A 56,119-nucleotide genomic window follows, 5' to 3' on the forward strand; every position below is an offset into this window, starting at 1 on the left:
AGGGGCAGGCCGACTCGCTGTTCAACCTGAACGAGGCCAAGGCGACCTACGACACGCTCGCCGCCCAGGGCACCACCGCCAAGATGATCTGGCAGTCCTGGGGCCACAGCGGCGGCCTCACCGACCCGGCCGCCGGTGAACTCAACCTCTCCGAGGGGAACCTGGAGACCAGCTACGTCGGGCGCCGGGTGCTCTCCTGGTTCGACCGGTATCTGCACAAGAAGGACGGCACCGACACCGGACCCGCGTTCGCCTACTACCGCGACTGGATCACCGACCCGAACGGGACGTACGCGACCGCGCCGAGCGTCCCCGCCCTCAACCGGACGCTGTACCTCTCCGGCGACGGGAAGCTCGTCGACAACCGGAAGAAGGTGGCCCGCGGCAGCCGCGAGTACCGCAACTGGCTCGTCCCGACCAGCCATTCCGAGTCCTCGCTCGCCGGCCTCATCGGCCTGTCCGACCCCGCCCCGTACGACACCAAGGGCACCCACCTCGACTGGACCACCGAACCGCTGACCGCCGCCACGGACGTCGTCGGCGCCCCGAAAGCGACGCTCAAGGTGATCTCGCCGAAGACGGAGCGCGTACAGAACTCCGACGACGCGGCCGACAAGCTGGTGCTCTTCGCGAAGCTGTACGACGTCGCGCCCGACGGCTCGAAGACGCTGGTGCACCGGCTCGTCGCCCCGGTCCGCGTGCCCGACGTCACCCGCCCCTTCACGGTCTCCCTGCCCGGCATCGTGCACCGCTACGAGAAGGGGCACCGGATGCGGTTCGTGATCGCCGCGAGCGACGACGCGTACGGCGGCAACAAGGGGATCAAGCCGGTCACCGTCACCAGCACCCCGGACGACACGGGAACGCTGCAACTGCCCGTCGTGCCGTAGGAGCCCTGGGACCGTCACCCGTACGGGCCCCTGACCTGTGCGTTCGCGCCGCTTCCCCGGCCATTCTTGGCAGGGGAGGCGGCACCGCCCTCCGGGGGAACGACGGAAGGGTCCACCGATGAGCCCCAAGGGCGGCGGTTCGAGCTCCTCGAAAGGCGGCGGCTCCGGCGCGTTCACCCCGGCCAGGATCGGCGTACTCGCCCTGGCCGTCCTCGGCCTGGTCTTCATCTTCGAGAACACCCGGCACGTGAAGATCCGCCTGCTGATCCCCGAGGTGACCGTGCCGCTGTACCTGGCGCTGCTGATCACGGCGGTCATCGGGGCGATCTGTGGCGGCTACTTCGTGTCGCGCAGGCGTAAGTGAGCGGCGTCGGGCGCTCACGGCCGAGACGGTGACGGTGGCTAGGGCGTTTCTGATGGATCTCCGCGGCGTCGCGACGCCCGGCACGCACTCCCCCAAGCTCTTCGAGCAGGGGGGACCCCCTACGGCACGGCCGAAATGCCCAAGTAGCTCCGCTACGAGGACATCCCGACCGCACCGCGATCGCACGCACCGAACGCCGCTCCTTCTCCCGCGGAGATCCATCAGAAGCGCCCTAGGGCCTGTCTTCAAACTCCCGCCTGCCCGGCGACGCCTGGCACGCACGCTCGCTGCGTTGCCGAAAAGCCCGAGTAGCTCCGCTACTAGGACTTCCCGGCGCCTTGCGATCGCACGCACCAGACGCCGCCGCGCCGCCCTCCGGGCGACGACGGGAGTTTGAAGACAGGCCCTAGCGGCGCGACTTCCGGTTGATCTTCATGGTGTCCATGTCGGTCACCGTCGAGCGCAGCTCCCCGTGCCCGTAGCCGCGCTCCTTCAGATACGTCTCCGCCTTCTCCTCGGCGAGCGCCCCCGCCATCTCCTCGCCGTCGTCCGGGTCGGACTCGACGACGTACCGCATGGAGAAGTGCTTGAGCGTGCGGTCGTACGCGAGCGAGCCCTCCGGGCCGAACTTCATGCCGGCGATGCCCTCGTGGTCGGCGACCTCGGCGAGCAGCCGCTCCCGCGCCGCGTCGGTGAGGCCGTCGAAGGTGGCGCGGACGATGACTCGGTACGTGTGGCTCTCGGCCATGGTGGTGCGGTCTCCTCGGGCGTACGTACTGCCTGCCGAAGAGGCCAGCGTACGTCGGGGCGGGCGGGACGCCCACGCAATTTCGCGGCGCCCGCCGCCGGCTCCCGCCCGGCTTTGCGCAATCCTGACCGGAGGACCCCCTGGTCAGCTCCCGCGGGAGCATGTTCGATGGTCATCCGGGGGCGGGCCGCGCCCCTGGCGACGGGAGGCCGACGTGACCGAGATCCGCCGTGCGGTACTGACCCTGCCGGGCGTGCACCTGGGCCCGGACAATCCGCTGCCGCCGCTGCGGCCACTCGACGAGATGCACGAGGTCGACGAGCGCGCCAAGGCCGACATGCCGCTCGACATGGCCCGGCAGGTCGGCTACCGGCCGCTGCGCAGTGTGCTGCCCGAGCGGATACGCGACGGGTACGGGCGCGACCGGGAGCCCCTCGACCTCGACACGATCGTGATCGAGAACGACCGGCTGCGGGTGACCGTACTGCCGGGCCTCGGGGGCCGGATCGCCTCCCTGTTCCACAAGCCGACCGAACGCGAACTCCTTTACCGCAACCCGGTGTTCCAGCCCGCCGACTTCGCGCTCAACGGCGCCTGGTTCTCCGGCGGCATCGAGTGGAACATCGGCGCGACCGGCCACACCGCCCTGTCCTGCGCCCCGCTGCACGCCGCGCGCGTGCCCGCCCCCGACGGCGGGGACATGCTGCGCCTGTGGGAGTGGGAGCGGTTGCGCGACCTGCCGTTCCAGGTGGACCTGTGGCTGCCCGAGGGCTCCGACTTCCTGTACGTCGGGGTACGCGTCCGCAATCCGCACGAGAAGCCCGCGCCCACCTACTGGTGGTCCAACATCGCGGTGCCCGAGGAGCACCGCGTGCTCGCACCGGCCGACGAGGCCTGGTACTTCGCGTACGAGCAGACGCTGAGCCGCGTACCCGTGCCGGAGTACGGGGGAGTCGACCGCACCTACCCGCTCAACAGTGAGTTCCCCGCCGACTATTTCTACGAGGTCGAGGACGGGCGGCGCCGCTGGATAGCCGCGCTCGACGACGCGGGGCACGGGCTCGTGCAGACGTCGACCGACCTGCTGCGCGGCCGGAAGCTGTTCGTGTGGGGCGCGGGGACGGGCGGGCGGCGCTGGCAGCAGTGGCTGACCGAGCCCGGCACGGGTGGCTACTCCGAGATCCAGGCGGGGCTCGCGCGCACGCAGTTGGAGCACGTACGCCTGGAGCCGGAGGGCGAGTTCAGCTGGCTGGAGGCGTACGGGCCGCTGTCGGCGGACGCCGACGCCGTGCATTCGGGCGGGAGTTGGGGCCGCGCCACCGGCGAGGTGGAGCGGCGACTTGAGGATGCGCTGCCGCGCGCCGACGTCGACGCCGCGTACGAGGCGTGGCGGGCCTGCGCCGACACCGAACCGGGGGAGCGGCTCGCGGTCGGCTCCGGGTGGGGCGCGCTCGAAGTGCTGCGCGCGGGCTGGAAGTTGGCGGGTACGCCGTTCGACGAGTCGACGCTCGGCGAGGCGCAGGCGCCGTGGCGCGAGCTGCTCGAATCGGGCGTCTTCCCGGAGCAGCGCCGGGTCGGCCCGCCCGGACCCACCCTCGTCGCCCCGCCCTGGCGGGACATGCTGGAGACGGCGCCCGCCCGGCCGCAGGCCGAGTACCACCTGGGCGTCGCGCAGTGGCACGCGGGTGACCGGGCGCAGGCCGTACGCAGCTGGGAGCGCGGGCTCGAACTGGCGCCCTCGCTGTGGCCGTTCCTGCGCTGCCTCGCCGTGGCCGACGCGGCGGACGGCAACACGGAGCGTGCGGCCGACCGCTACGCCGAGGCCTTCGACGACCTGTGCGCGGAGCGCCGCGACGACGGGGAGCCGTGGCGCGCGACGTGCGCGGCCCTCGGCCGGGAGGCGATCGGGGCGCTGCTCGCGGCGGGGCGGGTGGCGGCCGCCCGCACGGTGTGGGACGGCCTGCACCCGGCCACGCGGGAGCGGGGGCGCTTCCGCTTGATGGAGGCGCAACTCCTGTGTGCGGAAGGCGAGTTGTCCGCGGCCTGCGCCATCTTCGACGAGGGCTTCGAGGTGGCGGATCTGCGGGAGGGCGCGGAGACGCTCGGCGAGGTGTGGGCGAAGGTGGCCGCACCGGGTGATCCGCTGCCACCCCGGTACGAGTTCCGAATGCGACCGGGCCTCTCAAGCCCCGCCGGCGATTGAGGCGCGGGGTCCGGGGCGGAGCCCCGTGGCGTGGGAGTGGGTGAGCACCACGCCACGGGGTGGCTACACCAACTCCCCGTTCCGCGCCACCACGTGACCCCCATGAACGACAACGTCCCGCTGCGGCATGTCCACCACCACCTGCGGCACGCACTCCCCACGCACCAGCACGAAGTCCGCCGGGTCACCCGCCTTGAACTCGACCCGCGGCAACGCCATCACGTCGGCCCCACCATGCGCCCCGGCCGTGTAACACGCGGTCAGCTCATCGTCGAGGCGGACATCGGTGACCCAGCCGAGGATGTGCGCCCGGTGCAGCATGTCCGCGTTGCCGAACGGGCTCCAGGAGTCCCGCACCCCGTCCGAGCCGAGCCCGACCCGCACCCCGTGCTCCTTCAGCTCGGCGATCGGCAGGACCAGCTCCGCGCTCGGCGCGACCGTGGTCAGGGCGATGTCCAGATCGGACAAGTCCTTTGCCATAGCCGTCAGTTCGGCATCGTCCAGAAGCGGCAGGCAGAAGACGTGACTCACCGTCACCTTGCCGCGCAGCGACAGCGCCTTCGTGCGCTCGACGATGCCGCGCAGCACCTTCGTGCCCTTCTCGTCGCGGTCGTGGAGGTGGATGTCGACGCCGACGCCGTAGCGGTCCGCGAGGTCGAAGACCAGGTCGAGCTGCTCGTCCATGGCGTTGTCGAAGCTGACCGGGTCGATGCCGCCGACCATGTCGACGAGCCCGTCCCGCGCCGCGGCCCTCAGCAGCTCCGCGGTGCCCGGCGTGCGCACCACGCCGTGCTGCGGGAACGCCACGATCTGCACGTCGAGCGCGTCCGCGAGCCGGTCCCGCGCCTGCGCGATGCCCTCGACCCCTGCCAGGCCGTAGGCCGGAGCCACGTCGGCGTGCGCCCGCATCGCGCGGGTGCCGCGGGTCACGGCGTGCGACATCAGTCCGTACGCCCGCTCGCCGACCGGGCGCTTCTGCGTACGGAACACCTCGACGTCCTGCTCGCAGTAGTCGGCGATGCCGTCCGCCGGCTTCCGCGAGATCCAGTCGCTGCCCCAGGTCGTCTTGTCGGGGTGGATGTGCGCGTCCACCAGGGACGGCAGGGCGATCCGGCCGCCACCGTCGACGATCCTCGCGTGGGCGGGGGCAGGGCCGCCCGTGAACTTCCCGTCGACCACCGTCAGATCCACGGACTCGCGGGCGCCGAAGGGGCGGACGTCGCGGAAGACCACGGCCTTGGCGGGGCGTCGGGCCTCGGCGGGGCGCGCCTGCGCCTGCGTAGCCGTCGTCGCCCCGAGGGCCGCACCGCCGATCGAGGCCGCACCCGCGAGGACACCGCGCCGGGACAGGGGAGGAGTCATGCCGTTCTCCTTCGTTGAACGTGTACGACCGTTGAACGTGTACGACGGTCAGATCGCGATGCCCGAACGCACCACACCCACCGGCTTCTTGAGCACCGAGACGTCGGCCAGCGGGTCGCCGTCGACCAGCAGCACGTCGCCCGCGCTGCCGCGCGCGAGGCGGCCCACGGTGCCTTCGAGGCCGAGCAGCTTCGCCGCTCCGGTGGTGGCCGTACGGATCGCGTCGAGCGCGCTGAGGCCCGCCGAGCGCATCAGCTCGACCTCGCCGCCGATCGGGTCGACGGTGCCGCCGGAGGAGTCCGTGCCGGCGGCCAGCGGCACACCCATCTCGTGCGCGGCAAGGGCCGCCTTCTTGAGCAGCGGCAGGTAGGTGCGGCCGCGCTCGTCGAGGACCGGGTCGTCGGAGCCGATCATGCCCGCGATCGCGCCGAGGGTCGGGGTGAAGAACGTGCCGCGGCGGCGCATCTCGGCCAGCGTGCGCTCACTGACGAACGCGCCGTGCTCCAGGGAGTGGATGCCCGCGAGCACCGCGTCGTGGCAGCCCTTCTCGCTGTAGCTGTGGCAGAGGACGCCCTTGCCGCCGCGCCCCGCCGCCGTGACGATCTCGGACAGCTGCTCGCGCGAGTAGACCTGCTCCAGCGGGTCCTGCTCGGCAAGCCCCGCGCGCTCGTTGACCCGCGTCTTGATGACGTCGGCGCCGCGCTTGAGGTTCACCTCGACGACGCGGCGCAGCGCCTCGGCGGACCGCACGCCGTCCTTGAGGCGGGCCAGCGGGGTGAGGTCCGGGTCGCCGAGGACGGTGTCGCCGAGGTCGGGCGTGACGAAGATGCCGGCGGCCTTCAGGCGGGGCGCGAGTTCGGGTGCCTGGCGGGCCAACTCCCTTACGGCGATGTCCTGGTAGAAGTTCGTGGAGCCGCTGCGCGCGCTGGTGGCGCCCTTGCGGACCGCGTCGAGGGCCTCGGTCGCGGTGTTGAGGTGGATGTGCGCGTCGACGAGTCCGGGCAGCACCCAGCGGCCGTGCGCGGCGAGGCGCGGCACGTCCTTGGGCACGTCGACGCGGTCACGTGCGCCGGCCGCGCGCACCACGCCGTCGCGGATCACGACGACCGCGTCCTCGGTCACCTCGCCGGTGGCCGGGTCGAGCAGGGTGCCGCCGTCGACGACCAGATCACCGGCGCGGGGCGCGGCGGCCGGGCGGCGGGGTGCGGCGGATGCCGTGGAGGCGCCGGAGCCGAGGGCGGTCGCGGTGCCCGCGAGCACGGCGGACGCGGCGAGGACGCCGCGGCGGGTCAGTCGGCTGGACGGCGGCTCGGCGGGCTCGACGCACATGGGGGCTCCTGGCGGGGGGATACGAGGATGGACTGGCCCGCCTTTTTGTATACCAACCTGGGGCGCCCGACAAGGTCACCCTGCCTATTGCGGATCAATGCCCTTTTTGTATGGGGAGGTTTCGGGGGAGTTCCGAGGGAGGCGGAGAGGTCAATCGCTCTCGGTATACAAAGCCGCGTCACCGAACAACGACCTCAGCGCCACCGCCCGGCTGTCCCTGACGTGCAGCAGCGTGCTCGCCACCGCCAGCTCCTCGTCGCCCGCCGCGATGTGCCGGAAGATGTCCGCGTGCTGCGCCCGCATGTGCGCGGGCTCCTCGCGCAGCCCGAACAGCAGCTGGAGCTGCCAGCTCAGCTGCTCCATCGTGCGGGCGAGCAGCGGATTCCCGGCGAGCGCCACGATCTCCTCGTGGAACTCGGTGTGCGCGGCCACCTCGCGCGTGCCCTCGTCGGCCGCGGCCGCCTTCTCGGCCCGGTCGAGGCAGGCGCGCAGCGCGGCCAGTGAGGGCGGGTCCTGCGCGTTGAGCGTCCGCGCCGCGAGCCGCGAGGCCTGCACGGCGAGTGGCTCCCACACCTCGTACAGATGCCGTACGTCGGCCCGCTCCAGGCGGCGCACCCGCACACCACTGCGCGGCAGCAGTTCCAGCAGGCCCTCCGCGACGAGCGCGCGCAGCGCCTCCCGCACCGGGACCCGCGACATCCGCAGCTCCTCGGCGACCTCCCGCTCCACGAGCCGCGCGCCCATCGGGTAGCGGCGGTCCACGATGCGCTGCCGCACCGCCTCCCGCGCCTGCGCGCTCAGGGGCGCCTTCCCCTGGTGCCCCTCGTCCGACCCCGCTGTGCTGCCCGCCACGTGCACCGTCCTTCGCCCGTCGTGCCCCGGGCGAGGATACGTGCCGCGCCGCCGATCAGGCCTGGGCGGCGGGATCCTCGGGCTGCGCCTGGCGGTCCACGTACTCGAAGACCGAGCCGTCGGGGTGCATCGCGATCAGATTGCGGCCCGCCGGGCTCGGCACCGGGCCCGCGATGACCTTGGCGCCAGAGGCGGTGAGCAGCATGCCGGCCTCCTCGACATCGGCGACCGCGATCGTCGCGGCGACCTTGCGCAGCACGTCGATCTCCGCGGGTGGCCCGCTCATCAGCAGGAAACAGCCGACCGCGGCCACCGAGACCCCGCCGCGCTCGAACCGCAGCGCTGGGCTGCCCGTGAGGTTCTCGTAGAACGCGACCGAGGACTCCAGGTCCTCGACGCAGATGCGCAGCGTGGTTCCCAGGATTTCCATACGGAGGAGCCTAGTAGGAGCGGCCGGGAGCGCGTGATCGTTTCGCGGAAGCGGGCGCGACGGCCGTCGTTACGCGGAGCGGGGCACGGGTACCCGGCGCGCATGGAACGCATGGGCGAACACATCAACGAGCAGCTGACCGACGAGCTGGCCGGACGGGTCACGCACGCCGTCCGCGAGACGCTGCGCGAGGAGTTCACCGCGACCGTGCGGGCGCAGCGACGCCGGGCCGCCCTGTACGCGGGAGCCGGCGCCGCCGCGCTGTACGCCGGGGCGGCACTGGCGCTCGCGCTCGGACTCGTCCTCGCCCTCGGCGTGCCGGACTGGGGCGCGGCCCTGGTGGTCGCCGTGGTGCTCGCCGTCGCGGCGTACGTACTGCGGAGCGCGGCGCGACCCGGCCGGCCCCCGGCACCCACCGCGCCGCCGATGCCCACCGCACCGCCGACGCCTGGAGCGTGAACGTGAGCCGATCCCGAGTCGTCATCGTCGGAGCCGGATTCGCCGGCTACCGGGCCGCCCGCATGCTCACGCGGATGGCCCGCGACGCCGTCGATGTCACCCTGCTCAACCCCACCGACTACTTTCTGTACCTCCCCCTGCTGCCGCAGGTCGCCGCGGGCACGCTCGAACCGCGACGGGTGACCGTGTCGCTGTCGGGGACGCTGCCGCACGCGCGGCTCGTGCTCGGTGAGGCCGACGGCGTGGACTTCGACGACCGGGTCGTCACCTACACCGACCCGGAGGGCGGGCGCGGCACCCTGGAGTACGACCGCCTCGTCCTGGCCGTCGGCAGCGTGAACAAGCTGCTGCCGGTGCCCGGCGTCGCCGAGCACGCGCACGGCTTCCGCGGCATGCCGGAGGCGCTGTACCTGCGCGACCACGTCACCCGGCAGATCGAACTCGCCGCGTCCTCCGACACTCCTCAGGAGTGCCGGGCCCGCTGCACCTTCGTCGTGGTCGGCGCCGGTTACACCGGCACCGAAGTCGCCGCGCAGGGACAGCTGTTGACCGACGCGCTCGTGAAGAAGAAGCCGCTGCGCCACGGTATCCGCCCGCGCTGGATGCTGCTCGACCTCGCGCCGCGCGTCCTTCCGGAACTCGATCAGCACCTCTCCCGGACCGCCGACAGCGTGCTGCGCCGACGCGGCGTCGAGATACGGCCCAAGACCTCCGTGAAGGAGGCCACGAAGGACGGCGTCCTGCTGGACGACGGCGAGTTCGTCCACACCCGTACGCTCGTGTGGTGCGTCGGCGTCCGCCCGGACCCGCTCGTCGCCGAACTCGGGCGGCCCCTGGAGCGCGGGCGGCTGCTCGTCGACCCGTATCTGAACGTGCCGGGACACCCCGACGTGTTCGCGTGCGGTGACGCGGCCGCGGTGCCCGACCTGGAGAAACCGGGTGAGTACACGCCGATGACCGCGCAGCACGCCTGGCGGCAGGGACGCGTCGCGGGCCTGAACGTCGCCGCGTCCCTCGGCAAGGGCGAACGCCGCGACTACCGGCACAAGGACCTCGGCTTCACCGTCGACCTCGGCGGTGTGCAGGCCGCCGCGAACCCGCTGGGCGTCCCGCTGTCCGGACCGCTCGCGGGCGCCGTCACCCGCGGCTATCACCTGGCCGCGATGCCCGGGAACCGGGTGCGGGTCGCCGCCGACTGGCTGCTCGACTCCGTACTGCCGCGCCAGGCCGTCCAGTTGGGCCTCGTACGCTCCGCGTCCGTGCCGCTCGACACGGCCTCGCCGGAGCTGGCCCGCGTACCCGACGACGGTGACGCGGGCCGCGAAAAGAACCAGGGAGGTACCTCGTGACCACGACATACAGTGAAGCCGAACTCCGTGCCCTCGGGCAGCAGTTGAGGGTGGACTCGGTCCGCGCGGCCGACGCCGCGGGCTCCGGGCACCCCACCTCCTCGATGTCCGCCGCCGACCTGTTGGCCGTCCTCTTCGGCCGCCACTTCCGCTACGACTTCGACCGCCCCGCCCATCCCGGCAACGACCGCTTCGTCCTCTCCAAGGGTCACGCGTCGCCGCTCCTCTACGCGGCGTACAAGGCGGCCGGCGCACTCAACGACGCCGAACTTCTCACCTTCCGCAAGCGCGACAGCCGCCTTGAGGGCCATCCGACGCCACGCAGCCTGCCCTGGGTCGAGACGGCCACCGGATCGCTGGGCCAGGGGCTCCCGGTCGCGGCCGGCATCGCCTGGTCCGGCAAGCGGCTCGACCGGGTCGGCTACCAGGTGTACGTCCTGTGCGGCGACAGCGAGATGGCCGAGGGCTCGGTGTGGGAGGCCGCCGAGTACGCCGGGTACGAGCAGCTCGACAACCTCACCGCGATCGTCGACGTCAACCGGCTCGGCCAGCGCGGACCCACCCGGCACGGCCACGACCTCGACGCCTACGCCCGCCGCTTCAAGGCCTTCGACTGGCACACCGTCGTCGTCGACGGGCACGACGTGGCGGACATCGACCGCGCGTACGCGGAAGCCGCGTCGACCGTCGGCCGGCCCACGGCGATCATCGCCCGCACCCTCAAGGGCAAGGGCGTCGCGGCGGCGGAGGACCGCGAGGGCGCGCACGGCAAGCCGCTGCCGGACGCCGCGGAGGCCATCGAGGAACTCGGCGGAGACCGCGGCGTACGCGTGTCGGTGCAGGCGCCGCCCGCCGCGCGCATCCTGCACGCGGTGCGCAGCGGACACCTCGACCTGCCCCGCTTCGACGTCGGCGACGAGGTCGCCACCCGTGACGCCTACGGTCAGGCGCTCGTCGCCCTCGGTTCCGCGCGCGGCGACGTCGTCGCGCTCGACGGCGAGGTCGGCGACTCCACGCGCACCGAGATGTTCGCGAAGGAGCACCCCGAGCGGTACGGCGAGTGCTACATCGCCGAACAGCAACTCGTCGCCACGGCCGTGGGGTTGAGCGCGCGTGGATGGCTGCCGTACGCGGGTACCTTCGCGGCGTTCCTGACCCGGGCCCACGACTTCATCCGGATGGCGTCCATCAGTGGCGCGGACATCAACCTCGTCGGCTCGCACGCGGGCGTCGCGATCGGTCAGGACGGCCCGTCCCAGATGGGCCTGGAGGACCTGGCGATGTTCCGCGCCATCCACGACACCACCGTCCTCTACCCCTGCGACGCCAACCAGACGGCGCAACTCATCGCCCACATGGCCGACTTGACCGGCATCCGCTACCTGCGCACCTCGCGCGGCGCGGCGCCGGTGATCTACCCGCCGCACGAGGACTTCCCGGTCGGCGGCAGCAAGGTGCTGCGCTCCGGCGACAGTGACCGGGTGACGGTCGTCGCGGCGGGCGTCACGGTCCATGAGGCGCTGAAGGCGGCGGACGAGCTCGCGGCGGCCGGTATCCCGGTCCGCGTGATCGACCTGTACTCGGTGAAGCCGGTCGACCGGTCCACCCTGCGGGAGGCTGCGCGGGCGACCGGGTGTCTGCTCACGGTGGAGGACCACCGGGAGCAGGGTGGTATCGGGGACGCGGTGGCCGAGGCCTTCTCCGACGCGGAGCCGGCTCCGCGGTTCGCCCGGTTGGGTGTCCGTACGGTTCCGGGTTCCGCGACGCCTGGTGAGCAACTGGCCGCGGCCGGGATCGATGCGGATGGGATCGTTGCGGCGGTCACCCTCTTGACCGAGCACGCGGTCACGTCATGACCCCCGCGGTTACGCCCCTGGGGCTCCGCCCCAGACCCCGCGCCTCAATCGCCGGCGGGGCTTAATTATCCCCGCGTTGCGCTTCAATCCTGCGGCGGGCTTGATTGTCCCCACCTTGCGCTTCAGTCTTGCGGCGGGCTTGATTGTCCTCACCCTGCGCCTCAATCGTCGGCGGGGCTTAATTGTCCCCGCGTTGCGCTTCAGTCCTGCGGCGGGCTTGATTGTCCTCACCCTGCGCCTCAATCGCCGGCGGGGCTTGATTGTCCTCACCCTGCGGCTCAAATCTGCGGTGAGGCCTGATCTATCAAGCCCCTGCGGCGATTGAGCAGCGGGGTCTGGGGCGGAGCCCCAGGAGCGCAGCCACGGTGCAGCGCGACAAGAAGAGGAGGCCCCGATGGCGGACAGCCGAAACGTAGAAATCCGGCGACCCGACAAGGTGCTCCTGCCGGACCATGTCACCAAGCACGACCTCGCCACCTACTACCGCGCCATCGCCCCATTCGCGCTCCCGCACCTCCGCCACCGCCCCCTGATGCTCGAACGCCACCCCGACGGCCCCGATGGCCCCCGGTTCATGCAGAAGGACACCCCGGACCACTACCCGGACTGGATCCACCGCACAGAGGTGCCGAAAGAGGGCGGCACGGTCACCCACACCATGTGCGACGACACGGCCACCCTGATCTTCCTCGTCGACCAGGCCGCCCTCACCCTGCACCGCTGGCTGTCGCGCGCCGACGACATCGACCACCCCGACCGGCTGGTCTTCGACCTCGACCCGTCAGGGGACGACTTCGAGACCGTGCGCGAGGCGGCCCGCCTGCTGCACGCGCTGCTGGACGACCTGGGCCTGCCCAGCGCCCCGATGACCACCGGCTCCCGCGGCGTCCACATCGTCGTACCCCTCGACAGGAGCCAGGACTTCGACGAGGTACGGGACTTCGCACGGCAGGTCGCCGACGCACTCGCCGGCGAACACCCCGACGCGCTCACCACGGCCCCGCGCAAGAAGGACCGCGGAGACCGCCTCTACCTGGACGTGCTGCGCAACGCCTACGCCCAGACCGCCGTCGCCCCGTACTCGGTACGCGCCAGGCCGGGCGCCCCCGTCGCGGCGCCTCTGACCTGGCGGCAGCTCGGCGCCCCCGCGGTCGGCGCCCAGCACTGGACCATCGCGAACGCGGTCGAGCAGGCACGCACCGACCCGTGGAACGGACTGCTCGGCAAGGGCCGCTCGCTCGGCCCCGCCTGGAGCAAACTCCGCTCCCGGCAAGGAAGTTGAGGTTTGCCCCCGGCGTCTGTGGAGACCCGGTGACCGAGGCTGCCATGACACATACAAAAAAGACGCAAGCGTCGTCGGAGCGTGAGCCCGGCGACGACAAGACCACCGAGGCGGGCGGCACACCGGGCCCGATGGAGGTGCTGCGCGAAGCGCGCGCCCAACTGGCGGAGCTCACCGGTATGGCGGCCGAGACCGTGTCGTCCTTCGAACGCACGCAGGACGGCTGGGAGTTGGAGATCGAGGTCCTTGAAGTGGCCCGGGTCCCCGACACCATGAGCCTGCTGGCGAGCTACCAGGTGAGCCTGGACCCGCAAGGCGTCCTCACGGGCTACCGACGCATCCGCCGCTACGAGCGCGGACGCTCCGAGCCGGCGAACGGACAGGGCGGCCGCTAGCGAGCCGCACCCCGCCTCGAACCGCAAATCGCGCACTACACAGACAGGGAGGACCTGTCCCCATGACCGTTGTCCCCGCACAACAGAGTGGTGGCGGTGGCGGCACCAGCGGCCTGTACGACGTGCTCGAACTCGTACTGGACCGTGGGCTCGTCATCGACGCGTTCGTCCGCGTCTCGCTGGTCGGCATCGAGATCCTGAAGATCGACGTCAGGGTCGTCGTCGCCAGTGTCGACACCTATCTCCGCTTCGCCGAGGCCTGCAACAGGCTCGACCTGGAGACCGGATCCAAGAAGCCGTCCGGGCTGACCGACATGGTCGGCGACAGTATGGAGTCCGGCGCCCGCGGCAAGACCAAGGGCGCGCTCTCGGGCGCCGCGCAGACCGTCTCCGACGCCTTCACCCAGGCCCGCGAGGAGGGCCAGGCGGAGCCGAGGCGATCCGGTTCCGGCAGCCGCAGGTCCGCCCCGAGCCGCCGTAAGGAGGAGCAGGAGTGAGCAGCACGTACATCTACGCCATCGCGAGCTCCGAACACCCCTCCCTGCCCACGGGCATGGGCGGCATCGGAGATCCGGCGCGCGAGCTGCGCGTCGTCAAGGAGGGCTCGCTCGCGGCACTCGTCAGTGAGGCCCCCGAAGGCCTGCGGCCCAAGCGCCGCGATCTGCTCGCCCACCAGAGCGTGCTCGCAGAGGCGGGCGCCGGGGGACCCGTGCTGCCGATGCGGTTCGGTTCCCTCGCCCCCGACGACGAGTCGGTCTCGGCGGTGCTCGCCGAGCGCGCGGACCACTACCAGGAACGGCTGCGGGAGCTCGACGGCAAGGTCGAGTACAACGTCAAGGCGCGGCACGACGAGGAAGCGGTGCTGCACCAGGTGATGGTCGACAACCCCGATGTCCGCGCGCGCACCGAGGCCAACAGGCAGGCGGGCGGCGGCTCTTACGAGGATCGGCTGCGCCTCGGCGAGCTGGTCGTGGCCGCCGTGCAGGCCCGCGAGACCGAGGACGCGATCGAGCTCCAGCACCTGCTCGAACCCGCGGCCTCCGCGGTGTCGACGGGACCCGAGAGCACGGGCTGGCTGGCCAACGTCTCGTTCCTCGTCGACAAGGAGTCGGCCGAGCACTTCCTCGCCGCCGTCGAGGACCTGCGCCGCAGCCACCCGTACATCGACCTCACGGTCAACGGGCCGCTGCCCCCGTACAGCTTCGTCGAGCCGGGCCCTTCGGAGCCCGCGGCCACGGCGGACTGATCCCATGGGCCTGATCTCGGAGCTGCTGTTGCTGCCGCTCGCTCCGGTGCGCGGATCCCTGTGGGCCGTGCAGCAGGTGCTCACCGAAGCAGAGCGGCAGTACTACGACCCGGCGGCCGTACGCGCCGAACTCGCTCGCCTGGAGGAGCAGTTGGTCTCGGGCGAGATCGACGAGGCCACGTTCGACCGCGTCGAGGACGAGCTCCTCGACCGTTTGGAGGGACCTTGAACCGAACAGCGCTCGGCCTCGCGATAGGGGCCGGTTACGTCCTCGGACGTACGAAGAAGATGAAGCTGGCGATCGCCGTCGGCACGATGGTCGCGGGCAAGCGGCTGAACCTGAGCCCGAGTGCGATCGCCGACATGGCGCGCACGCAGTTGGCGAACAACCCGCAGTTCAAGGAGGTCGGCGACCAGCTGCGCGACGATCTGCGCGGTGTGGGCAAGGCGGCGTCGGGCGCGCTCGTCGAGCGCCAGATCGAGGGCCTCGCGGGGCGCCTGCACAGCCGTACGCAGGGTGTCCGCGACCAGATCGAGGGCGTCGTCCCGGACACGGACGACGTACGGGACGCGGGCGAGCGGGTCACCGGAGCCGCGTCGGGCCGAGTCCGTGGCCGTGACCGCGGGACCGACGAAGCGGAGCACGAGGAAGCTGAGCACGAGGAAGAGGGGTACGAGGGAGAGGAGCGCAAGGAAGGGGAGCGCCAGGAAGGGGAGCGCAAGGAAGAGGCCCAGGAGGGCCGCCGCCCCGCCGCGGCCAGGAGCGCGAAGCAGCCGGCCGCCAAGAAGGCGCCCGCGAAGAAGCGCGCGGTGAGGCCGCAGGGGTCCAAGACGACCGCCGCCAAGAAGACCGCCGCGAAGGGAGGCCGGAGCCGTGGCTGACCGTACGAGTGACGGGCTCGGTGGTCTCGCCAAGAGCGAGGCCGCCGACCATCTCAAGGCGGAACTGCAGGAGTACCTCGCCGCCCAGGCCCAGCGACTGCTCATCGGCGCGGGCCGCAGGCTCGGCGAGACCACCGTGAAGCTGAACGACATCGCCGACGGCAACAGCCCCGGCTTCGCCAAGCTGGCGCTCGACGGCGGCCGCAAGCTCGCCGAGGGCAAGGGCCCGGTGCGCAGCGCGGTGGAGCTCGGCGCGAGTCACCTCAAGGACAATGTCGTCGGCGCGTTCAAGAACCTCGCCGGCGGCAAGGGGAAGGGCAAGCGCAAGGGCGGCGCGGGCAAGAAGCCCACCGTCATCATCGAGTTCATCGACGTCGGCGTCGACCTGCGCACCGCGTACGACCAGTGGACGCAGTACCAGGACTTCAGCACCTTCGCGAAGGGCGTCAAGAACGCGAACCGCGCCGACGACGTCACCTCCGACTGGCAGCTCAAGGTCTTCTGGTCCAACCGGAGTTGGAAGGCGCACACCACCGACCAGCATCCGGACGACCGGATCGCCTGGACCTCGGAGGGCGCCAAGGGCACCACGAAGGGCGTCGTCTCCTTCCACCCGATGGCCGACCGGCTCACCCGGGTGCTGCTCCTCATCGAGTACTACCCGAAGGGTCTGTTCGAGAAGACCGGCAACATCTGGCGCGCCCAGGGCCGCAGGGCCCGCCTCGACCTCAAGCACTTCGCGCGGTACGTGACACTGCGCGGCGAGGCGCCCGAGGGATGGCGCGGCGAGATCGAGGAGGGCGAGGTCGTGCTCTCGCACGAGGACGCGCTCGCCGAGGAGGAGCAGGAGCAGGAGCTGGACAAGCCCTCCGACGCGTACGACTCCGACGAGCCCGAGGAGTACGACGAGGCCGACGAGAGCGACGAGGAACCGGACGAAGGCGAGCCCGAGGCCGAGGCCGAGGCCGACGACGCCGACGACGAGGAGTACGAGGAGTACGAGGAAGAGGGCGAAGAGCCCCCGCGGGAGCGGGAGCACGCCGAGAGTGGGGCCCGCCGATGACGACGGCGAGCCGTCTGCCCGAGCCCCGGGGTGACGGCGGGGCCAACCTCGCCGACATCCTGGAGCGCGTCCTCGACAAGGGCATCGTCATCGCGGGCGACATCCGGATCAACCTGCTCGACATCGAACTGCTCACCATCAAACTGCGCCTGATCGTCGCCTCGGTCGACAAGGCCAAGGAGATGGGCATCGACTGGTGGGAGGACGACCCGGCCCTCTCCTCCGGCGCCCGCCGCAAGGAACTCGCGAGGGAGAACGCCGAGTTGAAGGAGCGCCTCGCCACCCTCGGCGAACTCACCGAGGGCCGGACGGAAGAACGGGCCGAAGAATGGAACGAAGACCGGAGGGGGTCCGCTTGACCACCGACGAACCGCGCGAGCTGCGCTATGTGTACGCCGTGTGCCACCCGCTCGGCGCCCCGCTCCAGGCCGAACTCACCGGCGTGGCGGGCGGCCCGCCCCGGCAGCTGGAGCACCAGGGCCTCGTCGCGGTCGTCGGCTCCGTGCCCGAGCGGGACTTCTCCGAGGCGGCGCTCCGTGCCCACCTGGAGGACCTGGACTGGCTCACCGAGACGGCCCGCGCCCACCAGAACGTGATCGCGGCGCTCACCACGGTCACCAGCCCGCTCCCGCTGCGCCTCGCCACGGTCTTCCGCGACGACAGCGCCGTACGGCTCATGATGGAGCAGGAGGAGCGGCGCTTCCGTACCGGCCTCGACCGCCTCGCGGGGCGCGTGGAGTGGGGCGTGAAGGTGTACGTCGAGGAGCCCGAGGCCCCGGCGCGGGCCTCCGCGCCGGCCGTCGCGGCCTCGTCAGGCCGTGACTACCTGCGCCGCCGCCGCGCCGAGCGCACCGCGCGCGACGACAGCTGGCGGCGCGCCGAGGGCTTCGCGCAGGAGCTGCACGACGAGCTGTCCCGGCACGCCGCGCACACCCGCGTCCACCCGCCGCAGAACCCGGAACTCTCGCGCGCCAGCGGCATGAACGTGCTCAACGCGGCGTATCTCGTGGAGCGTTCGGGCGCGGAGGAGTTCGTGGAGCGCGTCGACGCGACGAAGGACCGCGAGCCGGATCTGCGGGTCGAGCTGACCGGGCCGTGGGCGGGCTACTCGTTCACGTCGGAAGAGGATTCGGGAGAGGGTTCGGGAGAGGAGGGAGACACGTGACGGTCGTCGAACGGCGTGAGATCGCCCTGGTCGACCTCCTCGACCGGCTGCTCGCGGGCGGCGTCGTCCTCGCGGGGGACATCACCCTGCGGATCGCCGATGTCGACCTGGTACGCATCGACCTCAACGCCCTGATCAGCTCGGTGAACGAGCAAGTCCCCTCGCCCTGGCCAGAGGTGATGGACCGTGAGTGAACGCCGCCGCATCGAACTCGAACCCGACACGGTCGAACGCGACCTGATGAAGCTCGTCCTCACCCTCGTCGAGCTGCTGCGCCAGCTCATGGAGCGGCAGGCGGTCCGCCGCTTCGACATCGGTGATCTGTCGGAGGACGAGGAGGAGCGGGTCGGTCTCACCCTGATGCTCCTGGAGGATCGCATGGAGCAGCTGCGCGAGCGTTACGGGCTGCGGCCCGAGGACCTGAACATCGACCTCGGACCGCTGGGCCCGCTGCTGCCCCGTGGCTGAACCGCCGTGCGGTCAGCGGGGCTTGCGGCCGAGGAGCTCCCCGTGCATGACGCCGAACCACGCGTCCTCGTGCGTGCCCCACTCCCGCCACGCCCGTGACACGGCGGTCAGTTGCTCGGGCGTGGCGTGCCCGCCGCCCGTCGCCCGCTCGGCGTACGCGGAGGCCAGCGTGCGGTCCGCCCACAGCCCGCTCCACCAGGCGATCTCCTCGGGCGTCGAGTAGCACCACGTACCGGCGGAGCACGTGATGTCCTCCTGTGCGAAACCGGCCTTCAGGGCCCATGACTTCAGGAAGCGCCCGGCGTCCGGCTCACCGCCGTTGTCGCGGGTGACCCGCTCGTACAGGTCCAGCCAGTCGTCCATGGCGGGCAGCCGCGGGAACCAGGAGAACGCCGCGTAGTCGGACTCCCGTACGGCGATGATCCCGCCGGGCTTCGTCACGCGGCGCATCTCGCGCAGTGCCTGCACCGGGTCGCCCACGTGCTGGAGCACCTGGTGCGCGTGCACGACGCAGAACGTGTCGTCCGGCCAGTCGAGCGCGTGCACGTCCGCCGTCGTGAAGTCGACGTTGGTCAGGCCGCGTTCGGCGGCCGTGGCGCGCGCCTGGTCCAGGATGCCCTCGGCGTGGTCGGCGCCGGTGACATGCCCGTCGGGGACCAGTGCGGCCAGGTCGGCGGTGATGGTGCCGGGGCCGCAGCCGATGTCCAGGACCTTCATGTGCGGCTTGAGTGAATCGAGCAGGTAGGCCGCCGAGTTGGCGGCGGTGCGCCAGGTGTGCGAGCGGAGCACGGACTCGTGGTGGCCGTGGGTGTATACGGCGGTCTCCTGCGGCATGACTCGATCCCTTCGCGTACGGCGGACCGCCGGGGGCACCCGCCCCCGACGGTCCGATCACCGTACGCCCGCCAGCCGCATTCTGAGATACCCATCTTGGATGGTGGACAGTAGGGGTCGGGTCAGAGCAGCGAGTGCGGCCGGTACACGCGCAGCCCCTCGTGCTCCTTGTCCACCCACAACTCCCCGCCGCACTCGGTGACTTCGCCGTCGAAGGCGAGCGGGGTGCCCGGCGCCACACCGTCCACCCGCAGCCGCGTCAGACGGGTCGCCGCGTGGAACGGCGAGCGGGACAGCGGCCCCGAGAGAGCCGCCGCGAGCAGCCGCACGCCGGGCAGCCGGCCGCCGTCCACCGTGCGCACGTCGAGCAGCCCGTCGGCCAGGTTCGCGCGCCGGCCCGCGGTCAGACCCATCCGCCGGTACGTGCAGTTCCCGGCGAACAGCAGCCACAACGGCCGCCGCCTGCCCTGCAGTTCGACGCTCAGCGGATGGTCGCGGCGCAGCACGTACAGCGCCGCCACGACATCCGCGAGCCGCCCGCCGACCCGCCCCGACCAGCGCTGCCGCTCCCGCACAAGCTCCGGATAGGCACCCAGGCTGAGGGTGTTGAGGAAGATCCCGGAGCCGCACTCGGACGAGAAGCGGCCCACGTCCACGGCGACGGCGTGACCGCCCTCGACGGCGCTCACCAGATCGCCGGTGTCCTCGATGCCCAGGTCGTACGCGAAGTGGTTGAGGGTGCCGCCGGGCAGCACCGCGAGCGGCAGGTTGTGGCGGAGCGCCACGCGCGCGGCCGTGTTCACGGAGCCGTCGCCGCCCGAGATGCCGAGCGCGCGGGCGCGCGGCGCCGCCTTGTCCAGCTGTTGCTCGAGTTCGTCGCCTGCGCACTCGATGTACTCGGCGTGGGGCAGCGCGTCCCGCAGGGCCCGCGCCCGCTCCGGGGTGCCCGCGCCGTTGTTCACGACCATCACCAGGCCCTCGCCGCCCGGCAGCGCCGGCACGTCGTCCACCAGGGGCCGGCCAGGCGCCGGCATCTGGTCGCGGGTCGGCACCAGGCCGCGCACCGCGAAGGCCGCGCCCGCGCCGAGGGCCGCGCCCGCGATGACATCGGCGGGGAAGTGGGCGCCGGTGTAGACGCGGGAGGCCGCCACCGAGAACGCCACGGGGGCGACGAGCGCGCCGAGGCCACGGGACTCCAGGGCCACGCCCGTAGCGAAGGCCGCGGCCGAGGCCGCGTGCCCGGACGGGAAGGACGTCGTGAACGGCTGCCGCTTCAGCCGGCGCACCAGCGGCACCGGGTCGAGCGCGGGCCGCGCCCGGCGCACCGAGCGCTTCCCGAGGGTGTTGATGGTGGCCGAGGCGAGCGCGAGGGACGCCACTCCGCGCACGGCGGCCCGGCGGGCGCGCGGCGATCCGGACACGGCGAGCGCCCCGCCCACCGCGAACCACAGCACACCGTGGTTCGCGGACCGGCTCAGGCGCGGCAGGACCCGCTCGGCGCCCGGCCAGCGCGCTCCCGCGGCGTACTCGAAGACACGCACGTCGAGCGCGGCGAGCCGGTCGCGCAGCGTAGGGGGCACGGGCGGCGTCGTATCAAGGAACGAACGCGTGGAGAACTGCTTCATCGAATTCAGCGACTTCAGGGGCGACATGGATGACTGGTACCCCGGTCAGGGGTCCGCATCCGAAGCCCGCGGACCAATTCGTTTGCCCGTCACCCGCACGGGCGTCCAGAATGCGGGATCATGGGACATCTGGAAGCGGCACATCTTGAGTACTACCTCCCCGACGGGAGGGCGCTGCTCGGCGATGTCTCGTTCCGGGTCGGCGAGGGCGCGGTCGTCGCGCTCGTCGGGCCGAACGGAGCGGGAAAGACGACTCTCCTGCGGCTGATCTCCGGCGAGCTGCGGCCGCACGGCGGCTCGGTCACCGTCGGCGGCGGCCTCGGTGTGATGCGCCAGTTCGTCGGGTCGGTCCGCGACGGGACGACCGTCCGTGACCTCCTCGTATCGGTGTCCTCTCCGCGCATCAGGGAGGCGGCGAAGGCGGTCGACGAGGCCGAGCACCTGATCATGACCGTCGACGACGAGGCCGCGCAGATGACGTACGCGCAGGCCCTCTCCGACTGGGCCGAGGCGCAGGGCTACGAGGCGGAGACCCTCTGGGACATGTGCACGACGGCGGCGCTGGGCGTGCCGTACGACAAGGTCCAGTTCCGCGAGGCGAGCACCCTCTCCGGCGGCGAGCAGAAGCGCCTCGTCCTGGAAGCGCTGCTGCGCGGCAATGACGAGGTCCTCCTCCTCGACGAGCCGGACAACTACCTGGACGTCCCCGGCAAGCGCTGGCTGGAGGAGAAGCTCCGCGAGACCCGCAAGACCATCCTGTTCGTCTCCCACGACCGGGAGCTGCTCGCCCGCTCCGCGGAGAAGATCGTCAGCGTCGAGCCGAGCCCCGGCGGGGCCGACGCGTGGGTGCACGGCGCGGGCTTCTCCACGTACCACGAGGCGCGCCGCGAGCGTTTCGCGCGCTTCGAGGAGCTGCGCCGCCGCTGGGACGAGAAGCACGCGCAGCTGAAGAAGCTGGTGCTCAACCTGCGGCAGGCGGCCTCCGTCAGCCACGAAATGGCCTCCCGGTACGCGGCGGCGCAGACGCGTCTGCGCAAGTTCGAGGAGGCGGGCCCGCCGCCGGAGCCGCCGCGCGAGCAGGACATCACGATGCGCCTGAAGGGCGGCCGCACCGGCATCCGTGCGGTGACCGTCGAGGGCCTGGAACTGACCGGCCTCATGCAGCCCTTCTCGCTGGAGGTCTTCTACGGCGAGCGGGTCGCGGTCCTCGGCTCGAACGGCTCGGGGAAGTCGCACTTCCTGCGCCTCCTCGCGGGCGACGACTCCGTGGGGCACACGGGCGCGTGGAAGCTCGGCGCGCGCGTCGTGCCGGGGCACTTCGCCCAGACCCACGCCCACCCCGAGCTCCAGGGCAGGCCGCTCCTCGACATCCTGTGGCGCGATCACGCGAAGGACAAGGGAGCGGCGATGTCGCTGCTGCGCCGCTACGAGCTGACCGGTCAGGCGGAGCAGAAGTTCGAGCGTCTGTCGGGTGGCCAGCAGGCCCGCTTCCAGATCCTGCTGCTCGAACTGGAGGGCGCGACCGCGCTGCTCCTTGACGAGCCCACGGACAACCTCGACCTGGAGTCGGCGGAAGCGCTTCAGGAGGGCCTGGAGTCCTTCGACGGCACGGTCCTCGCGGTCACGCACGACCGGTGGTTCGCCCGGGCCTTCGACCGCTACCTGGTGTTCGGCTCGGACGGTCGCGTCCGCGAGACGTCCGAGCCGGTCTGGGACGAGCGGCGAGTGGAGCGCGCGAGGTAGCGCTCCCGGGGCGGAGCCCCGAGGCCGCAACCTACGTGCCGCTGACCTGCTTCAGCAGCGCCGCGTCGAAGGCCTTGAGGTCGTCCGGGCGGCGGCTGGTCACCAGTACGTTCGGGCCGGCCGTGCAGACCTTCACCTGCTCGTCGACCCAGGTGCCGCCCGCGTTGCGGATGTCGGTGGCCAGGCTCGGGTACGAGGTCAGCGTGCGGTCGCGCACCACGTCGGCCTCGACCAGCGTCCACGCCGCGTGGCAGATCGCCGCGACGGGCAGACCCCGGTCGAAGAAGTCCCGTACGAACGCGACCGCTTCGGGGTCCGTGCGCAGCTGGTCCGGGTTGGCCACGCCGCCCGGCAGCACCAGCGCGTCGAAGCCGTCCGCCGACGACCCGAGGGACGCCACCGTCTTGTCGACCGGAAACTTGTCCGCCTTGTCGAGGTGGTCGAAGGCCTGGATCTCACCCTGCTTGGTCGATACGAGCACGGGTTCGCCACCCGCGTCCCGTACCGCCTGCCAGGGGTCCGTCAGCTCAACCTGCTCGGTCCCCTCCGGCGCCACCAGGAACGCGATCCGCATGGTCGGTCAACTCCCTTGCTGAATAGTGCTGTTCAGGTGTTCTCGGGCCGGCTGCTGATGTCGGCGAGCGCCGACGCCGGGTCCTGGGTCAGCGCCAGATCACCCAGGCTGACCATCCCGACCGCGTGCCCGTCCTGCACCACCGGCAGGCGGCGCACGGCGTACTCGCGCATCAGCGCCACCGCGGTGGACACCTCGTCGTCCGGGCCGATCACGACCGGATGGGGAGTGCACACCGCCTCGGCGCTCACCGTGAGCGGATCGGCCCCGTCGGCCACGGCCCGCAGCGCGATGTCACGGTCCGTGAGTACGCCCACGACCTGCGCCTCGTCCGCCACCAGTACATCCCCGATGTCCTGCGCCCGCATCAGCTGGGCGGCCTCGACCAGCGAGGCGTCGGGGCGTACCGAGACCACGCCGGGGGTCATGACTTCTCTCACCACATCGGCCATCGCTATTCGGCCTTTCTGCATTGCCGGGTGCACCGTGATCCCGGCCCAGGTACCCGACCGACCTGCTGCTAATCCCGTCATCCGTAAGGGCATTGACCCCGATGTGTACCCGACCGCTTCGCGGTGACACCTGGTGGTTTGCCCGGGCCGGTCGGGGAGACCCGGGGACGGTCGCCTCTCTCGGGCGACCGGCAGGAAGGGCAGGTCATGGAGCTGCTGACGGTCCTGATTCCCGCGGGCATGCTGGGTCTCGTCCTCGTCCTCGGACGGTACGAGGAGTGGCTGCTGCCCCGGCCCAAGGAGGCGGAACCGCGTGAACGTGCGCGTCCGGCCCGTTGAGTGCACGCTGGAGATGCCGCAGTGTTTGCGGCGATGCCCCAGGGGCAGGCGAAAGACAGTGCTTCGGACAGGAGGCACATTCCGTGGGAGAGATACGACCCTGTCGTATCCACTGGATCCGCAGGATCGCCCCGGGTGTGTCCGACTGATCTTGCGGGCTCCACTCCCACGGTGACCATCGAACTCAAGGCACCCTTCAGGGAGTTGCGATCCAGATGCGCACGCGTACCAGCTCACCCCAGAACCCGGTGAAGCCCGGTGGACGCCACCCGCACGACGACGCCCCCGACACCGGCGAGGCATTCGCCCAGCTGTCCGACATGCCGGACGGGCCCGAGCGCGAGGAACTGCGTCACGACGTCGTCGAGGCCTGGCTGCCGATGGCAGACCGGCTCGCGGGACGATTCCGCAACCGCGGCGAGTCCTACGAGGATCTGCGGCAGGTAGCCGCTCTCGGCCTGGTCAAGGCCGTGGACCGATACGACCCGGAGCGCGGCAACGCCTTCGAGAGCTACGCCGTTCCCACCGTGACCGGCGAGATCAAGCGGCACTTCCGCGACCACATGTGGACACTGCACGTACCGCGCCGCGTCCAGGACCTGCGCAACAGGGTCCGGTTCGCGCGACAGGAACTGTCCACGACCATCTCGGGGCGCGCCCCGACGCTCGCGGAGATCGCCGAGCACGCCAACATGACCGAGGACGAGGCCCGTAGCGGCCTGGAGGCGCTGGAGAGCTTCACCGCACTGTCCCTCGACGCGGAGCTGCCCGGCAGTGAGGACGGCTACTCGCTGTCCGACGCGCTCGGCAGCGTCGACCCCGCGCTCGACATCGTCGTCGACCGCGAGGCCGTCAAACCGCGGATAGCGGCGCTGCCGGAGCGCGAGCGGGAGATCCTGTACATGCGGTTCTTCGGCGACATGACGCAGAGCCGGATCGCCGAGCAGCTCGGCATCTCGCAGATGCACGTGTCACGGCTGATCAGCCGCTGCTGCGACCGCCTGCGCGACCAGGTGCTCTCGGACGCCGCGTAGGAGTGCGGCGCAAGAAGGCCCTCAGGCCCTATATCCGCATCGCCAACGCGATGTGACGGGCCATCATGTCGAGCGTCTTCGCCTCCGCCATCGAGAAGGCGAGGCGGCCCGCGGACCGGAACAGGGTGAGCACACCCTGGACCGGTTCGCCGGGCGCGGGGATCAACGGCACGCACAGCAGCGAGGTGACATCGGCACGGACGAGCACCGGCGCCCCCGACGCGTCGTCGCCCAGGGCCCGCAGGTCCTCAGGGCGCACGAGCAGCGTCGGTGCGCCACCGCGCGCCGCCTCGGCGACGAGCGGGCTCGTCGCCGGATCCTGCGCGGCGATGTCCCGGACGGCCTCGTCGTCCGCGCCGAGCACCGTCGTACGCTCCAGGTGAGCGGCACCCCTGTCGGCCACCACCCAGTCGGCGAACCGGCCGTGCAGGACACGGGCGGCGCGCCGCAGGATTTCGGCCGGGTCGCCCATGGGGCCGCCGAGCAGCTCCCGCGTCATCGCGTCGAGCAGGTCGGTGAGCGACGCGTGCCGCGTCGTCTCCGCGAGGTCGGGGACCGGCGCGGAGGGCCGGGCCGACGCGGGCCTGACGGTGGCGTCGTCCGCGGGCTGCAGGATCGTGAGGACCGTGGTGCGCCGCTCGGTGCCCGGACGCAGGCCCGTGAGGACCGTGCGGACCGGGACGTGCGGGTTCTGCTGGAGATGCACGGTCAGGCCGCGGTCCCCCTCGCCGCGGGCCACCGCCGCGACCTGCGAGCGGAACGCGGCCCGGTCGGCGTGCGCCAGGAATCCGGTCAGCGGGCGGCCCGTCGCGTATCCGGCTCGTACGCCGGTGAAGGTCGTCGCCGCGAAGTTGAGGCGGCGTACCACCGCCTCGCGGTCCACGAGCGCCACCGGCAGCGGAAGGCGCTGGAAGACGGCGCGCAGCAGCTGCTGCTCGTGCCGCTCGGCGACCGCGTTGCGCCCCGGGCTCTTGCCCGTGGCCTCGCCGTACTGGGGCTGCGGCCACAGCTTTCCCGCTACATGGTCGAGTTCGAAGAGAGCCGCGTCGAGGACGGCGGGCAGTTCCGCCGTCGCCACGGAGCGCGCCGTCTTCAGCTCCGTCACACGGCGCACGAAGTCCGCCAGTTCTTCATCGAATTCCTCCGTCTGCGCCATGCCCAGAACGTATCCCGTCCCGGGTTTCCTGGGGCCCGGTACGGGAAGCCAACCGACAAGGAGGCTTGAATCCCATGCGACAGTACGTGCCGGCCGATCAGGACGACGACACGGCCCACGTCGGAAGGCATCTCGTGACGCCTGGTCAGCGCGCCACGGAGACGGAATCGGAGCTTCCCGACCGGCGGCTCTCCGAACTCGCCGAGGGGGCGCTCCGGTGCACCACCGAGTGCTGCGGCGCCGTCGCCACGGCGACCGACGGCACCGACGGGCGGCCGACCGCGGTGACCCACCCCGATCTCGCCGCGCTCGTCTCCGTGCAGGACCGCTTCGGCATCGGCCCCATACCGGCGGCCGAGGAGGGCGGTGACCCGGTCGACGCCAGCGACCTGCTGAACGACCGGCGCTGGCCCGACTACCGCGCGATCGCCCTGGACTCAGGAGTGCGCTCCAGCATCACCATTCCCTTCCGCTGCGGCGACCTCACCGTCACGCTCAGCCTGTACAGCTTCCGGGCCGGTTCCCTTGAGGCCGCGCCGCACGGCCCGATCCGCGCCCTCGGCGATCTGGCCGCGAGCTGTCTGGTGCGCGACCGCTCCTACCAGGCGGCGCTCACCGAGGTCGACCAGCTGGGCTCGGCTCTGCGCTCACGGCCCGTGGTGGACCAGGCCTGCGGCATCGTCATGCATGTGCTCGGGTGCTCACCGGACGACGCGTTCACCGTGCTGCGCCGAATCTCGCAGAGGACGAACCGGAAACTGGCGGATGTCGCCTCCGCCGTCGTCGAGCGGCGCGGCCGCGGCCTGGAGCGCGAGTTCAGCGCCGTGTCGGACTGACCGTCCCCCCCGCCCGGTCACCCGGCCGGCCCAGCCGCCTCGCTCCACGTGCGCCACGCCGCGCGCCGACACCCCGTGAGGTGTGACGCTGGGAGCAGGACCCGGCGGCCCGCCTCCCGCGGCGGCCGCACCCGTACAGCGAGCGGACGGCTACGGAGGCAGCATGCGGCACCCGGAACCCATGGCCAGGACGTCCGGCCCCGGCGCCGCGGGGGCACGGCCCCCCGAAGGCCGTGGGCCCGTGCGGTACGGCCCGCCGCTGCCCGAGGCGGGACTTCCGGTGCTGCCCGAACTGGCCGCCGTCGTCGCGAGCGCCGCCGGACGCCCGGCCTCGGAGCCGCCCGGCGGGCCGCCCGCCCTGCTCGAAGCGGCCTGCGGCTACTGGCAGCGCCGCGGCCTCGGCACCGGACGCGAGCAGCTCGGCGCGGCGCCCGGCGCGGCCCCGCTGCTGCTCGCCCTCACCGCCGCGCTCGGCGGCGACGTGCTGGTGCCGCGCCCCTGTTCGGCCTGGTGGGTGCCGCAGGCCAGGCTGCTGGGCCGCGCCGTGTACCACGTGCCGACGCCCGCCGAGTGCGGCGGCGTACCCGACTCTTCGGCCTTCCTGGAGACCGTCCGCCGGGTCAGAGCCGAGGGCGGCGACCCGCGCCTGCTCGTCCTGTCCGTGGCCGACGACCCGACGGCGACCGTGCCGCCGCCCGAAGTGCTGCACGAGGCCGTGGAGGCGGCCGCCTCCGAGGGCCTGCACGTGGTGAGCGACGAGACGTGGCGGGACACCCTGCACCCGGGCGCGGACACCGTCCTGTTCAGCCCCGCCGAGATGTACCCGCGCGACGTCACCGTCCTGAACGACCTCACCGGCGCCTTCCTGCCGCCCTCGCTGCCCGCGGCCTGCGCCCGGTTCCCCACCACGGAGCGCGGCGCCAGGCTGCGCGCCCGCGTCCTCGACTTCCTCACCGCTACGGGGGCGCTGCTCGCGGCGCCGGTCGCCGCCGCGGCCACGTACGTCCTGAACGAGACCGAGGAGATCACCGAGCGCCGCCGCATCGGTGCCGCGCTGCACGCGCAGGTCGCCGGGGCCGCGCACCGCGCCGTGCTCGACGCGGGCGGCCTCGCCAGACCGCCGCGGGCCGGCCGGCACCTCTACATGGACCTGGAGGAGCTGCGGCCCCGGCTCGCCGCGCTCGGCGTCAGCGACTCCCAGGACCTGGAGGACTTCCTCGGCGACCGGCTCGGCATGCCCGTCCCCGGCGGCCACCGCTTCGGCGACGAACAGGGCGCGCTGCGGGCGCGCCTGTCGACGGGACCGCTGCTCGGGTCAACCCCCGAGGAACGCAGGGCGTCTCTCACCTCACCGGAGCCCTTGGAATTGCCGCATGTCGCACGGCTGTTGACCATGGTGGAGTCGACGCTCCGCGCCATCGGCGGGGAACCGGCACGCGAAGGATGGGAGACCGAGCGATGACGCAGGCGTCCGAGGCACCGTCGGCCGTACAGCGAGTTGATGCCACCGCGGCCCCTTTGCCCCTCGTCGAGCCGCGGCCGCTCGGCGGGGGAGACACCGGAGCGCCGGACATACCGCGCCGCTGGCCCAAATCCTTCGCCCACCGGCTCACCGCTCCGCTGCCCGGCCTGCGGGCCTTCGCCAGATTCGCCCGCGAGGGCGCGCTCCGGCCGCCCGCCGAGAGCCTGGCCGACATCCCGCGACTGCCCTTCGCACCGGGCCCGCTGCCGCGGGTCGACGCCCGCACGGTGGCCGTCACCTGGGTCGGGCACGCCAGTTGGATCGTCCGTATCGGCGGCCTCACGGTGCTCACCGACCCCGTCTGGTCCCGCAAGATCCTCGGCACCCCGGCCAGGGTCACCCCCGCGGGCGTCGCCTGGAGCGCGCTGCCGCATGTCGACGCCGTCGTCATCAGCCACAACCACTACGACCACCTGGACTGGCCGACCGTCAGAAGACTCCCGCGCGACACCCCGGTCCTCGCCCCCGCGGGCCTCGCCCGCTGGTTCACGCGGCGCGGATTCACACAGGTCACGGAGTTGGACTGGTGGGAGGCGGCCGAGCTGAAAGGGGTCCGCTTCGACTTCGTGCCGGCCCACCACTGGTCCAAGCGCAGCCTCGTCGACACCTGCCGCACCCTGTGGGGCGGCTGGGTGCTCACCGACTCCGAGGGACAGCGGATCTACTTCGCGGGCGACACCGGCTACGGCCACTGGTTCTCGCAGATCGGCCGCCGCTACCCGGGCATCGACCTGGCGCTGCTCCCGATCGGCGCGTACGACCCGCGCTGGTGGCTGAAGGACGTGCACTGCGACCCGGAGGACGCGGTCCGGGCGGCGCAGGACGTGGGCGCGCGCCGGATGGCGCCGATGCACTGGGCGACGTTCCTGCTGTCGGCGGAACCTGTCCTCGAACCGCTCCACCGGCTCCGCGCCGCCTGGGAGAAGGCGGGCCTCCCGCGCACGGCCCTGTGGGACGTGCCGGTGGGCGGCTCACGCGTGCTGACCGCCTGACTCCCGCCCCCGCACCTTGCGCCAGACGCTCGGCACCGCGCTGATCAGCACCGTCAGCGCGATCGCCGCGACGACGCCCTGCCACGGCTCCGGGAAGAGGGAGCCGCCGAGGATGCCGATCACCTGGTACGTCGCCGCCCACGCGAGGCAGGCGGGGACGTCACCGCGGGCGAACTGCCGCAGCGGCATCTTCGCCAGCAGGCAGGCCAGCATCACGGGGATCCGCCCGGCGGGCACGAGCCGCGACAGGACGAGCACCATCACCCCGTGGTCGTCGAGCTTGCCCTGTGCCTGCGCGAGCCGCTCCTCGGGGGCCCGCGAGCGGATCGCCTCCAGCCACTTCGACCCGTTCTTGGAGTGCATGCCGCGCCGCCCCAGCCAGTACAGGACGATGTCGCCGAGGAACGCGGCGAGCGCCGCCACCACGAAGACGAACAGCAGCGTGAGCGGCGCGCCGTGGTGGAACGCGACGACCGCCGCGGAACTCACGAGCGCGCCCGTCGGAATGACCGGGACGAGCGCCCCGAAGAAGACGAGCAGGAACAACGAGGGGTAACCGACGGCCTGTTGGGTCGTCTCGGGCGACACCTGGGTCGCTGCGGAGAGAATCACCGGCGCACTCCCGGCCGGGGGACGGCGGCCCGTCTCATCCGGCCACCTCGGGACGTACGCTCTCGCCCTGGTCGAGCCGGTGCACCGCCACGCCGGGCGCGCGCAGCGCCGCCTGCCGGACGAACTCCTCCCCAGGCGCGTGGAACTCGTGCGGCCGCACCGCGTCCATGCCGATCGGCCAGTACGTCCCGTAGTGCACGGGCACCGCGCTGCGCGGCGCGATCCGGGCGAGTGCCTCGGCGGCCCGGCCGGCGTCGAGATGCCCCGACCCGAGGTAGGGACCCCAGCCGCCGACCGGCAGCAGCGCCACATCGACGTCGCCCACGGCCTCCGCCATGCCGTCGAAGAGCCCGGTGTCGCCCGCGAAGTACGTACGGGCCTCGCCGTTCACCACGTAGCCGAGCGCGGGGGCCGTGTGCGGCCCGACCGGGAGCCTGCGCCCGTCGTGCTCGGCGCGGACCACGTCGATCGCCACGTTCCCGACCTCGAAGCGGGCGCCCGCCTCCACCTCGATGATCTTCAGCGTGTTCAGCTTGCGCAGCGCGGGCACGGCGCGCGGGGCGCCCTTCGGCACGAGCACCCGAGTACCGGGTGCGAGCCGGGCGAGCGAGGGCACGTGCAGGTGGTCGGCGTGCAGGTGGGAGACGAGGACGACATCCGCGGCGGCGGCGCGCGGCGGCGGGGGCGCGCCGCGCCGGCGGCGCAGATGCGCGAGGCGCCGGGCGAAGAGCGGATCCGTGAGGACGCGCGTGCCCGAGTCCTCGACGGTGCAGGTGGCATGACCCCACCAGGTGATCTCCACCGGCACGCGCTCCTCCTTGTGCTCCTCCGGGCGACTCCCTTGAGCCTACGTGCAGGAGTAGGGTCAACGCCGAAAGCTGTGGTGAGGGGGGACGCATGGGGGCATCCGACGGGAGCGGCGACGCGGTGCGGGTCGCGGCGATCGCCAGCCTGATCCCGCTGGAGGAGCTGGACGCCGACCCCTTCCTGGTGGACTCGCGCAGCCAGCACGCCATGTGCGCGCGCTGGGCCGCCGAGCGCGGCTACGTGATCACCCGTGAATTGCTCGTCCACTCGGTCCGCCCCGACCACGAGGTGCTGTGGGCGGACGTCGACGCGGGCCTCGTCGACGTGTTCGTCGCCCCCTGCGAGCGGGTCCTGCGTGCGGCCCTGCGCTCGGTCGACGCGTTCTCCGCGGAGTGCGAGCGGCGGGGCATCCGCCTGGAGACGGCGGGCCTCGTGGAACCCGCCTACGACGCGGACATGAAGGCCCGCGTGCACCGCCGCCTCTCGATGCCGACAGCGGGTTACGACGGCTGCTAGAGGCCCCCCGTGCTTGACGCCTCGGGGCTCCGCCCCGGACCCCGCTGCTCAATCGCCGCAGGGGCTTGATAGATCAAGCCTCGCCGGCGATTGAGGCGCGGGGTCCGGGGCGGAGCCCCGTGACCGCAACACCGGGCAGCCGCAAAAGGTATGAAACCCTGACCACACGTGACCAAAGAAGGGAGCCGAAACGTGGCCGGAGGCCGATGGTGGCGGCGAGCCGGAAGCACCGCCTGGCGATCGGTCGCCGTCTGGGCGGCCTGCACGGTCACCATGATGATCCTCGCCGGGCTCCTGCCCGACTTCAAGCTGACGTCCGACGACGGCGACAGCATGACCCGCGTAGCCGTCACCGCCGCCCTCGGCGCCGCCGCCTTCGCCCTGCTCTCGGCCCTGGTCTGGCCGATCCTCGTCCGCGCCCTGCTGCTCGTACCCGCGCTCGTCCTCGGCCTCGTCGTGTTCTTCCTCAACGGCGCCCTGCTGCTCATCGCGCTGCACCTCATCCCGGACGGCAGGGGAGAGGCCGGACCCGAGACCGCCGTCGTCGTCGCCGCGGTCATGTCGGCCGTGGCGTCCGCGGCCGGCGGTGCGCTGGCCGTCCGGGACGACGACGCGTACCGCAGGCGCCTGTACCGGCTCGCCGACCGCAGGCGCCGCAGGGGCTCCGACGCCGACGCCGACTGCCCGCCCACCCCCGGCACCGTCTTCATCCAGCTCGACGGCGTCGGTCACGAGGTGCTGCGCCGCGCCGCACGCGACGACGTCATGCCGACGGTCGGCTCGTGGCTGCGCGACGGCGGCCACCGCCTCACCCCGTGGCGTACCGACTGGTCCAGCCAGACCGGCGCCAGCCAGCTCGGCATCCTGCACGGTTCCAACTACGACGTCCCGGCCTTCCGCTGGTACGAGAAGGACACCGGCGAGACCCAGGTCTCCAACCGGCCCACCAGCGCCGCCGAACTCCAGCGCCGCGCCGTCGCGCACACCGGTGACGGCGGACTGCTCACCGTCGACGGAGCCAGCCGCGGCAACCTGTTCAGCGGCGGCGCGGAACAGGTCGCGCTCGTCCTGTCCGTGGCCGCCCGGCGCGGCAAGGAGAACCGCTCGCGGGCCGGCTACTTCGCCTACTTCTCCGACCCGGCGAACGCCGTGCGCACCGCGTTGTCCTTCTTCGCCGAGGTCGGCCGGGAGATCGGGCAGTCCACCCGGGCCCGCGTGTGCAAGGTGCGGCCGCGCATCGGGCGCGGTGGCCTGTATCCGTTCATCCGCGCCTTCGCGACCGTCGTGGAACGGGACGTCGTCGTCGCGGCCGTCATCGGAGACATGCTCGCGGGCCGCAGCGCCGTCTACGCCGACCTCGTCGCGTACGACGAGGTGGCGCACCACTCGGGCCCTTTCGGCCGCGACGCGCAGAAGGTGCTCGAACGCCTCGACCGCTCGCTCGCGCTGCTCGTCAAGGTCGCCGAGCACGCGCCGCGCCCGTACCGCATCGTCGTCCTCTCCGACCACGGGCAGAGCCCCGGCGAGACCTTCCAGGGCCGCTACGGGCTCACGCTGCAGGACCTCGTGCGCGCGGGCTGTGGGCTGCCCGTGCCGCGCAAGGCGGGGCGCACCCGCAGCGGCGCCGAGGCCCGCGCCGCCGTGCGGGCCGCGCTGCACCGGCCCGTCGAGGAGGGCGCTGGCAAGGGCCGCCGCAGCGAACCCGTCGTGCTGGCCTCCGGCAACCTCGGCCTCGTCTCGTTCCCCGACGTCCCGCACCGCATGACCCACGAGGAGATCGACGCCCGCAACCCCGCCCTGCTGCCGACCCTCGCCAACCACCCCGGCATCGGCTTCCTCCTCGTACGCAGCGAGGAGCACGGCGCGGTCGTGCTCGGGGCGCAGGGCGCGCAGGTGCCGCTCGCCGAACTGGCCGACGGGGAGGGGCCGCTCGCCGGCTTCGGGACGGGCGCCGCGGACGCCGTGCGCCGCACCGACTCCTTCCCGCACACCGCCGACATCATGGTCAACTCCATGTACGACCCGGTGGACGGCGAAGTCCTCGCCTTCGAGGAACAGATCGGCTCGCACGGCGGACTCGGCGGCGCGCAGAGCCGCCCGTTCCTGCTCTCGCCCGCGGAGCTGTCCGAGCCGGTTCCGCAAGGCGAGGCCCTGGTCGGCGCCGAGCAGGTGCACCACGTGCTGCGCCGCTGGCTGACCGAGGGCCACGGACCGCAGGTCCCGATGCGGGTCGTGCCGCTGTCCCTGGCCCCACCTGCGACGAAGCCCCTTGAGCGGCCCGTGGAGAATTCCCTCCGGCGCGAGCCCGGCGGTGCATCATTTGCGGCCACGCCCCCCGAGCCGCAGGACAATTCCGCCTGATTTGGAGCGCGGCGGGAGCCCACCGGACCATGGGCCCCGCCATCCGGCGATCCCGCGGTGGCCCAGCACAACCGAGAGGCACTTCCCCCCATGCTCGACACCGGGACTGCCCCCGCTCCCGACACGGCTCCGGCAGCGGACGAGGACCAGAACCAGAGCAGCAAGCACGCCCGCAGGTTCGGTCTTCCCGTCGCGACGGCCCTCGTCATGGGCAACATCATCGGCGGCGGCATCTTCCTGCTGCCCGCCTCCGTGGCCCCGTACGGCACGATCTCGCTGGTCGCCTTCGGTGTCCTCACCGTCGGCGCCATCGCCCTCGCGCTCGTCTTCGGACGGCTCGCGAAGCGGCATCCGCAGACCGGCGGCCCCTATGTGTACGCCCGTGAGGCCTTCGGTGACTTCGCCGGGTTCCTCGCCGCGTGGAGCTACTGGATCACCTCGTGGGTGTCGAACGCGGCGCTCGCCGTCGCCGCCGTCGGTTACCTCAATGTGCTCCTGCCGATCCACGGCTCGACGTTCTGGACGATCGTCGCGGCGCTCGCCTGCCAGTGGCTGCCCGCGCTCGCCAACCTCGCCGGCACCCGCTACGTGGGCGCCGTCCAGCTGGTCTCCACCGTCCTGAAGTTCGCGCCGCTGGTGCTCGTCGCGGTCGGCGGCCTGTTCTTCTTCGACGCCGACAACCTCGGCCCGTTCCAGGCGGGCGGGGACTCCCCGGTCGGCGCGATCTCGGCGTCCGCCGCGATCCTGCTCTTCAGCTACCTGGGCGTCGAGTCCGCCTCCATGAGCGCGGGCGAGGTCCGCGACCCGGAGCGCAACGTCGGCAGGGCCACGGTCCTCGGCACCGGGCTCGCCGCGCTCGTCTACCTGCTGTGCACGGTCTCCGTCTTCGGCACCGTCGCCCACGACAAGCTGGTGGACTCCACCGCGCCGATGACCGACTCCGTCAACGTGATGTTCGGCGGCACGTGGGGCGGCACGGCGGTCGCGATCGCGGCGGTCGTCTCGATCCTCGGTGCGCTCAACGGCTGGACGCTGCTCTCCGCGCAGGCGCCGTACGCCCCCGCCAAGGACGGCCTGTTCCCCGCGGCGTTCGCCCGCAAGAAGCGCGGCGTCCCGACGTTCGGCGTGCTCGTCGGCGTCGCCCTCGCCTCGGTCCTGACCATCTACAACTACACGGCGGGGTCCGAAGGCGTCTTCGAGAGCCTCGTACTCATCACGACGTTCACGGCGACGGTCCCGTACCTCCTCGCCACCGCCGCGCAGATCTACTTCCTGCTGTCCGGCCAGGGCCACCGGGTGAGCAAGGGCCGCCTCGCGCGCGACATGACCCTCGCGCTCGCCGCGTTCGGCTTCTCGATGTGGCTGGTCGGCGGCGCCGGCTACGCGGCCGTCTACCAGGGCGTCATCTTCCTGTTCGTGGGCGTCCTCGTCTACGCGTGGATGGCGGCCCGCAAGAAGCGGACCGCCACCCACTGACCGGTTCGTCACCTGGCGATAGGCGCCACCACCCAGCGCTGTGTCTTGAACATGCTGTCCCGTGAGCCGATCTCGATCAGCTTCCGGGCCGCGGGATACGCCTCGTTGCCCTCGATCTCGTAACCGACCTCCAGAGACCCGGGTACGTCCCTGACCTCAAGGCCGGACTCGATCTCGGCCGCCGACCGTTCACTGTCGGCGGCCATCGCCGTCAGATGGCTGATGCGCCGCGCCTGCGCCTCGTCGAGCGCCTGCCGCGGATCGCGCGAACCGGGCGAGGCGAGCGCCTGCGTGCCCTTGCCGGACGGCGGCGCGACCGCGGAGGCGGGCGTGCGGGTGTCGCCGGTGGGCGTGCGCGTCGACAGGGTCGCCTGGACGACCGTGCCGTCGTTGTCGAGCGCGACGCGGAACTCGCCGCGGCCCGGCGTGATCACCGGTACGCCGTCGAAGGCCTGCCGGAACGTGACGTGCGTCTGCAGCGACACCGGCTCACCGATCTGCGAGCCGTCCTTCTTGCCGCTGTTCTGCATCAGGTCGTGCACGCTGTCCACGACCAGCTCGACGCCCTCCGCGCCCTGGCTGTGTTCCTGAGCGAACCGCTGCGCGATCTCGACCGCGCGCTCCGTCGACAGCTGCCGCGTGTTGCGGTGGTTGCCCTCGGCGAGCTTCACCCAGCGGACCGCCTGCGGCGCCGTCGAGATGAACCGGTCGCCCGAGCTCGCGCTGAGCACGCCCTGCCGCTCGACCTGCACCTCTTGCAGCGCCGCCGCCGGGAAGTGCGCGATGCGGCCCAGGCTCGTGAGTTCCTCGCTCGGGTCGCGCGGCGCCAGTTGCACGATCTGCGGGGTCTGCGGCGCCTGCGTCAGCGGATCGCGCAGGCCCTGGCGCGCGTAGTACCAGCGCCACGCGTACCAGTTGTCGGATACGTGCTCCCGGTAGAAGTTGCGCTCGGAGTTCAGCCGGTTCTGAGCCTCCGCCTGGGTCGCACCGGTGGCGCACACCGACGGTGCCTGACCGTGGTAGATGTCCCAGCTCGCGTTCAGCCACGCGTCGCAGAACGTCTGCCCGGCCCGCCACTTCTCCCAGAACTTCTTGCCGTAGTCCGGGCTGTCGATGCTGATCGTCTCGAACCCGAAGATCATCCGGGAGCCGAGGTTGGGCCCGGCCCAGGTGCGGACGGGGGAGTGCCCGTCGAGGACGCGCAGCGAGTTGCACGTCGACCAGAACACGTAGTTGGCCTTCTCGTTGCCGAACGCCATCCGGTTGGAGATCGCGTCCGAGCGGTTGTCCCACTTGGCGCCGAGCGGCGCGAAGAACACCCCGTTGCCGTCCATGCCACCGTGCCCCGAGTGGTACACGGCGACGACGGCGTCCACGCCGTACCGGTCCTGCCAGTTGTCGTACGTCTCCTCGTACGCCCACACCTGGGCGCCGGCGTCGGCGAACCAGAAGTTGCGGTCGTAGAACTGCTGGAGGTACGCGAGCCAGCCCGTCGCGTCCGCGTGGGTGTGCGAGAGCGGGCTCTGGTTCACGAACTTCTGGATGCTGAACGCACCCCACCAGCCGAACGTGGAATCCCGGTCGGTCGCACCCGGCTTCCCGGTCTCCAGTGGTGACGGACCTTGGTCCGCGTAAATCATGCGCATGGTCTGACCCCCTGCGAAGCCCCCTGAGACCCCCCTGGGCGGGAGGCCTCAAAGTGTCACCGCTGTGCCGACTTGCCCAGTTCGCTTTCCGGCCATGGTGGCGTGCCACTGTCGGGTCGGATGTGGTCGGATGGGAGTCCGAAGCATCCGGAAACGGAAAGGAACCACCGTGGCAACCACGCGCTCCGCACACACCGTGTGGGAAGGCAACCTGTTCGAGGGCAACGGCACCGTCACCTTCGACTCGTCCGGCATCGGGCAGCAGCCGGTGTCCTGGCCCTCCCGCGCAGAGGAGGCGAACGGCAAGACCAGCCCGGAGGAGCTGATCGCCGCCGCGCACTCCTCGTGCTTCTCCATGGCGCTCTCCAACGGTCTGACGGGCGCGGGCACCCCGCCCACCAAGCTGGTCACCTCCGCGGACGTGACGTTCCAGCCGGGCGAGGGCATCACCGGAATCCACCTCACCGTCGAGGGCACGGTCTCCGGCCTCGACGAGCAGGGGTTCCAGGCGGCCGCCGAGGACGCCAAGAAGAACTGCCCCGTGAGCCAGGCGCTCACCGGCACGACGATCACCCTCACCGCCAAGCTGGGTGGCTGAGCGTCCGTGCTCTTGACGTAGGCCCGCTCACGCCCTGTGCTGGATCCGGACGTGAGCGGGCCTACGCAACGGCAAAGGGGACGCGTCATGGGGCGTGCGGTCGGTATCGATCTCGGTACGACGAATTCGGTGGTGGCCGTCCTGGAGGGCGGTGAGCCCACCGTCATCGCCAACGCGGAGGGCGCGCGCACCACGCCCTCGATCGTCGCCTTCGCCAGGTCGTCGAGCGCCGAGGTGCTCGTCGGCGAGGTCGCCAAGCGGCAGGCCGTGACGAACGTCGAGCGCACCGCGCGCTCCGTCAAACGGCATATGGGGGACGGGAGTTGGCACTTCCCCGACAGCGGGGACATCGACGGCCACCGCTACAGCGCCCAGGAGCTCTCCGCCCGCGTCCTGCAGAAACTCAAGCGTGACGCCGAGTCGTACCTCGGCGAGGACGTCACCGACGCCGTCGTCACCGTGCCCGCCCACTTCGACGACGCGCAGCGCCAGGCCACGAAGGAGGCCGGTGAGATCGCGGGCCTGAAGGTGCTGCGCATCGTCAACGAGCCGACGGCCGCCGCGCTCGCGTACGGCCTCGACAAGGGCGAGGAGCAGACGGTCCTCGTCTTCGACCTGGGCGGTGGCACCTTCGACGTCTCGCTCCTGGAGATGGGCGAGGGAGTCATCGAGGTCAAGGCCACCAACGGCGACACCCAACTCGGCGGCGACGACTGGGACCAGCGGATCGTCGACCACCTCGTCCAGCAGTTCAAGAACGGTCACGGCATCGACCTCGCCGACGACAAGATGGCCGTGCAGCGGCTGCGCGAGGGCGCGGAGAAGGCCAAGATCGAGCTGTCCTCGTCCAGCGAGACGAATGTCAACCTGCCCTACGTCACGGCCTCCGCCGCGGGCCCCCTGCACCTCGACGAGAAGCTGACGCGCGCTCAGTTCCAGGAGCTCACCGACGACTTGCTCGACCGCTGCAAGAAACCGTTCCATCAGGCGGTCAAGGACGCGGGCGTCGAGCTGAAGGACATCGACCACGTCATCCTGGTCGGCGGGTCCACGCGCATGCCCGCCGTCACCGACCTCGTCAAGGAACTCACCGGGAAGGACCCGCACAAGGGCGTCAACCCGGACGAGGTCGTCGCCGTCGGCGCCACGTACCAGGCCGGTGTGATCCGCGGCGACGTGAAGGACGTGCTGCTGCTCGACGTCACCCCGCTGTCGCTCGGCATCGAGACCAAGGGCGGGGTGATGACGAAGCTCATCGAGCGCAACACCACCATTCCCACCCGCCGTTCGGAATCCTTCACGACCGCCGCCGACAACCAGCCCTCCGTCGGCATCCAGGTCTTCCAGGGCGAGCGGGAGATCGCCGCCTACAACAAGAAGCTGGGCGTCTTCGACCTCACGGGACTGCCGCCCGCGCCGCGCGGCGTGCCGCAGATCGAGGTCACCTTCGACATCGACGCCAACGGGATCATGCACGTCGGCGCCAAGGACCTCGCCACGGGGCGCGAGCAGAAGATGACGGTGACCGGCGGTTCGGCGCTGCCCAAGGACGAGATCGACCGGATGATGCGGGAGGCCGAGACGCACGCGGAGGAGGACCGCACGCGCCGCGAGGCGGCCGAGGTCCGCAACGAGGCGGAGCAGCTCGTGTACCAGACGGAGCGCTTCGTCCGGGACAACGAGGCGCGTGTGCCTGCCGGGACCCGGTCCGAAGTGGAGGACGCCGTACGGGAGTTGAAGACCGTACTCGACTCGAAGGAAGCCTCCACGCAGGAGCTGCGCGAGGGTGCGCGCAGGCTCGCCGAGGTCAGCCAGCGGATGGGTCAGGCGATGTACCAGGCGGCCTCGTCGTCCCAGGAGGACGCGCCTGCGTCGGGCGAGCAGCCGTCGCAGGACAAGGACGGGGGCGCCAACGACGACGTCGTCGACGCCGAGATCGTCGACGACGACAAGCCGTGACCCCTCACCCGAGAGCGTCCCGCGTCTCTTTGAGAATCTCCACCGTCCGCTCGGCCCCGGCAGCCTGCGCCACCAGGTGGTCGAGAACCTCCAGGTGCATGCCGACCTCGTCCCGCGCGTCCAGGTACAGGGCCCCGGTCACGTACTCGCTGTAGACCATGTCCGGCAGCTCCCTGACCGGGAACCGGAACAGGGTGAACGGGCCGAACGTGCCGGGGTGCGGCCCCGTCGCGAACTCGGCGATCTGGAGCGTCACGTTGGGGCGCCGCGCCTCCTCGATGAGCCGGTCGAGCTGGCCGCGCAGCACGTGAGGACCGCCGGGCGGGCGCCGCAGCACCGTCTCGTCCATGACGACCCACAGGTGCGGGGAGTCCTCCCGGTCGAGCAGCGACTGGCGGGCCATGCGCAGGTCGATGTGCCGGTCGACGTCCTCGGGCCGGGAACGGCCCACCGTGCCGGCGTCGAAGACGGCCCGCGCGTACTCCTCGGTCTGCAACAGGCCGGGCACGAAGTGCGGTTCGTAGGCGCGGATCATCGACGCCGCGCCCTCCAGGCTGACGTACAGGCTGAACCAGTCGGGGAGCACATCGTGGAACCGCTGCCACCAGCCCGGCAGGTTCGCGTCCTCGGCGAGCGCCACGAAGGCCTCGATCTCCCGCTCGGGCACCTCGTACATCTCCAACAGCATCTGTACGTAGGGGATCTTGAGCGCGACCTCGGCGGTCTCCATCCTGCGGATCGTCGCGCTCGCCACGCGCAGCGGCCGGGCCGCCTCCTCGCGCTTGAGTCCACGGGCCTCGCGCAGGTCACGCAGCCGGCGACCGAGGACGACCTGGCCCACAGTGGGCGCGGGCCGACGTTCACTCACCTTGGTACGTCCCCCCAGGAACTAGGAGCCGGTGCGCTCCCACCCCCGACGCTCCGGACGTGCGCCGAGGCGCCGCGGGTCGCGGCTGCGGTAAACGACGTACGGGCGGAACAGGTACTGCACCGGCGCGCTGAACATATGCACGAGCCGGGTGAACGGTACCAGCGCAATCAGTAGCATGCCCACTACCGCGTGAATCTGATAGAGCGTGGGCACCCCGTTCATCAGCGCCACATCGGGGCTCAGGGTGAACAGGCTGCGCGACCACGGAGCGATGGTCTGCCGGTAGTCGTAGCCGCTGCCACCGGAGTGCGTGAGCTTGGCGACCATGCCGAGGACCAGCGCGCCGAGCAGGAAGACGTACATGGCCTTGTCGTTGCGGGTGGTGGCGCGCAGCACGGGGGCCTTGGTGCGGCGCCGGTAGACCAGCATCGCGATGCCGGCCAGCGCGAGGACGCCCGCGAAGGTGCCGCCGATCAGCGAGAACATGTGGTACGTGTGCTCGCTGACGCCGACCTTCTCGGTCCACGACTCCGGGATGAACAGGCCGACGATGTGGCCCACGAGCACGAAGAGGATGCCGTAGTGGAACATCGGCGACGCGATGTTGAGCAGCTTCGACTCGTAGACCTGCGAGGAGCGCGTCGTCCAGCCGAACTTGTCGTAGCGGTAGCGCCAGATGGTGCCCGCGATCAGCAGGACGAACGCTACGTAGGGCAGGACGCCCCAGATCGCCGTGTTCACCGGGCGTGCTCCGTTTCGAGGAGGGGAAGTGCGAAGGGTTCGAGGCCGACGTCCTCTTGGGGCGGGCCCGAGCGGGCGAGCGCCTGCGCCTCGGCCCGGTCCTTGGGGGAGGGGCCCGGCAGGGTGGCACACACCGCGTCGAGGACGACTCCGTACGGGGTGCCGTGGTCGGTGAGGGCGAACCGCAGCAGTTCGAGGCCCGCACGGTTCTCCTCCAGCAGGAACGTGCCTTCCTGCGCGGAGAATTCGAGGACCGCGGGCAGGAAGTCCGGGAGTTCCTCGCCGGTGAACTCCATGCCGTGCCGCCGGTAGACCTCCTTCATCCGCACCAGGGACATGCCGCGCCGCCGGGTGTCACCGTCGCGCCACCACGTCAGATACAGGCTGTGCCGGTTCTTGAAGTCGAAGACCTGGACGTAGTGGGCCGCCAGGTCCTGCATCGGTGTGGCCTCGGCGTGCTCGACGAAGGGGGCGAGCGGCGGGGCGGCCGCGCGGATCAGCGGAAGCCGCTGGTAGAACTCCTCGTCCGGGTAAGTGAGACAGAGCGCGGACGCCTGAAGGAGCAGGGAGGTGCGGTCGGTCATCGGTTCTCCTCCTGGTCGGCGGTCTGGCGGTCCTTGCTGAGCTGGAAGTTCTCGACGGAGACGACGGGCAGCAGCTTGCGGCCGTCGGCGACGGTCGTACCGGAGTCGCCCCCGAAGGGGCCCTCGCCGCCCATGCCGGGCCCGCCCTCGTGGTCGAGCGAGCAGGTGTCGGACGGCAGCGCGGACTCCTCCAGGCGCTGCGCGTCGCCGACCGCGGCGGTCGGGATCACGTACCGGTCCTCGTACTTGGCGATGGCGAGCAGCTTGTACATGTCCTCGATCTCGTCCGGGGACATGCCGATCGACTCGGCGATCGAAGCGTCGGGCAGGTCACCGAGGTTGATGGCCCGCATGTGCGAGCGCATCGCGGCCAGCTTCTCCAGGGACGCGCGGACCGGGCCGACGTCGCCCGCCGTGAAGATCTCCGCGAGGTATTCGAGCGGGATGCGCAGTGTGTCGATCGCGCCGAACAGGTTCCCGTGGTCCTCGCCGTCGTGCCCGGTCTCGGTGAGCGCGTCGACGACGGGGGAGAGCGGCGGGATGTACCAGACCATCGGCATCGTCCGGTACTCCGGGTGCAGCGGAAGTGCCACCTTGTACTTGCTGATGAGCGCGTGCACGGGCGAGCGCCGCGCGGCCTCCATCCAGTCGTACGGGATGCCCGCCTCTTCGGCGGCCCGCTGCACCGCGGGGTCCTCCGGGTCGAGGAAGATGCCCAACTGCTCCTCGTACAGGTCGTGTTCATTGGGCGAGGAGGCGGCCTCCGTCACCTTGTCGGCGTCGTAGAGGATCACGCCGAGGTAGCGCAGGCGGCCCACGCAGGTCTCGGAGCAGACCGTCGGCAGGCCCACCTCCAGGCGCGGGTAGCACAGCGTGCACTTCTCGGCCTTGCCGGTGCGGTGGTTGAAGTACACCTTCTTGTACGGGCAGCCGGTGACGCACATCCGCCAGCCGCGGCACGAGTCCTGGTCGACGAGGACGATGCCGTCCTCGACGCGCTTGTACATCGCGCCCGAGGGGCAGGACGAGACGCACGACGGGTTGAGGCAGTGCTCGCAGATCCGCGGCAGATAGAACATGAAGGTCTGCTCGAACTGGAACTTGACCTTCTCCGCGGCCTGTTCGCGGGTCTTCTCCACCATCGGGTCGAGATCGCCGTACTCCGTCGCGCCGCCCAGGTTGTCGTCCCAGTTCGAGGACCACTCGATCTTCATCGGCTTGCCGCTGATCAGCGAGCGGGGCTCCGCGACCGGGTAGTCGTCGCCGAGCGGGGCGTCGGTGAGGTTCTTGTAGTCGTACGTCCAGGGCTCGTAGTAGTCCTTGATCTCCGGCAGTTTGGGGTTGGAGAAGATGCCCGCGAGCTTCTTGAAGCGGCCGCCCGCCTTCAGCTTCAGGGCGCCCTTCTTGTTCAGCTCCCAGCCGCCGCGCCACTTCTCCTGGTCCTCGTACCGGCGCGGATAGCCCTGCCCGGGACGGGTCTCGACGTTGTTGAACCAGACGTACTCCATGCCGTTGCGGTTGGTCCACGCCTGCTTGCAGGTGACCGAGCAGGTGTGGCAACCGATGCACTTGTCGAGGTTCATGACCATCGCGACCTGAGCCATGATGCGCATCAGTACTGGACCTCCTGGGAGCGGCGGCGGATGACCGTGACCTCGTCGCGCTGGTTGCCCGTCGGGCCGAGGTAGTTGAACGCCCAGCTCAACTGGGCGTAGCCGCCGATGAGATGGGACGGCTTGAGGATCAGCCGGGTGAGCGAGTTGTGGATGCCGCCGCGCTTGCCGGTGGCTTCCGCCTTCGGCACGTTGACGGTGCGTTCCTGCGCGTGGTGCATGAAGACCGTGCCGGCCGGCATCCGGTGGGAGACGATCGCGCGGGCGACGACGACGCCGTTGCGGTTCACCGCCTCGATCCAGTCGTTGTCCTTCACGCCGATCGACTCGGCGTCCTGCGGGGACATCCAGATGGACTGGCCGCCGCGGGACAGCGCCAGCATGAACAGGTTGTCCTGGTACTCGGAGTGGATGGACCACTTGTTGTGCGGGGTGAGGTAACGGACCGTCACCTCCTTTTCCCCGTCCGGGCCAAGCCGTGGCTCGCCGAACAGTCGGTTCATGTCGAGCGGCGGCCGGTAGATCGGCATCGACTCGCCCAGCTCGTGCATCCAGTCGTGGTCGATGAAGAAGTGCTGGCGGCCCGTGAGGGTGTGCCACGGCTTGAGGTGTTCGGTGTTGAGCGTGAACGCGGTGTAGCGGCGCCCGCCGGACTCGCTGCCCGACCACTCCGGCGAGGTGATCACCGGGACGGGCGCGGCCTGCGTGTCCGCGTACGTGACGCGCTTGCCCTCGTGCTCGGCGGCCAGGTGCGCCATCTCCTGCCCCGTACGGGCCTCCAGGGTGTGGAAGCCCTGCGTGGCGAGGCGGCCGTTGGTGGTGCCGGACAGGGCGAGGATGGTGTTCGCCGCCTTGACCGCGGTGTCGAGCGCGGGGCGCCCGTCGGCGGGCCCGCCGCGTACGACGCCGTTGCGCTCGCGCAGCTCCGTGACCTCCTGGTCGGGCTTGAGGGCGATTCCCTTGGCGGGCAGGCCCAGTTGCTCGACGAGCGGGCCGAGCGCGGTGAACTTGGCGCCGATCGCGGTGTAGTCGCGCTCGACCACGGTGAGGTTCGGCATGGTCTTGCCCGGTACCGGCTCGCACTCGCCCTTGCGCCAGTCCAGGACGACGCCGCCGGGCTGCGCGATCTCGCCGGGGGTGTCGTGCTGGAGCGGCGCCGCCACCAAGTCCTGCCGTACGCCCAGGTGGTGGACGGACAGCGCGCTGAGCTTGTGGGCCAGTGCCTTGAACGTGTCGAAGTCGCTGCGCGCCTGCCACGGCGGGTCCACGGCCGGGGTGAAGGAGTGCACGAAGGGGTGCATGTCCGTGGACGCGATGTCGTGCTTCTCGTACCAGGTCGCGGCGGGGAGGACGACGTCGGAGAGGAGCGTCGAGGACGTCTGCCGGAAGTCGAGGGAGGTGAGCAGGTCGATCTTGCCCTCGGGAGCCTCGTCGTGCCAGGTCACCGTCGTGGGCCGCTCCTCGGGGGAGGCCTCCTCGGCTCGCAGCGAGGAGTGTGTGCCCAGCAGGTGCTTCGTGAAGTACTCGGCGCCCTTCGCGGACGAGCCGAGCAGGTTCGCCCGCCACAGCGTCATCACGCGCGGCCAGTTCTCCGGCGCGTCCGGGTCCTCGCAGGCGAACTTCAGCGAGCCCGCCTTGAGTTCGGCGACGGTGTCCTCGACGGACTGCTCACCGAGCGCGAGCGAGCTGCGGTCGAACGTCGGATACGAGGGCATCCACCCCGAACGCGCCGACAGGGACAGCACATCGGCGCCCGTCATGCCCTCGAAGGCGCCCTTGCCGAGCGGGGACGCCAGCACGTCGGCGCTGAACCTGTCGTAGCGCCACTGGTCGGTGTTGAGGAAGAAGAACCCAGTACCGATCATCTGGCGCGGCGGCCGCGACCAGTCGTTGGCGGAGGCGAGCGAGGCCCAGCCGGTGACCGGACGGCACTTCTCCTGACCCACGTAGTGCGCCCAGCCGCCGCCGTTCCTGCCCTGGCAGCCGGTGAGCTGGAGCAGCGACAGAAAGCCCCGGTAGGTGGTCTCGGAGTGGAACCAGTGGTTCGTGCCGGCGCCCATCAGGATCATGCAGCGCCCGCGCGACTTCTCCGCGGTGCTCGCGAACTCCCGCGCGATCTTCACGCACTTGGCGGCCGGTACGGAGGTGTGGATCTCCTGCCAGGCGGGGGTGCCGGGCGTCTCCGTGTCGTCGTACGAGGTGGGCCACTGGCCGGGGAGGCCCTCGCGCCCGACGCCGTACTGCGCGAGCAGCAGGTCGAACACGGTGGTCACCAGCGGTCCGTCCTGCCCGCCGAGCCGGGTCGCCGGCACACCGCGCCGCACGACCTCGCCGCGACCCTGCCCGTGCGTGCCGCCATCGGTGTCGAAGCGGGGGAGCAGCACCTCCACTCCGCTCGCCACATCGGAGTCGTGCAGACTCAACTGCGGCTGGATAGCGCCCAGTTCGAGGTTCCACTTGCCCTTGCCGGACTCGGTCCAGCGAAAGCCCAGCGAACCGTTCGGAACGACCGGCTGGCCCGTCGCCTCGTCGAGCACGGCGGTCTTCCACTCGCCGCCCTCGCCGCCCTGCCCGAGATCGGTGGCGCGCAGGAACTTCGACGGCACGTACGCGCCGTCCCGCTCCTCCAGTGTCACCAGGAACGGCAGGTCGGTGAACTTCTTGACGTAGTCCGTGAAGAACGGCGTCTGCCGGTCGACGAAGAACTCCTTGAGGATGACGTGCCCCATCGCGAGGGCCAGCGCGCCGTCCGTCCCCGGGTGCGGGTGCAGCCACTCGTCGGCGAACTTCGCGTTGTCCGCGTAGTCGGGCGCCACGACCACGACCTTCTGGCCGCGATAGCGCGCCTCGGCCATCCAGTGGGCGTCGGGCGTACGCGTCACCGGCACATTGGAGCCCCACATCATCAGATACGCGGCGTCCCACCAGTCACCCGACTCGGGGACGTCGGTCTGGTCGCCGAACACCTGCGGCGAGGCCACCGGCAGGTCCGCGTACCAGTCGTAGAACGACAGCATCGGGGCGCCGATCAGCGAGTGGAACCGGGCCCCGGCGGCGTGCGACACCATCGACATGGCCGGAATGGGCGAGAACCCGGCGATCCGGTCCGGGCCGTACGTCTTGATGGTGTGCACGTGCGCCGCCGCGATGATCTCCACGGCCTCGTCCCAGGTGGCACGCACCAGACCGCCCTTGCCGCGGGCCTGCTGGTACCTCCGGCGCCGCTCGGGGTCCGCCTGGATGTCGGCCCACGCGAGCACCGGGTCGTGAAGCCGTGCCTTCGCCTCCCGGTACATCTCCACCAGCACGCCCCGGATGTACGGGTAGCGCACACGGGTGGGTGAGTACGTGTACCAGGAGAACGCGGCGCCGCGTGGGCAGCCGCGTGGCTCGTACTCCGGCCGGTCGGGCCCCACGCTCGGATAGTCCGTCTGCTGGGTCTCCCAGGTGATGATGCCGTCCTTGACATACACCTTCCACCGGCACGAGCCGGTGCAGTTCACGCCGTGTGTGGAGTTCACGACCTTGTCGTGGCTCCAGCGGTCCCGATAGAAGACGTCCCCGTCCCGGCCGCCCTTGATCTGCACGCTGTGCAGGTCAGGCGCGGCCGTCCCCCGCCGGAAGAACCGCCCCGCGCGCAGCAGCGCGGCGTCCGGCTCGGTCGGGGTGCGCGTCGTGTCCGTCACCGTTAGCTCCCTCGATATCCCGTTCTGGGCACGCTAATGGCGTTACGTCCATGGCACATCTCGGCCGAGACCGTACGAGTCGGGCGCGGGAGGCCTCACGTACGGCCTCGGCCATTACCCCGGACGTAATCGACCCGCCACCCGGGCGCGGGCAGGGTGGTGTCACCGAACCGATGACGCAGACCCGCTGACGGAGGGGGAGCCCCATGTCCGCCACCACACTCGCCACCACCCCGGCCCAGGCCCGCACCACCTGGCTGCGCCGCCTGCTCGCCGCCGACGCGCTCGGCACCGGCGCCAACGGCGTCGCCTACGTCGCCGCCTCTGGGCCCATCGGCCGCTTCCTCGGCATCGACCCGGGGCTGCTGCTGGGCCTTGGCGCCGGCCTGATCGCGTACGCCGCCGCGGTCGGGGTGCTCGCCGCACGCAGCAGCCCGCCCGCGGTCGGCGTGCGCACCGTGGTCGAGGTCAACCTCGCCTGGACGGTGCTCAGCTTCGTCGCCCTGTTCGGCTGGCTGGACCCGAGCACGGCCGGGACGGCCTACGGCTCACTTCAGGCCGTGGTGGTGGCCGCCTTCGCAGCGCTCCAGTACGCCGCGCTGCGCGGTCAGCCCACCGCCGACTGAAGGTATTTGGCCGTCGCCGGGTCGGCCGGGAGCAGCGTCTCCACGGCCAGCTCGGCGACCGTCACGTCCAACGGCGTATTGAACGTCGAGATCGACGACACGAACGACAGCACATGCCCCTCGTGCTCGATCACCATCGGCAACGCGAAATAGGGCAGCACGGGCGCCACCGGCCCGTCCCCCGCGCCCGGCGGCAGCGGATACGCGGACACCTCCTCGTACAGCTCCCGCAGCGGCTCCGACCTGGTCAGCGCGATCTGCTGCTCCATCTGCGTCAGCAGATGCCCCCGCCACTCGCGCAGATTCCTGATCCGCGGCGCGAGGCCCTCCGGGTGCAGGGTGAGGCGCATCGCGTTCAGCGGCTCCGTGAGCAGGTGTGCGGGCGCCGCGGACATCAGCAGGGCGATGCCGTTGTTCGCCGCGATCACGTTGAACGTCGCGTCGACGATGAACGCCGGATACGGCTCGTAGCCGCGCAGCAGCGTTTCGAGCCCCTCACGCAGCACGCCGAGCGAGGGGTCGTCCAGTGGGGTCTCCTTGAACCGCGGGGCGTAACCGGCCGCCAGGAGAAGGGCGTTGCGCTCCCGCATCGGTACGTCGAGGTGCTCGGCGAGCCGCAGGACGAAGTCCTCGCTGGGGCGCGAACGGCCCGTCTCGACGAAGCTGATGTGCCGCGCCGAGGAGTCCGCCCGCGACGCGAGCTCCAGCTGGCTGACCCGGCGCCGCTCCCGCCAGCCGCGCAGCAGGGTGCCCAGTTCTGACGTGTTCTTGCGCGCCGCGGCAGTCATGAGGAGACCGTAACCGGATCCGGTGGCACGCTGGAGGCATGCCTACTGAACCGCTCTCCCAGAAGGACATCGAGGACCGCCTCGCCGAGCTGCCGGGCTGGTCCGTGGAAGACGACGCGCTCACGCGCACGTACCGCCTGGACACGCATTTCGCGGCGGCGGCGATGGTCGTGCACATCGCGCAGACCCAGGAGGAGCTGAACCACCATTCGAACCTGACGCTCGGCTACAACACGGTGACTCTCGCGGTGAACACCCACGACGCGGGCGGCGCGCTCACGGCGAAGGACTTCGCGCTGGCGGAGAGGGTGGAGAAGCTGGCACCGGGGCACGGCGCGAGCTGAGCCCGTTTTCAGCCCCTCCGGCGGGGGTGGGGGAGATCCGCCCACCCACGTCGCGGCCCGGGATAAGGTCCCCGCGTGCTCGACTACGACGAGGAAGCGAACCGGTACGACGCCACCCGCGGCGGTGAGCCACGCGCCGAGGCCGCCGCCGACGCCGTGCTCGGCCTCGTGCCACCGGGCGCCCGCACCCTCCTCGACCTCGCCTGCGGCACCGGCCTCGTCACCCGCCGCATGACCCGCCCCGGCCTGCGCCCGTTCGGCGTGGACCGCGCCGCCGGCATGCTGCGGGCCGCCGCGCCCCGACTGTCCGGCGCCGCGTTCCAGGCGGACGCGTACCAACTGCCCGTCGCGGACGGCACGTTCGACGCGGTCACCGCCGTATGGCTGCTGCACCTCCTGGAGGACGCGGCGCCGGTCGTCGCCGAGGCGGCCCGCGTACTGCGCCCCGGCGGGGTGTTCGTGACCACGGTCGACAAGGTCGCCGCGCACCTCGTCGGCAGCGACATCTGCGCCCTCGTCACGCCCCACGCCGGCCGCCGCCCACCCGCCGACGCCACCGCACGCGTCACGTCGCTCGCCGCCGAGCACGGACTGCGCCCGCACGGCTCCGCCACCTTCGTCGGACATGGCCAGGGCCGGGTGCCGGCGCGGCTCGCGCGGGAGGTGCGGGCCGGGCGGGTGTACGCGCGCGGGGGCGGGGAGTTGGCTTCGCGGCTGGAGATCCTGCCGGACCCGGAGACCCCGCGCCCCGACCCGACGTACACACTGCTGGCGTTCGCGGCTTGAGGGTGCCGTACTCAGCCCAGTTGCAGGTCTACCGAGGAGGGCAGGGCGACGGCGCCCTGAACTCGGTCGCCGCTGATGCCGATGATGAGAGCGCGCAGCCCGGACAGCGCGGCCAGCGGTGAGATGTCGATGTCGCCTTCCGCGTGCATGGGGCCGCTGAGCTCGCAGAAGGTGAGCGCGGGGAAGAGGTCCGGCAGCCTGTGCACCGCTGCCTGCGCGACGCGGTCGCCGTCCCCGCCGATGAGTGTCAGGTGGGTGACACCTGCCAGCGCTTCGTCGACCGGTGCTGTTTCGAGTGACACCGCGGTCGCCGCGAGTTCGGTGAGGCCGGGAAGTCGGCGGAGCTCCGCCCAGTCCGCCGCCGATGCAGGACTGCACGCGGCGTTCAGGGTCAGCGTCTCCAGTTGAGGCAGGCCGCTCAGGCCCCGAAGCCGCTCAGCGGGTGCCACGTCTCCCGCGATGCGGAGTATCTTCAGCGGTGCCTTCGACGGCAGTTGTCGGGGCGACCAGGTGAGGGTGGGGGGGCCGGAGACGGAGAGGGCCTCGAGCCGAGTCAACTGACCCAGCGGATTCAGGTCCAGTTCGGGCGTCGCCGCGTGGATGTCCAGGAAGGTGAGGGGGAGGTCACCCAGTGTGGAAAGGTCCGTCAGCTGCGGGCAGTTGGCGATGATCAGCGACTGAAGCTCGGTCTGCGGCGCGAGGAAGCGCAGGTCCGTAATCTGCTCGTTGGACAGGTCGAGCATCGTGAACCTGTGCTCAGCGGCGTACGCAACCAGTGCTTCGCGGGACACCCCGGCTCTGATGTCCAGGTAGTTTGGCAGTATTCCGAGCCGGCTCACCTCGCGGAGCTGAGCATCGGACCGCAGTGTGTATGCCAGGCCCGTCGGGTCGAGCCGCGCGACGATCTCCTCCGCGTAGTGCGCTGTGTCGTAGCGCGACCAGGCCCACATCAGTTGGGAACGTACCGGCAGGAACGGGTGCTCGACGAACTGGGCGAGGAAGGCGATGGCGGCGTCCGATTCGATGCGGGAGGCTGCGACCACCACGTGGAAGGCGTGCGCGAGGTCCTGGAGCGCTTCTGGACCGGGCAGAAGCCGCAGGACCAGCGGCCCGACCTGTGCGAGTGCCTGGGCCTCTGCCACGCTGCCCGGCGGAATCAGGGTGGCAGTGCGCTGCTCCACAGCTTCGCGCACGGTGGGTTCGAGCGAGGTCGCGTGCTCCAGGCAGGCCGCGGCCAGCAGATAGACACGGGCTCGTTCGCGCGGGTCCGCGGCCTGGTCCCCGGCCTCCAGGAGACCGTTGAAGATAGTGACCCGTTCGCGGGCGCGGGCGAGTGCGACTGCCATGCGGATCACGTCCTCCCACTGGTCGTGCCCCGCGTTCGCACACAGTAGCCCGAAGTCGCCTTCCTCCAAGGCCGCCCGGGCGCCGAGGAAGTCCTGGAAGGTGCGGTGCACGAAGTCCACCGCACCGGGACCGGGCTCACGCAGTAGCCCACTGCGCTCCAGGAAGTGGTCGAAGACGGCCGCCGCGTCCCCGAGGGCGGCGATCTCGGGCACCGAGGGCAGAGCCCGGTCGATGATGCGCAGGGCGCGCTCGCGGTCCATCTCGGTGCGACCGTTCTTGATCAGCCAGTAGGCAAGCCGCTGCAACACGTCGAGCTGGGGGTCCTCGGCGAGTTCGGGGCCCGCCATGTCACGCTCCCGGTCCCTGCGGCTGAGCAGCATCGACAGGGCGGCCTCGTACAGGTCCTTGCGGCCGTGCGGGAGGTAGCCCCGACGGTCCCGGTGCAGGGCGCATATCAGGCCGCACATCAGGGGATTGGTGGCAAGCCGGGCCAGGTCGGGCTCCGTGCGGACGGCGCGGAGCAGTTGCGCCTCGTACTGGTCGAGAGTGCCGTCGCCTTCGTCGCCCGACCGTGCGGCGGCGTGCCAGCGCCGAATGAACGTGGCGATGGCGGTGGGGTCCATGGCGGACAGCGTCAGTTCGATGAAGTCTTCGTCGGCGAGCCAGTCGTCGTCCACCGCCGATGGGCGGGAGGTGACGAGCCACCGGTTGCCGCCGTCGTACGTCTCGATGAGCGTGCGCAACCAGGCCCTGGCCCGGTCGCGTTCGCTCTCCGGTATCTCGTCGATGCCGTCGACGAGAATCAGGCCGCGCCCGTCCTTCAGTACCCGGTTCTCCCAGCCTGTGGGCTGTGTACCGTCCAGCGGGCAGCCGATGGCGGCCAGGAAGTCCTTGGGGGCGGGCAGCTTTCCGCCGTCGCGGGTGAGTGTGCGCAGCGGCAGCACGAACGGCACCCGGTCGTCGAGGTACTCCATGCCGTCTACGAGATCCTGCCGGGCGGCGGTGACTGCCAGCCACTGGACGAGTGTGGTCTTGCCGGATCCCGCCTCTCCACGGAGCAGGACGCGGGGGCCGTCGGCGAGGGCGCGGTCCGCGGTCTGGGAGGGACGCCGGCGGAACCAGTGCCAGAGCTCCGGGCTCGTGGACCGTAGGTCGTCGGCTGTGCGCCAAGCGTCCCACGACTTCCGCAACTCGTCTGGTTCCAGGGTGGAGGCCAAGAAGACGCGGTCCGTGTGCGGCTGCTGGGTGACGGCCTCGGCGGGAATCCTGTCGAGGGTCCAGTCCACGGACGGCCGCAGCCGTGGTGACATCGTCGCCTCAAGGCTCAGATACGCCACGTCCAGCGCCCAGCGCCGCGGTGAGTTGCTGAGGTCGATCCCGAAGATCGTGAGCTTGCCGTGCCGCTTGGCCACGTACTCGAGATATGCCTGCTCGAACGCGGCGTCCTCGGATCCCGGCAGCGGCGTGCGGTGGATCAACTCGTCGACCTTGGCGACGAGTTCAGCCGTCGACCGAGTCTGCTCCAAGAGCGCGTGGGCGACGAACGTGGACCGCTGAGTGAAGAAGTGCAGGATGTGCAGGCATGCGGTGTCCAATAGCGACTCGTACAGCCGGGTGCCGTCGGCCGACAGATGGCGCTCGGGGTTGCCGCCGGCCCGTCGCAGCTCGCGGGCGAACTCCCGGTGGCCAAGGCGTACGGCGTCGAGATCGGTGGTGTCCAGCCGGCCCAGGGCGTACAGGGTGCTGCCGAGTGCGTCGGCGACGGCGCTCTCCTCGTCGGCGCCGACGGGGCGTTCGCCGACGCGCACCGCCTGCCCGACGAGCCGGGCGGCCAGCCGCCGCACGTCCCGTTCGCCGAGCACGCGCTTCTCGCCGCTGAACGACACATAGCCGGAGATACGTATCGGCTTGTCGACCAGACCGGCCCCGGGGCCCTCGCTGACGAACAGCTTCTTCACTACGGGGCCGATGGCGGCCGAGGCAAGGCGGGCCCCGACGGTCGTGGGATCCATATGAGCCCCCTGGATGGTCGAACACCGACTGTCCCGGGATCATACGGTGCACCGAGTGAACGTCATCGTCGGTGACGGTCTCCTGTCGTTCCCTTGGGCAGGGTGTCGTGCGCGTACGCGTCAAGGTCGGGCCGCTCGGCGCCAGCAGGTGCCGCACCCACGCGTCCCGCTCGTGCAGCAGCGGGGGCAACTCCCAGATGCAGCCGATCAGCGGCCGGTCCGGCAGGACGAAGTGCGTCGGCTCGCGGTCCGGGCAGCCGAGCGTCGGCCGGCCCGCGACCGCATCAGCGCCCGCCTCCCCCTCGACGCCCCCGGCTGGCACGCCGAGGACGACTACACCGCCGAGCAACTGCCCGCGGTGGCGGCTGCCGTGTGGAACCGGCACGCGGTGCTCACCGCGCTGCGTGCCCGGCTGCCCATCGAGTCGATCGGTCGCGCTCACGACGGGTTCCTACGTCTCGACGCGGACATCGAGGTGCTGGAACCGGCCGAGTTGCGTGAGCGGATAGCGGCGACGGCGAGGGCGCTCGCGTGCACGTACGCGGACACGGAGAGCGGCAACCCATCGGCCCACGGCGGCAACTGAGGGGGCGTAGGCAACCGCCGACCCCCACCCCCAGGAGCCCCCATGCCCCGCCCCCACCTCCACCGCAGACGCCGTCGTCTGCTGCTCGCCGCCGCCACGGCCGCCGTGCTCGCCGGTACAGGGCTGACGCTGCTGCCCGGCGACGACGCCTCCGCCGCCACCGCCCGGCAGGCCGAGAAGCTGGACCGCGGCCTGGTCAGCGTGCACACCGACGCCGGCAACCTGGTCAGCTGGCGCTGGCTCGGCACCGACCCGGACGGCGTCTCCTTCAACGTCTACCGGGCCGGTACCAAGGTGAACTCCACACCGGTCACCGGCTCCACGAACTTCTTCCACGACGGCGCGCCCAGCTCCGCCGACTACACGGTGCGGGCCGTCGTGAACGGCACGGAGCAGGCCGATTCGGCGCACGCGATCCAGCTCCGCTCCGGCTACAAGGACGTACCGATCACCCCACCGGCAGGCGGCACGACACCGGACGGCGTCGCGTACACCTACGAGGCGAACGACGCGTCGGTGGGCGACCTCGACGGTGACGGCGTCCTCGAATTCGTCCTCAAGTGGCAGCCCACCAACGCCAAGGACAACTCGCAGTCCGGCTACACGGGCAACACGATCGTCGACGCGGTGAAGCTCGACGGCACCCGGATGTGGCGCGTCGACCTCGGCAAGAACATCCGCTCGGGCGCCCACTACACCCAGTTCCAGGTGTACGACTACGACGGCGACGGCAAGGCCGAGGTCGCCATGAAGACGTCCGACGGAACGAAGGACGGCAAGGGCACCGTCATCGGCAACTCCTCGGCCGACCACCGCAATTCGAGCGGGTACGTGCTGTCCGGTCCCGAGTACCTCACCATGTTCAACGGCCAGAGCGGCGCCGCCATGGGCAGCGTCGACTACGTCCCCGGGCGCGGCACGGTGTCGTCCTGGGGCGACTCGTACGGCAACAGGGTGGACCGCTTCCTCGCGGGCACCGCCTACCTCGACGGCGCCCGCCCCTCACTCATCATGGCGCGCGGCTACTACACGCGGAGCGTCATCGCGGCCTGGGACTGGCGGGACGGAAAGTTCACGCGCCGCTGGACCTTCGACACCAACTCCTCCACCAACTCCGGCAAGGGGTACGACGGTCAGGGCAACCACCAGCTGTCCGTCGCGGACGTAGACGGCGACGGCAAGGACGAGATCGTCTACGGCGCGATGGCGGTGGACGACAACGGATCGGGCCTGTGGACGACGAAGAACGGCCACGGCGACGCCATGCACGTCGGCGACCTCGACCCCTCGCGGCCGGGCCTGGAGGAGTTCAAGGTCGACGAGGACAGCTCCAAGCCGTCCTCCTGGATGGCCGACGCCAAGTCCGGCAGCGTCATCTGGAAGACGGGCGTCAACGGCGACAACGGCCGTGGTGTCTCGGGCGACATCTGGCCCGGCAGCGCGGGCGCCGAGTCCTGGTCATCGGCCGAGTCGGGCGTCCGCGACCCCAAGGGCACGGTCGTGAACTCCCACAAGCCGTCCTCCACCAACTTCCTGTCCTGGTGGGACGGTGACACCACCCGCGAACTCCTCGACGGCACACACATCGACAAGTACGGCACATCCTCCGACACCCGCCTCCTGACCGGCTCCGGCGTCCACTCCAACAACGGCACGAAGGCCACGCCCGCGCTCTCCGGTGACATCCTCGGCGACTGGCGCGAGGAGGTCGTCTGGCCCACTACGAACAACACGGCGCTGCGTGTCTACTCGACCCCCGTCCAGACCTCGACCCGCATCACGACCCTCCTCCACGACACTCAGTACCGCACGGCTCTGGCCTGGCAGAACACCGCGTACAACCAGCCGCCGCACCCGAGCTTCTTCCTCGGCGACAAGATGCCGACGGCACCACGCCCGACGCTCACGACGCCGTGACTCCGTAGCCGGATATTGCCGACTCGGCAACGTGGCTTGCCTGTCCGTATGTCGTCCGCGCACCCTGAGGGCGACGGACGACATTACGGGCACGAAGGGCGGCGACACCCGACATGGCACACGGCCACCACCAGCACGAACAGCACGGCGAGCAGCAGCACGGCGGGCACGGTCACCACGATCACACGGACATCGACTGGGCCGACATGATCCCCATGCTGGAGCGCAACGCCTCCGTGTACGAGCCCCTCTACACGCAGGCCCTCGACTGGCTCCGCGCGTCCCGCCCCGCAGGCACCGGCCTGATCGTCGACGCGGGCGCGGGCCCCGGCGCCGTCTCGCTGCACCTCGCAGAGGCCTTCCCCGAGGCCCGTGTCATCGCGGCCGACCCGGAAGAGAAGCTGCTCGCCCGCGCCATGGAGCGGTTCGCGCAACACGGCATCGCCGAGCGCACCGGCACGCTGCGCGTCGAACTCCCCGACGCCATCGACGAGTTGCCGCACGCCGACCTCATCTGGGCGGCCCGCTCCCTGCACCACGTGGGCGACCAGCGGGCCGCGGTCGCCGCGCTCGCGGGGCGGCTCGCGCCCGGCGGCACCCTCGCGCTCGTCGAGGGCGGCCTGCCGCAGCGCTGCCTGCCGCGCGACTTCGGCCTCGGCAGGCCCGGTCTCCAGGCGCGGGCCGACGCCATCGAGGAGGAGTGGTTCGGCGACATGCGCGCCAAGCTGCCCGGCGCCAAGCAGGACACGGAGAACTGGACGGAGCTGCTGACCGACGCAGGCCTGACGAACGC

54 protein-coding genes (2 of these 54 running past the window's edge) are annotated in these 56,119 nt (G+C 71.3%); 34 read left to right on the top strand and 20 right to left on the bottom strand.

The genetic code is table 11. The annotated features are described in order from the left end of the window. Together ACFYWS_RS15680 and ACFYWS_RS15685 are read left to right on the top strand one after the other, a co-directional pair. Positions 1-890, top strand: the 3' portion of a protein-coding gene (locus ACFYWS_RS15680) for a CocE/NonD family hydrolase (RefSeq protein ID WP_389275481.1). The gene continues 889 nt to the left of window position 1, outside the view; only the last 890 of its 1,779 coding nucleotides appear in the window; its start codon lies beyond the left edge, outside the window; the stop codon is at positions 888-890. A gap of 118 nt (positions 891-1,008) precedes the next feature. Beyond that, on the top strand, positions 1,009-1,254 hold the full coding sequence (locus ACFYWS_RS15685) for a lipopolysaccharide assembly protein LapA domain-containing protein (protein ID WP_389275483.1): 246 nt from the start codon (positions 1,009-1,011) through the stop codon (positions 1,252-1,254). 406 nt (positions 1,255-1,660) lie between these two features. Here the strand turns inward: ACFYWS_RS15685 and ACFYWS_RS15690 are convergent, their stop codons facing one another. After that, positions 1,661-2,002, bottom strand: coding sequence for a DUF6204 family protein (locus ACFYWS_RS15690; RefSeq protein WP_389275486.1), 342 nt, complete (start codon positions 2,000-2,002; stop codon positions 1,661-1,663). 214 nt (positions 2,003-2,216) lie between these two features. Between ACFYWS_RS15690 and ACFYWS_RS15695 the strand changes: the two genes are divergently transcribed. Continuing rightward, complete coding sequence (locus tag ACFYWS_RS15695) at positions 2,217-4,205, top strand: DUF5107 domain-containing protein (RefSeq protein WP_389275489.1); 1,989 nt, start codon at positions 2,217-2,219, stop codon at positions 4,203-4,205. Between the two features lie 63 nt (positions 4,206-4,268). Here the strand turns inward: ACFYWS_RS15695 and ACFYWS_RS15700 are convergent, their stop codons facing one another. The 4 genes from ACFYWS_RS15700 to ACFYWS_RS15715 form a co-directional block, all read right to left on the bottom strand. Then, entirely contained in the window at positions 4,269-5,567 is a 1,299-nt protein-coding gene (locus ACFYWS_RS15700) for an amidohydrolase (protein WP_389275492.1), read from the bottom strand. A 48-nt stretch (positions 5,568-5,615) separates the two neighbouring features. Beyond that, complete coding sequence (locus ACFYWS_RS15705; protein WP_389275495.1) at positions 5,616-6,896, bottom strand: amidohydrolase family protein; 1,281 nt, start codon at positions 6,894-6,896, stop codon at positions 5,616-5,618. 150 nt (positions 6,897-7,046) lie between these two features. Further along, on the bottom strand, positions 7,047-7,748 hold the full coding sequence (locus ACFYWS_RS15710; RefSeq protein WP_389275498.1) for a GntR family transcriptional regulator: 702 nt from the start codon (positions 7,746-7,748) through the stop codon (positions 7,047-7,049). Between the two features lie 55 nt (positions 7,749-7,803). Then, complete coding sequence (locus ACFYWS_RS15715) at positions 7,804-8,178, bottom strand: VOC family protein (protein ID WP_389275500.1); 375 nt, start codon at positions 8,176-8,178, stop codon at positions 7,804-7,806. A 102-nt stretch (positions 8,179-8,280) separates the two neighbouring features. On the opposite strand from ACFYWS_RS15715, the gene ACFYWS_RS15720 reads away from it, so the two are divergent. From ACFYWS_RS15720 to ACFYWS_RS15785, 14 genes are all read left to right on the top strand, one after another. After that, positions 8,281-8,637: a phage holin family protein gene (locus ACFYWS_RS15720; protein ID WP_389275503.1), complete on the top strand. Its 357-nt coding sequence runs from the start codon at positions 8,281-8,283 to the stop codon at positions 8,635-8,637. A gap of 2 nt (positions 8,638-8,639) precedes the next feature. Further along, complete coding sequence (locus ACFYWS_RS15725) at positions 8,640-9,986, top strand: NAD(P)/FAD-dependent oxidoreductase (protein ID WP_389275505.1); 1,347 nt, start codon at positions 8,640-8,642, stop codon at positions 9,984-9,986. Beyond that, positions 9,983-11,842, top strand: a complete 1,860-nt coding sequence (locus ACFYWS_RS15730; RefSeq protein ID WP_389275508.1) for a transketolase — start codon at positions 9,983-9,985, stop codon at positions 11,840-11,842. Before ACFYWS_RS15725 ends, ACFYWS_RS15730 begins: the two co-directional genes overlap by 4 nt. 394 nt (positions 11,843-12,236) lie before the next feature. Further along, positions 12,237-13,124 carry a non-homologous end-joining DNA ligase gene (gene ligD, locus ACFYWS_RS15735; RefSeq protein WP_389275511.1) on the top strand — a complete coding sequence of 296 codons (888 nt, stop codon included), beginning with the start codon at positions 12,237-12,239 and terminating at the stop codon, positions 13,122-13,124. A gap of 44 nt (positions 13,125-13,168) precedes the next feature. Continuing rightward, complete coding sequence (locus ACFYWS_RS15740) at positions 13,169-13,519, top strand: gas vesicle protein (protein WP_389275514.1); 351 nt, start codon at positions 13,169-13,171, stop codon at positions 13,517-13,519. A 62-nt stretch (positions 13,520-13,581) separates the two neighbouring features. Beyond that, a complete protein-coding gene (locus ACFYWS_RS15745; RefSeq protein ID WP_389275517.1) occupies positions 13,582-14,016 on the top strand; it encodes a gas vesicle structural protein GvpA in 435 nt (144 codons plus the stop codon). Then, a complete protein-coding gene (locus tag ACFYWS_RS15750) occupies positions 14,013-14,765 on the top strand; it encodes a GvpL/GvpF family gas vesicle protein (protein WP_389275520.1) in 753 nt (250 codons plus the stop codon). The genes ACFYWS_RS15745 and ACFYWS_RS15750 overlap by 4 nt, the downstream gene beginning before the upstream one ends. Positions 14,766-14,769: 4 nt before the next feature. Further along, positions 14,770-14,994 carry a gas vesicle protein GvpG gene (locus ACFYWS_RS15755; RefSeq protein WP_389275524.1) on the top strand — a complete coding sequence of 75 codons (225 nt, stop codon included), beginning with the start codon at positions 14,770-14,772 and terminating at the stop codon, positions 14,992-14,994. Further along, complete coding sequence (locus tag ACFYWS_RS15760) at positions 14,991-15,647, top strand: DNA primase (protein WP_389275527.1); 657 nt, start codon at positions 14,991-14,993, stop codon at positions 15,645-15,647. Before ACFYWS_RS15755 ends, ACFYWS_RS15760 begins: the two co-directional genes overlap by 4 nt. Next, the gene (locus tag ACFYWS_RS15765) at positions 15,640-16,710 is read left to right on the top strand and encodes an SRPBCC family protein (RefSeq protein WP_389275530.1); all 1,071 of its coding nucleotides are present in this window, start codon (positions 15,640-15,642) and stop codon (positions 16,708-16,710) included. Before ACFYWS_RS15760 ends, ACFYWS_RS15765 begins: the two co-directional genes overlap by 8 nt. Further along, positions 16,707-17,069, top strand: a complete 363-nt coding sequence (gvpJ, locus tag ACFYWS_RS15770; protein WP_389275533.1) for a gas vesicle protein GvpJ — start codon at positions 16,707-16,709, stop codon at positions 17,067-17,069. The genes ACFYWS_RS15765 and gvpJ overlap by 4 nt, the downstream gene beginning before the upstream one ends. After that, positions 17,066-17,875 carry a GvpL/GvpF family gas vesicle protein gene (locus ACFYWS_RS15775; protein ID WP_389275536.1) on the top strand — a complete coding sequence of 270 codons (810 nt, stop codon included), beginning with the start codon at positions 17,066-17,068 and terminating at the stop codon, positions 17,873-17,875. The genes gvpJ and ACFYWS_RS15775 overlap by 4 nt, the downstream gene beginning before the upstream one ends. Further along, entirely contained in the window at positions 17,872-18,069 is a 198-nt protein-coding gene (locus ACFYWS_RS15780; protein WP_389275539.1) for a gas vesicle protein, read from the top strand. Before ACFYWS_RS15775 ends, ACFYWS_RS15780 begins: the two co-directional genes overlap by 4 nt. Beyond that, a complete protein-coding gene (locus ACFYWS_RS15785; protein WP_389275542.1) occupies positions 18,062-18,343 on the top strand; it encodes a gas vesicle protein K in 282 nt (93 codons plus the stop codon). Before ACFYWS_RS15780 ends, ACFYWS_RS15785 begins: the two co-directional genes overlap by 8 nt. Before the next feature lie 12 nt (positions 18,344-18,355). Here ACFYWS_RS15785 and ACFYWS_RS15790 read toward each other — a convergent pair whose 3' ends face one another. After that, on the bottom strand, positions 18,356-19,177 hold the full coding sequence (locus tag ACFYWS_RS15790) for a class I SAM-dependent methyltransferase (protein WP_389275545.1): 822 nt from the start codon (positions 19,175-19,177) through the stop codon (positions 18,356-18,358). 122 nt (positions 19,178-19,299) lie between these two features. Then, positions 19,300-20,802: a bifunctional phosphatase PAP2/diacylglycerol kinase family protein gene (locus ACFYWS_RS15795; RefSeq protein WP_389275725.1), complete on the bottom strand. Its 1,503-nt coding sequence runs from the start codon at positions 20,800-20,802 to the stop codon at positions 19,300-19,302. Positions 20,803-20,922: 120 nt separating this feature from the next. Between ACFYWS_RS15795 and ACFYWS_RS15800 the strand changes: the two genes are divergently transcribed. Next, complete coding sequence (locus ACFYWS_RS15800) at positions 20,923-22,545, top strand: ABC-F family ATP-binding cassette domain-containing protein (protein ID WP_389275548.1); 1,623 nt, start codon at positions 20,923-20,925, stop codon at positions 22,543-22,545. Between the two features lie 31 nt (positions 22,546-22,576). On the opposite strand, the gene ACFYWS_RS15805 is transcribed toward ACFYWS_RS15800, so the two are convergent. Then, a complete protein-coding gene (locus ACFYWS_RS15805; RefSeq protein ID WP_389275551.1) occupies positions 22,577-23,119 on the bottom strand; it encodes a type 1 glutamine amidotransferase domain-containing protein in 543 nt (180 codons plus the stop codon). Between the two features lie 32 nt (positions 23,120-23,151). Further along, the gene (locus ACFYWS_RS15810) at positions 23,152-23,571 is read right to left on the bottom strand and encodes a CBS domain-containing protein (protein ID WP_389275728.1); all 420 of its coding nucleotides are present in this window, start codon (positions 23,569-23,571) and stop codon (positions 23,152-23,154) included. Positions 23,572-23,778: 207 nt separating this feature from the next. Between ACFYWS_RS15810 and ACFYWS_RS15815 the strand changes: the two genes are divergently transcribed. Further along, the gene (locus tag ACFYWS_RS15815; RefSeq protein WP_389275554.1) at positions 23,779-23,910 is read left to right on the top strand and encodes a hypothetical protein; all 132 of its coding nucleotides are present in this window, start codon (positions 23,779-23,781) and stop codon (positions 23,908-23,910) included. Between the two features lie 215 nt (positions 23,911-24,125). Beyond that, entirely contained in the window at positions 24,126-24,944 is an 819-nt protein-coding gene (locus tag ACFYWS_RS15820; RefSeq protein ID WP_389275557.1) for an RNA polymerase sigma factor SigF, read from the top strand. A gap of 28 nt (positions 24,945-24,972) precedes the next feature. On the opposite strand, the gene ACFYWS_RS15825 is transcribed toward ACFYWS_RS15820, so the two are convergent. Then, the gene (locus ACFYWS_RS15825; RefSeq protein WP_389275560.1) at positions 24,973-26,100 is read right to left on the bottom strand and encodes a GAF domain-containing protein; all 1,128 of its coding nucleotides are present in this window, start codon (positions 26,098-26,100) and stop codon (positions 24,973-24,975) included. 74 nt (positions 26,101-26,174) lie between these two features. Between ACFYWS_RS15825 and ACFYWS_RS15830 the strand changes: the two genes are divergently transcribed. From ACFYWS_RS15830 to ACFYWS_RS15840, 3 genes are all read left to right on the top strand, one after another. Then, the gene (locus tag ACFYWS_RS15830; protein WP_389275563.1) at positions 26,175-26,936 is read left to right on the top strand and encodes an ANTAR domain-containing protein; all 762 of its coding nucleotides are present in this window, start codon (positions 26,175-26,177) and stop codon (positions 26,934-26,936) included. 163 nt (positions 26,937-27,099) lie between these two features. Further along, positions 27,100-28,398 carry an aminotransferase class I/II-fold pyridoxal phosphate-dependent enzyme gene (locus tag ACFYWS_RS15835; RefSeq protein WP_389275566.1) on the top strand — a complete coding sequence of 433 codons (1,299 nt, stop codon included), beginning with the start codon at positions 27,100-27,102 and terminating at the stop codon, positions 28,396-28,398. Continuing rightward, a complete protein-coding gene (locus tag ACFYWS_RS15840) occupies positions 28,395-29,450 on the top strand; it encodes an MBL fold metallo-hydrolase (protein ID WP_389275569.1) in 1,056 nt (351 codons plus the stop codon). Before ACFYWS_RS15835 ends, ACFYWS_RS15840 begins: the two co-directional genes overlap by 4 nt. Here ACFYWS_RS15840 and ACFYWS_RS15845 read toward each other — a convergent pair. Both ACFYWS_RS15845 and ACFYWS_RS15850 read right to left on the bottom strand, forming a co-directional pair. Beyond that, positions 29,430-30,059, bottom strand: a complete 630-nt coding sequence (locus ACFYWS_RS15845) for a DedA family protein (protein ID WP_389275731.1) — start codon at positions 30,057-30,059, stop codon at positions 29,430-29,432. The genes ACFYWS_RS15840 and ACFYWS_RS15845 overlap by 21 nt on opposite strands. A 37-nt stretch (positions 30,060-30,096) precedes the next feature. Continuing rightward, the gene (locus ACFYWS_RS15850) at positions 30,097-30,870 is read right to left on the bottom strand and encodes an MBL fold metallo-hydrolase (protein ID WP_389275572.1); all 774 of its coding nucleotides are present in this window, start codon (positions 30,868-30,870) and stop codon (positions 30,097-30,099) included. Positions 30,871-30,959: 89 nt separating this feature from the next. On the opposite strand from ACFYWS_RS15850, the gene ACFYWS_RS15855 reads away from it, so the two are divergent. The 3 genes from ACFYWS_RS15855 (at position 30,960) to ACFYWS_RS15865 (ending at position 35,222) form a co-directional block, all read left to right on the top strand. Next, positions 30,960-31,385, top strand: a complete 426-nt coding sequence (locus ACFYWS_RS15855) for a hypothetical protein (protein WP_389275575.1) — start codon at positions 30,960-30,962, stop codon at positions 31,383-31,385. A gap of 192 nt (positions 31,386-31,577) precedes the next feature. Continuing rightward, on the top strand, positions 31,578-33,746 hold the full coding sequence (locus tag ACFYWS_RS15860) for a phage holin family protein (protein WP_389275578.1): 2,169 nt from the start codon (positions 31,578-31,580) through the stop codon (positions 33,744-33,746). Positions 33,747-33,836: 90 nt separating this feature from the next. Then, entirely contained in the window at positions 33,837-35,222 is a 1,386-nt protein-coding gene (locus ACFYWS_RS15865) for an amino acid permease (protein ID WP_389275580.1), read from the top strand. 8 nt (positions 35,223-35,230) lie between these two features. Here the strand turns inward: ACFYWS_RS15865 and ACFYWS_RS15870 are convergent, their stop codons facing one another. After that, positions 35,231-36,868 carry a DUF6345 domain-containing protein gene (locus ACFYWS_RS15870; protein ID WP_389275583.1) on the bottom strand — a complete coding sequence of 546 codons (1,638 nt, stop codon included), beginning with the start codon at positions 36,866-36,868 and terminating at the stop codon, positions 35,231-35,233. 169 nt (positions 36,869-37,037) lie between these two features. Here ACFYWS_RS15870 and ACFYWS_RS15875 point away from each other — a divergent pair, with 169 nt between their 5' ends. After that, positions 37,038-37,466, top strand: a complete 429-nt coding sequence (locus ACFYWS_RS15875) for an OsmC family protein (protein ID WP_266715470.1) — start codon at positions 37,038-37,040, stop codon at positions 37,464-37,466. 87 nt (positions 37,467-37,553) lie between these two features. Beyond that, on the top strand, positions 37,554-39,425 hold the full coding sequence (gene dnaK, locus ACFYWS_RS15880) for a molecular chaperone DnaK (protein WP_389275587.1): 1,872 nt from the start codon (positions 37,554-37,556) through the stop codon (positions 39,423-39,425). A 4-nt stretch (positions 39,426-39,429) separates the two neighbouring features. On the opposite strand, the gene ACFYWS_RS15885 is transcribed toward dnaK, so the two are convergent. The 5 genes from ACFYWS_RS15885 to ACFYWS_RS15905 are packed head-to-tail and all read right to left on the bottom strand — an operon-like array spanning position 39,430 to position 46,920. Then, positions 39,430-40,293 (bottom strand): helix-turn-helix domain-containing protein, encoded by an 864-nt coding sequence (locus ACFYWS_RS15885; RefSeq protein ID WP_389275590.1) that lies wholly within the window; start codon positions 40,291-40,293, stop codon positions 39,430-39,432. A 21-nt stretch (positions 40,294-40,314) separates the two neighbouring features. Next, positions 40,315-41,037 carry a respiratory nitrate reductase subunit gamma gene (gene narI, locus ACFYWS_RS15890; protein WP_389275593.1) on the bottom strand — a complete coding sequence of 241 codons (723 nt, stop codon included), beginning with the start codon at positions 41,035-41,037 and terminating at the stop codon, positions 40,315-40,317. Beyond that, the gene (narJ, locus tag ACFYWS_RS15895; protein WP_389275596.1) at positions 41,034-41,621 is read right to left on the bottom strand and encodes a nitrate reductase molybdenum cofactor assembly chaperone; all 588 of its coding nucleotides are present in this window, start codon (positions 41,619-41,621) and stop codon (positions 41,034-41,036) included. The genes narI and narJ overlap by 4 nt, the downstream gene beginning before the upstream one ends. Beyond that, complete coding sequence (narH, locus tag ACFYWS_RS15900; RefSeq protein ID WP_389275599.1) at positions 41,618-43,234, bottom strand: nitrate reductase subunit beta; 1,617 nt, start codon at positions 43,232-43,234, stop codon at positions 41,618-41,620. Before narH ends, narJ begins: the two co-directional genes overlap by 4 nt. Further along, positions 43,234-46,920 (bottom strand): nitrate reductase subunit alpha, encoded by a 3,687-nt coding sequence (locus ACFYWS_RS15905; protein ID WP_389275602.1) that lies wholly within the window; start codon positions 46,918-46,920, stop codon positions 43,234-43,236. The genes narH and ACFYWS_RS15905 overlap by 1 nt, the downstream gene beginning before the upstream one ends. 206 nt (positions 46,921-47,126) lie before the next feature. Between ACFYWS_RS15905 and ACFYWS_RS15910 the strand changes: the two genes are divergently transcribed. Next, positions 47,127-47,546 carry a hypothetical protein gene (locus tag ACFYWS_RS15910; RefSeq protein WP_389275606.1) on the top strand — a complete coding sequence of 140 codons (420 nt, stop codon included), beginning with the start codon at positions 47,127-47,129 and terminating at the stop codon, positions 47,544-47,546. On the opposite strand, the gene ACFYWS_RS15915 is transcribed toward ACFYWS_RS15910, so the two are convergent. Further along, positions 47,528-48,334: a helix-turn-helix domain-containing protein gene (locus ACFYWS_RS15915; RefSeq protein ID WP_389275609.1), complete on the bottom strand. Its 807-nt coding sequence runs from the start codon at positions 48,332-48,334 to the stop codon at positions 47,528-47,530. The genes ACFYWS_RS15910 and ACFYWS_RS15915 overlap by 19 nt on opposite strands. A gap of 38 nt (positions 48,335-48,372) precedes the next feature. Between ACFYWS_RS15915 and ACFYWS_RS15920 the strand changes: the two genes are divergently transcribed. After that, positions 48,373-48,678 carry a 4a-hydroxytetrahydrobiopterin dehydratase gene (locus ACFYWS_RS15920; protein WP_389275612.1) on the top strand — a complete coding sequence of 102 codons (306 nt, stop codon included), beginning with the start codon at positions 48,373-48,375 and terminating at the stop codon, positions 48,676-48,678. 75 nt (positions 48,679-48,753) lie between these two features. Then, positions 48,754-49,464, top strand: coding sequence for a class I SAM-dependent methyltransferase (locus tag ACFYWS_RS15925; protein ID WP_389275615.1), 711 nt, complete (start codon positions 48,754-48,756; stop codon positions 49,462-49,464). A gap of 11 nt (positions 49,465-49,475) precedes the next feature. Here the strand turns inward: ACFYWS_RS15925 and ACFYWS_RS15930 are convergent, their stop codons facing one another. After that, positions 49,476-52,823, bottom strand: coding sequence for an NACHT domain-containing protein (locus tag ACFYWS_RS15930; RefSeq protein ID WP_389275618.1), 3,348 nt, complete (start codon positions 52,821-52,823; stop codon positions 49,476-49,478). A 232-nt stretch (positions 52,824-53,055) separates the two neighbouring features. Here ACFYWS_RS15930 and ACFYWS_RS15935 point away from each other — a divergent pair, with 232 nt between their 5' ends. The 3 genes from ACFYWS_RS15935 to ACFYWS_RS15945 all read left to right on the top strand — a co-directional run. Further along, positions 53,056-53,409, top strand: a complete 354-nt coding sequence (locus ACFYWS_RS15935; protein ID WP_389275621.1) for a WYL domain-containing protein — start codon at positions 53,056-53,058, stop codon at positions 53,407-53,409. A gap of 42 nt (positions 53,410-53,451) precedes the next feature. Next, the gene (locus ACFYWS_RS15940; RefSeq protein ID WP_389275623.1) at positions 53,452-55,326 is read left to right on the top strand and encodes a rhamnogalacturonan lyase; all 1,875 of its coding nucleotides are present in this window, start codon (positions 53,452-53,454) and stop codon (positions 55,324-55,326) included. A 113-nt stretch (positions 55,327-55,439) separates the two neighbouring features. Continuing rightward, positions 55,440-56,119, top strand: the 5' portion of a protein-coding gene (locus tag ACFYWS_RS15945; protein ID WP_389275626.1) for a class I SAM-dependent methyltransferase. It continues 235 nt past the right edge of the window; the window shows 680 of its 915 coding nt (coding positions 1-680); it begins with the start codon at positions 55,440-55,442; its stop codon lies beyond the right edge, outside the window.

Source organism: Streptomyces sp. NPDC002795 (assembly GCF_042888725.1).
Taxonomy (GTDB): domain Bacteria; phylum Actinomycetota; class Actinomycetes; order Streptomycetales; family Streptomycetaceae; genus Streptomyces.

Coding starts and splice junctions, on each gene's coding strand:
- ACFYWS_RS15825 (WP_389275560.1), bottom strand. CDS start 26,100: ATGGCGCAGACGGAGGAATTCGATGAAGAACTGGCGGACTTCGTGCGC.
- ACFYWS_RS15790 (WP_389275545.1), bottom strand. CDS start 19,177: ATGCCGCAGGAGACCGCCGTATACACCCACGGCCACCACGAGTCCGTG.
- ACFYWS_RS15715 (WP_389275500.1), bottom strand. CDS start 8,178: ATGGAAATCCTGGGAACCACGCTGCGCATCTGCGTCGAGGACCTGGAG.
- ACFYWS_RS15815 (WP_389275554.1), top strand. CDS start 23,779: ATGGAGCTGCTGACGGTCCTGATTCCCGCGGGCATGCTGGGTCTCGTC.
- ACFYWS_RS15915 (WP_389275609.1), bottom strand. CDS start 48,334: ATGACTGCCGCGGCGCGCAAGAACACGTCAGAACTGGGCACCCTGCTG.
- ACFYWS_RS15705 (WP_389275495.1), bottom strand. CDS start 6,896: ATGTGCGTCGAGCCCGCCGAGCCGCCGTCCAGCCGACTGACCCGCCGC.
- ACFYWS_RS15865 (WP_389275580.1), top strand. CDS start 33,837: ATGCTCGACACCGGGACTGCCCCCGCTCCCGACACGGCTCCGGCAGCG.
- ACFYWS_RS15755 (WP_389275524.1), top strand. CDS start 14,770: ATGGGCCTGATCTCGGAGCTGCTGTTGCTGCCGCTCGCTCCGGTGCGC.
- ACFYWS_RS15720 (WP_389275503.1), top strand. CDS start 8,281: ATGGAACGCATGGGCGAACACATCAACGAGCAGCTGACCGACGAGCTG.
- ACFYWS_RS15810 (WP_389275728.1), bottom strand. CDS start 23,571: ATGGCCGATGTGGTGAGAGAAGTCATGACCCCCGGCGTGGTCTCGGTA.
- ACFYWS_RS15830 (WP_389275563.1), top strand. CDS start 26,175: ATGCGACAGTACGTGCCGGCCGATCAGGACGACGACACGGCCCACGTC.
- ACFYWS_RS15835 (WP_389275566.1), top strand. CDS start 27,100: ATGCGGCACCCGGAACCCATGGCCAGGACGTCCGGCCCCGGCGCCGCG.
- ligD (WP_389275511.1), top strand. CDS start 12,237: ATGGCGGACAGCCGAAACGTAGAAATCCGGCGACCCGACAAGGTGCTC.
- ACFYWS_RS15685 (WP_389275483.1), top strand. CDS start 1,009: ATGAGCCCCAAGGGCGGCGGTTCGAGCTCCTCGAAAGGCGGCGGCTCC.
- ACFYWS_RS15700 (WP_389275492.1), bottom strand. CDS start 5,567: ATGACTCCTCCCCTGTCCCGGCGCGGTGTCCTCGCGGGTGCGGCCTCG.
- narH (WP_389275599.1), bottom strand. CDS start 43,234: ATGCGCATCATGGCTCAGGTCGCGATGGTCATGAACCTCGACAAGTGC.
- ACFYWS_RS15805 (WP_389275551.1), bottom strand. CDS start 23,119: ATGCGGATCGCGTTCCTGGTGGCGCCGGAGGGGACCGAGCAGGTTGAG.
- dnaK (WP_389275587.1), top strand. CDS start 37,554: ATGGGGCGTGCGGTCGGTATCGATCTCGGTACGACGAATTCGGTGGTG.
- ACFYWS_RS15870 (WP_389275583.1), bottom strand. CDS start 36,868: ATGCGCATGATTTACGCGGACCAAGGTCCGTCACCACTGGAGACCGGG.
- ACFYWS_RS15855 (WP_389275575.1), top strand. CDS start 30,960: ATGGGGGCATCCGACGGGAGCGGCGACGCGGTGCGGGTCGCGGCGATC.
- ACFYWS_RS15840 (WP_389275569.1), top strand. CDS start 28,395: ATGACGCAGGCGTCCGAGGCACCGTCGGCCGTACAGCGAGTTGATGCC.
- ACFYWS_RS15800 (WP_389275548.1), top strand. CDS start 20,923: ATGGGACATCTGGAAGCGGCACATCTTGAGTACTACCTCCCCGACGGG.
- ACFYWS_RS15930 (WP_389275618.1), bottom strand. CDS start 52,823: ATGGATCCCACGACCGTCGGGGCCCGCCTTGCCTCGGCCGCCATCGGC.
- ACFYWS_RS15920 (WP_389275612.1), top strand. CDS start 48,373: ATGCCTACTGAACCGCTCTCCCAGAAGGACATCGAGGACCGCCTCGCC.
- ACFYWS_RS15940 (WP_389275623.1), top strand. CDS start 53,452: ATGCCCCGCCCCCACCTCCACCGCAGACGCCGTCGTCTGCTGCTCGCC.
- ACFYWS_RS15740 (WP_389275514.1), top strand. CDS start 13,169: ATGACACATACAAAAAAGACGCAAGCGTCGTCGGAGCGTGAGCCCGGC.
- ACFYWS_RS15795 (WP_389275725.1), bottom strand. CDS start 20,802: ATGAAGCAGTTCTCCACGCGTTCGTTCCTTGATACGACGCCGCCCGTG.
- ACFYWS_RS15820 (WP_389275557.1), top strand. CDS start 24,126: ATGCGCACGCGTACCAGCTCACCCCAGAACCCGGTGAAGCCCGGTGGA.
- narJ (WP_389275596.1), bottom strand. CDS start 41,621: ATGACCGACCGCACCTCCCTGCTCCTTCAGGCGTCCGCGCTCTGTCTC.
- ACFYWS_RS15745 (WP_389275517.1), top strand. CDS start 13,582: ATGACCGTTGTCCCCGCACAACAGAGTGGTGGCGGTGGCGGCACCAGC.
- ACFYWS_RS15690 (WP_389275486.1), bottom strand. CDS start 2,002: ATGGCCGAGAGCCACACGTACCGAGTCATCGTCCGCGCCACCTTCGAC.
- ACFYWS_RS15910 (WP_389275606.1), top strand. CDS start 47,127: ATGTCCGCCACCACACTCGCCACCACCCCGGCCCAGGCCCGCACCACC.
- gvpJ (WP_389275533.1), top strand. CDS start 16,707: ATGACGACGGCGAGCCGTCTGCCCGAGCCCCGGGGTGACGGCGGGGCC.